Annotated in this window: 58 protein-coding genes and 5 pseudogenes (1 of these 63 only partly in view); 33 read left to right on the top strand and 30 right to left on the bottom strand. The window is 60.1% G+C overall.

Features of this window, described 5'->3' with window-relative positions:
- Window positions 1-157 precede the first annotated feature (157 nt).
- Window positions 158-409 (bottom strand): outer membrane lipoprotei OprI, encoded by a 252-nt coding sequence (gene oprI / locus F0169_RS18375; RefSeq protein WP_058414679.1) that lies wholly within the window; start codon window positions 407-409, stop codon window positions 158-160.
- A gap of 617 nt (window positions 410-1026) precedes the next feature.
- On the opposite strand from oprI, the gene F0169_RS18380 reads away from it, so the two are divergent.
- Window positions 1027-1308 carry a GNAT family N-acetyltransferase gene (locus tag F0169_RS18380; RefSeq protein WP_058414678.1) on the top strand — a complete coding sequence of 94 codons (282 nt, stop codon included), beginning with the start codon at window positions 1027-1029 and terminating at the stop codon, window positions 1306-1308.
- Window positions 1309-1387: 79 nt separating this feature from the next.
- On the opposite strand, the gene F0169_RS18385 is transcribed toward F0169_RS18380, so the two are convergent.
- Entirely contained in the window at window positions 1388-2464 is a 1077-nt protein-coding gene (locus F0169_RS18385) for a 3-deoxy-7-phosphoheptulonate synthase (RefSeq protein ID WP_058414677.1), read from the bottom strand.
- 131 nt (window positions 2465-2595) lie between these two features.
- Window positions 2596-3030 carry a PilZ domain-containing protein gene (locus tag F0169_RS18390; RefSeq protein WP_152747275.1) on the bottom strand — a complete coding sequence of 145 codons (435 nt, stop codon included), beginning with the start codon at window positions 3028-3030 and terminating at the stop codon, window positions 2596-2598.
- Here F0169_RS18390 and F0169_RS18395 point away from each other — a divergent pair.
- From F0169_RS18395 to cysB, 5 genes and pseudogenes are all read left to right on the top strand, one after another.
- Window positions 3029-3415, top strand: a complete 387-nt coding sequence (locus F0169_RS18395) for a YbbN family protein (RefSeq protein WP_058414675.1) — start codon at window positions 3029-3031, stop codon at window positions 3413-3415. The genes F0169_RS18390 and F0169_RS18395 overlap by 2 nt on opposite strands.
- A pseudogene (locus tag F0169_RS18400) lies at window positions 3412-4360 on the top strand (putative 2-dehydropantoate 2-reductase). Before F0169_RS18395 ends, F0169_RS18400 begins: the two are co-directional and overlap by 4 nt.
- Before the next feature lie 30 nt (window positions 4361-4390).
- Complete coding sequence (locus F0169_RS18405; protein ID WP_058414673.1) at window positions 4391-5308, top strand: 5'-nucleotidase; 918 nt, start codon at window positions 4391-4393, stop codon at window positions 5306-5308.
- Between the two features lie 70 nt (window positions 5309-5378).
- Complete coding sequence (locus F0169_RS18410; RefSeq protein ID WP_058414672.1) at window positions 5379-5879, top strand: universal stress protein; 501 nt, start codon at window positions 5379-5381, stop codon at window positions 5877-5879.
- Between the two features lie 104 nt (window positions 5880-5983).
- Window positions 5984-6958: an HTH-type transcriptional regulator CysB gene (gene cysB / locus F0169_RS18415; RefSeq protein ID WP_058414671.1), complete on the top strand. Its 975-nt coding sequence runs from the start codon at window positions 5984-5986 to the stop codon at window positions 6956-6958.
- 18 nt (window positions 6959-6976) lie between these two features.
- On the opposite strand, the gene F0169_RS18420 is transcribed toward cysB, so the two are convergent.
- Window positions 6977-7459 carry a GreA/GreB family elongation factor gene (locus F0169_RS18420; protein WP_152747276.1) on the bottom strand — a complete coding sequence of 161 codons (483 nt, stop codon included), beginning with the start codon at window positions 7457-7459 and terminating at the stop codon, window positions 6977-6979.
- A gap of 12 nt (window positions 7460-7471) precedes the next feature.
- A pseudogene (locus tag F0169_RS18425) lies at window positions 7472-7845 on the bottom strand (hypothetical protein).
- Between the two features lie 132 nt (window positions 7846-7977).
- On the opposite strand from F0169_RS18425, the gene earP reads away from it, so the two are divergent.
- Complete coding sequence (gene earP / locus F0169_RS18430; protein WP_152747277.1) at window positions 7978-9111, top strand: elongation factor P maturation arginine rhamnosyltransferase EarP; 1134 nt, start codon at window positions 7978-7980, stop codon at window positions 9109-9111.
- A 49-nt stretch (window positions 9112-9160) separates the two neighbouring features.
- Window positions 9161-9733, top strand: coding sequence for an elongation factor P (locus F0169_RS18435; RefSeq protein ID WP_058414667.1), 573 nt, complete (start codon window positions 9161-9163; stop codon window positions 9731-9733).
- A gap of 65 nt (window positions 9734-9798) precedes the next feature.
- On the opposite strand, the gene F0169_RS18440 is transcribed toward F0169_RS18435, so the two are convergent.
- From F0169_RS18440 to F0169_RS18450, 3 genes are all read right to left on the bottom strand, one after another.
- Complete coding sequence (locus F0169_RS18440; protein WP_058414666.1) at window positions 9799-10218, bottom strand: organic hydroperoxide resistance protein; 420 nt, start codon at window positions 10216-10218, stop codon at window positions 9799-9801.
- Between the two features lie 224 nt (window positions 10219-10442).
- Window positions 10443-10892 (bottom strand): MarR family winged helix-turn-helix transcriptional regulator, encoded by a 450-nt coding sequence (locus F0169_RS18445; protein ID WP_152747278.1) that lies wholly within the window; start codon window positions 10890-10892, stop codon window positions 10443-10445.
- A gap of 80 nt (window positions 10893-10972) precedes the next feature.
- The gene (locus F0169_RS18450) at window positions 10973-11923 is read right to left on the bottom strand and encodes a LysR family transcriptional regulator (protein ID WP_152747279.1); all 951 of its coding nucleotides are present in this window, start codon (window positions 11921-11923) and stop codon (window positions 10973-10975) included.
- 107 nt (window positions 11924-12030) lie between these two features.
- Here F0169_RS18450 and F0169_RS18455 point away from each other — a divergent pair, with 107 nt between their 5' ends.
- Complete coding sequence (locus F0169_RS18455; RefSeq protein WP_058414663.1) at window positions 12031-12780, top strand: sulfite exporter TauE/SafE family protein; 750 nt, start codon at window positions 12031-12033, stop codon at window positions 12778-12780.
- On the opposite strand, the gene F0169_RS18460 is transcribed toward F0169_RS18455, so the two are convergent.
- On the bottom strand, window positions 12770-13651 hold the full coding sequence (locus F0169_RS18460) for a LysR substrate-binding domain-containing protein (RefSeq protein WP_152747281.1): 882 nt from the start codon (window positions 13649-13651) through the stop codon (window positions 12770-12772). The two genes, F0169_RS18455 and F0169_RS18460, sit on opposite strands and share 11 nt — an antisense overlap.
- Before the next feature lie 70 nt (window positions 13652-13721).
- On the opposite strand from F0169_RS18460, the gene F0169_RS18465 reads away from it, so the two are divergent.
- Window positions 13722-13928, top strand: a complete 207-nt coding sequence (locus F0169_RS18465) for a DUF1127 domain-containing protein (RefSeq protein ID WP_241679144.1) — start codon at window positions 13722-13724, stop codon at window positions 13926-13928.
- A 197-nt stretch (window positions 13929-14125) separates the two neighbouring features.
- Here F0169_RS18465 and F0169_RS18475 read toward each other — a convergent pair whose 3' ends face one another.
- Window positions 14126-15472, bottom strand: a complete 1347-nt coding sequence (locus tag F0169_RS18475) for a class II 3-deoxy-7-phosphoheptulonate synthase (RefSeq protein WP_058414660.1) — start codon at window positions 15470-15472, stop codon at window positions 14126-14128.
- A 124-nt stretch (window positions 15473-15596) separates the two neighbouring features.
- Here F0169_RS18475 and F0169_RS18480 point away from each other — a divergent pair, with 124 nt between their 5' ends.
- A complete protein-coding gene (locus tag F0169_RS18480; RefSeq protein ID WP_152747284.1) occupies window positions 15597-16352 on the top strand; it encodes a spermidine synthase in 756 nt (251 codons plus the stop codon).
- Window positions 16353-16889: 537 nt separating this feature from the next.
- Here the strand turns inward: F0169_RS18480 and F0169_RS28460 are convergent.
- Together F0169_RS28460 and F0169_RS18485 are read right to left on the bottom strand one after the other, a co-directional pair.
- Window positions 16890-17027 carry a hypothetical protein gene (locus tag F0169_RS28460; protein WP_425274303.1) on the bottom strand — a complete coding sequence of 46 codons (138 nt, stop codon included), beginning with the start codon at window positions 17025-17027 and terminating at the stop codon, window positions 16890-16892.
- Window positions 17024-17356, bottom strand: a pseudogene (locus F0169_RS18485) (crotonase/enoyl-CoA hydratase family protein); the annotation flags it as partial. The pseudogene F0169_RS18485 and the gene F0169_RS28460, both read right to left, overlap by 4 nt.
- Before the next feature lie 423 nt (window positions 17357-17779).
- Here F0169_RS18485 and F0169_RS18490 point away from each other — a divergent pair.
- On the top strand, window positions 17780-19453 hold the full coding sequence (locus F0169_RS18490; RefSeq protein ID WP_058415870.1) for a DEAD/DEAH box helicase: 1674 nt from the start codon (window positions 17780-17782) through the stop codon (window positions 19451-19453).
- 97 nt (window positions 19454-19550) lie between these two features.
- Here the strand turns inward: F0169_RS18490 and F0169_RS18495 are convergent, their stop codons facing one another.
- Window positions 19551-20318 (bottom strand): DODA-type extradiol aromatic ring-opening family dioxygenase, encoded by a 768-nt coding sequence (locus tag F0169_RS18495; RefSeq protein ID WP_152747285.1) that lies wholly within the window; start codon window positions 20316-20318, stop codon window positions 19551-19553.
- A gap of 103 nt (window positions 20319-20421) precedes the next feature.
- Between F0169_RS18495 and F0169_RS18500 the strand changes: the two genes are divergently transcribed.
- Window positions 20422-21111 carry a thiopurine S-methyltransferase gene (locus tag F0169_RS18500; RefSeq protein ID WP_152747286.1) on the top strand — a complete coding sequence of 230 codons (690 nt, stop codon included), beginning with the start codon at window positions 20422-20424 and terminating at the stop codon, window positions 21109-21111.
- Window positions 21112-21396: 285 nt separating this feature from the next.
- Here the strand turns inward: F0169_RS18500 and htpX are convergent, their stop codons facing one another.
- A complete protein-coding gene (gene htpX, locus F0169_RS18505) occupies window positions 21397-22284 on the bottom strand; it encodes a protease HtpX (RefSeq protein WP_058411777.1) in 888 nt (295 codons plus the stop codon).
- Between the two features lie 303 nt (window positions 22285-22587).
- On the bottom strand, window positions 22588-23799 hold the full coding sequence (locus F0169_RS18510; RefSeq protein ID WP_058411776.1) for a pyridoxal phosphate-dependent aminotransferase: 1212 nt from the start codon (window positions 23797-23799) through the stop codon (window positions 22588-22590).
- Between the two features lie 202 nt (window positions 23800-24001).
- On the opposite strand from F0169_RS18510, the gene msrB reads away from it, so the two are divergent.
- Window positions 24002-24394 carry a peptide-methionine (R)-S-oxide reductase MsrB gene (gene msrB, locus F0169_RS18515; protein WP_058411775.1) on the top strand — a complete coding sequence of 131 codons (393 nt, stop codon included), beginning with the start codon at window positions 24002-24004 and terminating at the stop codon, window positions 24392-24394.
- A gap of 126 nt (window positions 24395-24520) precedes the next feature.
- Complete coding sequence (locus F0169_RS18520; RefSeq protein WP_058411774.1) at window positions 24521-25006, top strand: glutathione peroxidase; 486 nt, start codon at window positions 24521-24523, stop codon at window positions 25004-25006.
- Window positions 25007-25050: 44 nt separating this feature from the next.
- On the opposite strand, the gene F0169_RS18525 is transcribed toward F0169_RS18520, so the two are convergent.
- Entirely contained in the window at window positions 25051-27360 is a 2310-nt protein-coding gene (locus tag F0169_RS18525; protein ID WP_058411773.1) for a hybrid sensor histidine kinase/response regulator, read from the bottom strand.
- A gap of 162 nt (window positions 27361-27522) precedes the next feature.
- Here F0169_RS18525 and F0169_RS18530 point away from each other — a divergent pair, with 162 nt between their 5' ends.
- Together F0169_RS18530 and F0169_RS18535 are read left to right on the top strand one after the other, a co-directional pair.
- Window positions 27523-28413 (top strand): ATP-binding protein, encoded by an 891-nt coding sequence (locus tag F0169_RS18530; protein WP_058411772.1) that lies wholly within the window; start codon window positions 27523-27525, stop codon window positions 28411-28413.
- On the top strand, window positions 28410-28892 hold the full coding sequence (locus tag F0169_RS18535) for a GAF domain-containing protein (RefSeq protein WP_099238983.1): 483 nt from the start codon (window positions 28410-28412) through the stop codon (window positions 28890-28892). The genes F0169_RS18530 and F0169_RS18535 overlap by 4 nt, the downstream gene beginning before the upstream one ends.
- 25 nt (window positions 28893-28917) lie before the next feature.
- Here F0169_RS18535 and F0169_RS18540 read toward each other — a convergent pair whose 3' ends face one another.
- The 8 genes from F0169_RS18540 to F0169_RS18575 form a co-directional block, all read right to left on the bottom strand.
- Window positions 28918-32553 (bottom strand): transporter substrate-binding domain-containing protein, encoded by a 3636-nt coding sequence (locus F0169_RS18540; RefSeq protein ID WP_152747288.1) that lies wholly within the window; start codon window positions 32551-32553, stop codon window positions 28918-28920.
- A gap of 8 nt (window positions 32554-32561) precedes the next feature.
- Window positions 32562-33188 (bottom strand): response regulator transcription factor, encoded by a 627-nt coding sequence (locus F0169_RS18545; protein WP_058411769.1) that lies wholly within the window; start codon window positions 33186-33188, stop codon window positions 32562-32564.
- A 256-nt stretch (window positions 33189-33444) separates the two neighbouring features.
- Window positions 33445-33840 carry a response regulator gene (locus F0169_RS18550; protein ID WP_152747289.1) on the bottom strand — a complete coding sequence of 132 codons (396 nt, stop codon included), beginning with the start codon at window positions 33838-33840 and terminating at the stop codon, window positions 33445-33447.
- Between the two features lie 173 nt (window positions 33841-34013).
- Window positions 34014-35345, bottom strand: coding sequence for a deoxyguanosinetriphosphate triphosphohydrolase (locus F0169_RS18555; protein ID WP_099238989.1), 1332 nt, complete (start codon window positions 35343-35345; stop codon window positions 34014-34016).
- Between the two features lie 72 nt (window positions 35346-35417).
- A complete protein-coding gene (locus tag F0169_RS18560) occupies window positions 35418-36581 on the bottom strand; it encodes an EAL domain-containing protein (protein WP_172979478.1) in 1164 nt (387 codons plus the stop codon).
- 93 nt (window positions 36582-36674) lie between these two features.
- On the bottom strand, window positions 36675-37016 hold the full coding sequence (locus F0169_RS18565) for a hypothetical protein (protein ID WP_122252047.1): 342 nt from the start codon (window positions 37014-37016) through the stop codon (window positions 36675-36677).
- Window positions 37013-37417, bottom strand: a complete 405-nt coding sequence (locus F0169_RS18570) for a phage holin family protein (protein ID WP_058411764.1) — start codon at window positions 37415-37417, stop codon at window positions 37013-37015. The genes F0169_RS18565 and F0169_RS18570 overlap by 4 nt, the downstream gene beginning before the upstream one ends.
- Before the next feature lie 3 nt (window positions 37418-37420).
- On the bottom strand, window positions 37421-37735 hold the full coding sequence (locus F0169_RS18575; protein ID WP_058411763.1) for an ElaB/YgaM/YqjD family protein: 315 nt from the start codon (window positions 37733-37735) through the stop codon (window positions 37421-37423).
- 344 nt (window positions 37736-38079) lie between these two features.
- Between F0169_RS18575 and F0169_RS18585 the strand changes: the two genes are divergently transcribed.
- The 4 genes from F0169_RS18585 to F0169_RS18600 all read left to right on the top strand — a co-directional run bounded on the left by F0169_RS18585 (window position 38080) and on the right by F0169_RS18600 (window position 41012).
- Complete coding sequence (locus F0169_RS18585) at window positions 38080-39288, top strand: ammonium transporter (protein ID WP_152747291.1); 1209 nt, start codon at window positions 38080-38082, stop codon at window positions 39286-39288.
- A gap of 115 nt (window positions 39289-39403) precedes the next feature.
- Window positions 39404-39640, top strand: a complete 237-nt coding sequence (locus F0169_RS18590; RefSeq protein ID WP_152747292.1) for a glutaredoxin family protein — start codon at window positions 39404-39406, stop codon at window positions 39638-39640.
- Between the two features lie 74 nt (window positions 39641-39714).
- On the top strand, window positions 39715-40050 hold the full coding sequence (locus tag F0169_RS18595; protein WP_122252049.1) for a transcriptional regulator: 336 nt from the start codon (window positions 39715-39717) through the stop codon (window positions 40048-40050).
- Between the two features lie 71 nt (window positions 40051-40121).
- On the top strand, window positions 40122-41012 hold the full coding sequence (locus F0169_RS18600; protein ID WP_152747320.1) for a pseudouridine synthase: 891 nt from the start codon (window positions 40122-40124) through the stop codon (window positions 41010-41012).
- Between the two features lie 55 nt (window positions 41013-41067).
- Here the strand turns inward: F0169_RS18600 and F0169_RS18605 are convergent, their stop codons facing one another.
- Together F0169_RS18605 and mobA are read right to left on the bottom strand one after the other, a co-directional pair.
- Window positions 41068-41289 carry a YgdI/YgdR family lipoprotein gene (locus tag F0169_RS18605; protein ID WP_058411760.1) on the bottom strand — a complete coding sequence of 74 codons (222 nt, stop codon included), beginning with the start codon at window positions 41287-41289 and terminating at the stop codon, window positions 41068-41070.
- 79 nt (window positions 41290-41368) lie between these two features.
- A complete protein-coding gene (gene mobA / locus F0169_RS18610) occupies window positions 41369-41971 on the bottom strand; it encodes a molybdenum cofactor guanylyltransferase MobA (RefSeq protein ID WP_152747293.1) in 603 nt (200 codons plus the stop codon).
- A gap of 76 nt (window positions 41972-42047) precedes the next feature.
- On the opposite strand from mobA, the gene moaB reads away from it, so the two are divergent.
- Together moaB and F0169_RS18620 are read left to right on the top strand one after the other, a co-directional pair.
- Window positions 42048-42587 carry a molybdenum cofactor biosynthesis protein B gene (gene moaB / locus F0169_RS18615; protein WP_152747294.1) on the top strand — a complete coding sequence of 180 codons (540 nt, stop codon included), beginning with the start codon at window positions 42048-42050 and terminating at the stop codon, window positions 42585-42587.
- Window positions 42580-43797 carry a molybdopterin-binding protein gene (locus tag F0169_RS18620; protein ID WP_172979479.1) on the top strand — a complete coding sequence of 406 codons (1218 nt, stop codon included), beginning with the start codon at window positions 42580-42582 and terminating at the stop codon, window positions 43795-43797. Before moaB ends, F0169_RS18620 begins: the two co-directional genes overlap by 8 nt.
- Before the next feature lie 70 nt (window positions 43798-43867).
- On the opposite strand, the gene F0169_RS18625 is transcribed toward F0169_RS18620, so the two are convergent.
- Together F0169_RS18625 and fliK are read right to left on the bottom strand one after the other, a co-directional pair.
- Window positions 43868-44197, bottom strand: a complete 330-nt coding sequence (locus tag F0169_RS18625) for an EscU/YscU/HrcU family type III secretion system export apparatus switch protein (RefSeq protein WP_058411757.1) — start codon at window positions 44195-44197, stop codon at window positions 43868-43870.
- Window positions 44194-45771 carry a flagellar hook-length control protein FliK gene (gene fliK / locus F0169_RS18630; RefSeq protein ID WP_152747295.1) on the bottom strand — a complete coding sequence of 526 codons (1578 nt, stop codon included), beginning with the start codon at window positions 45769-45771 and terminating at the stop codon, window positions 44194-44196. The genes F0169_RS18625 and fliK overlap by 4 nt, the downstream gene beginning before the upstream one ends.
- Window positions 45772-45969: 198 nt before the next feature.
- Here fliK and ccmA point away from each other — a divergent pair, with 198 nt between their 5' ends.
- From ccmA to F0169_RS18680, 10 genes and pseudogenes are all read left to right on the top strand, one after another.
- Window positions 45970-46605, top strand: a complete 636-nt coding sequence (ccmA, locus tag F0169_RS18635) for a cytochrome c biogenesis heme-transporting ATPase CcmA (protein WP_058411755.1) — start codon at window positions 45970-45972, stop codon at window positions 46603-46605.
- Window positions 46602-47270: a heme exporter protein CcmB gene (gene ccmB, locus F0169_RS18640; RefSeq protein ID WP_172979480.1), complete on the top strand. Its 669-nt coding sequence runs from the start codon at window positions 46602-46604 to the stop codon at window positions 47268-47270. Before ccmA ends, ccmB begins: the two co-directional genes overlap by 4 nt.
- A gap of 100 nt (window positions 47271-47370) precedes the next feature.
- On the top strand, window positions 47371-48126 hold the full coding sequence (locus F0169_RS18645; RefSeq protein WP_058411753.1) for a heme ABC transporter permease: 756 nt from the start codon (window positions 47371-47373) through the stop codon (window positions 48124-48126).
- On the top strand, window positions 48123-48299 hold the full coding sequence (ccmD, locus tag F0169_RS18650) for a heme exporter protein CcmD (RefSeq protein ID WP_058411752.1): 177 nt from the start codon (window positions 48123-48125) through the stop codon (window positions 48297-48299). The genes F0169_RS18645 and ccmD overlap by 4 nt, the downstream gene beginning before the upstream one ends.
- Entirely contained in the window at window positions 48296-48763 is a 468-nt protein-coding gene (gene ccmE / locus F0169_RS18655) for a cytochrome c maturation protein CcmE (RefSeq protein WP_058411751.1), read from the top strand. Before ccmD ends, ccmE begins: the two co-directional genes overlap by 4 nt.
- A gap of 3 nt (window positions 48764-48766) precedes the next feature.
- A pseudogene (locus F0169_RS18660) lies at window positions 48767-50754 on the top strand (heme lyase CcmF/NrfE family subunit).
- Window positions 50751-51287 (top strand): DsbE family thiol:disulfide interchange protein, encoded by a 537-nt coding sequence (locus F0169_RS18665; RefSeq protein ID WP_152747296.1) that lies wholly within the window; start codon window positions 50751-50753, stop codon window positions 51285-51287. Before F0169_RS18660 ends, F0169_RS18665 begins: the two are co-directional and overlap by 4 nt.
- Window positions 51284-51756, top strand: a pseudogene (locus F0169_RS18670) (cytochrome c-type biogenesis protein). The gene F0169_RS18665 and the pseudogene F0169_RS18670 overlap by 4 nt, the downstream one beginning before the upstream one ends.
- Window positions 51749-52933, top strand: coding sequence for a c-type cytochrome biogenesis protein CcmI (gene ccmI, locus F0169_RS18675; RefSeq protein WP_152747297.1), 1185 nt, complete (start codon window positions 51749-51751; stop codon window positions 52931-52933). Before F0169_RS18670 ends, ccmI begins: the two are co-directional and overlap by 8 nt.
- 16 nt (window positions 52934-52949) lie before the next feature.
- Window positions 52950-53342 (top strand): hypothetical protein, encoded by a 393-nt coding sequence (locus F0169_RS18680; RefSeq protein ID WP_152747298.1) that lies wholly within the window; start codon window positions 52950-52952, stop codon window positions 53340-53342.
- A 254-nt stretch (window positions 53343-53596) separates the two neighbouring features.
- Here F0169_RS18680 and F0169_RS18685 read toward each other — a convergent pair whose 3' ends face one another.
- On the bottom strand, window positions 53597-54127 hold the full coding sequence (locus F0169_RS18685) for a hypothetical protein (RefSeq protein ID WP_152747299.1): 531 nt from the start codon (window positions 54125-54127) through the stop codon (window positions 53597-53599).
- Window positions 54124-54132, bottom strand: the final stretch of a protein-coding gene (locus tag F0169_RS18690) for an alpha/beta hydrolase (RefSeq protein ID WP_152747300.1). It continues 720 nt past the right edge of the window; 9 of the gene's 729 nt are visible here — the last part of the coding sequence; its start codon lies off the right edge, out of view; its stop codon occupies window positions 54124-54126. The genes F0169_RS18685 and F0169_RS18690 overlap by 4 nt, the downstream gene beginning before the upstream one ends.

Consider the following 54132-nt stretch of genomic DNA (forward strand, 5'->3'; position numbering starts at 1 on the left):
AGTAAACCTTGTGGGAGGGGGCTTGTCCCGATGGCGGTGTATCAGTAACCCCTTCAGTGACTGACCACCGCCATCGGGAGCAAGCCCTCTCCCACATTCAGGCAATAAAAAAGCCGATCCAAAAATGGATCGGCTTGATAACAACCCCGAGGGATTATTACTTGCGGCTTGCTTTTTCAAGCATGCGCAGAGCGCGCTCGTTAGCTTCGTCAGCAGTCTGTTGTGCTTTTTGAGCAGCAGCCAGAGCGTCATCAGCTTTGCGGTAGGCTTCGTCTGCACGAGCCTGGGAGCGAGCTGCTGCGTCTTCAGTTGCAGTCAGACGTGCTTCGGTTTCTTTGGAGACGCTGCTGCAACCGGTAGCCAGAACTGCGGCCAGAGCCAGAGCAGAGAATTTCAGAACGTTGTTCATCGTGTTCCCCTTCAAGGACTTTCTATTAAATTAAATGGCTACTTTCTCAGAGTGAGCGGATAGCCGGCGTACATACTACTCATTACTTGTAGTAAGTAAACTGACGTAACGCAAGAAGCAAAAAAAATTCGTGCAGCGAATCTATTTTGGCTAATCTTTGGCAGGTGTGTATAAATTCCGTGCAGAATTTTTCCTTTTCAAGGGAACTGGATCGACGCTGAAAGGTCCGGCCCGCATGACTTGCACCGGGTAACCCGGTAAAGATTTATATATCCACCGCCACACTTGTTTGTGCCTCGTCTTTACCCCGCCCAGCATCTTTTGCGCATGTAGAGGTGACTTTAACAACGGCAGTTCGTCTCAAGCTTCAACTGCCGGCAATGTTCAGGCTATCGATCAGTGATTGATCGGAGCCCTTTCTGTAACCACCCGCCGCAGCGAATGGCGCGTGCACCTTGAGCTATTGCAGGTTTGGTGCCTACTATTCCCTGCGTGCTGGTTGTGAGCGCTACAGGTTTTCTCGTTGTCGACACCGGCACGGGGTGGCGTAGATGTTCCTTCGCCGGAAAAACATCGGTAAGGTAGGGGTCGAAATCCAAGACCCGCGAGGAGTAGTGATGAGCGAGGCGTTGTCCATCCACCATGACCAGGCAGGTCATCAATTCGAGACCAATGTAGACGGTCATCGTGCCTACCTGACCTACATGGACCTCGGGAAACAAACCCTGGATATTTATCGGACCTTCGTGCCCAACGCGCTGCGCGGACGCGGTATTGCTGCCGCATTGACCGAAGAAGCCTTGAAGTTTGCAGAGGCGGCCGGTTACACGGTGATCCCGTCGTGCTCTTACGTAGAACGCTACATGGAGCGCCACCAGCGCCATGCGGCGAAGTTGTAACGCCGGCAACGGTGACACCGCAGCATAAAAAACGCCGGGCTAAGCCCGGCGTTTTTGTGTGCGCGATTCAGCCACAGGTTCAGCTGCGTTTGCGTTTCGGCAACACGTCCTTGAGCTTGGCGTGCATGTTGCGCAGGGTGGTCTCGGTGGCGGACCAGTCGATGCACGCATCGGTGATCGACACGCCGTACTGCAAGTCGGCCAGGTCCGCTGGAATGGCCTGGCAGCCCCAGTTCAAGTGGCTCTCGACCATCAAGCCGATAATCGATTGGTTGCCTTCGAGAATCTGGTTGGCGACGTTTTCCATTACCAGCGGCTGCAAGGCCGGGTCTTTGTTGGAGTTGGCGTGGCTGCAGTCGACCATGATGTTCGGTTTGATGTTGGCCTTGTTCAGCGCCTGCTCGCACAGCGCAACGCTGACCGAATCATAGTTGGGCTTCCCGTTGCCGCCGCGCAATACCACGTGACCGTAGGCGTTGCCTTTGGTCGTGACGATGGACACGCCGCCTTCCTGGTTGATGCCGAGAAAACGGTGCGGGCTGGAAACCGATTGCAGTGCGTTGATCGCAACGGTCAGGCCGCCGTCGGTGCCGTTCTTGAAGCCCACAGCCGAAGACAAGCCGGAAGCCATTTCACGGTGAGTCTGCGATTCAGTGGTGCGCGCGCCGATCGCCGACCAACTGATCAGGTCCTGCAAGTACTGCGGGGAGATCGGGTCGAGGGCTTCGGTGGCGGTGGGCAGGCCCATCTCAGCCAGGTCCAGCAGCAACTGACGACCGATGTGCAAGCCGTCCTGGATTTTGAACGAGTCGTCCAGGTACGGGTCGTTGATCAAGCCTTTCCAGCCGACGGTGGTGCGCGGTTTTTCGAAGTAAACACGCATCACCAGGTACAAGGTGTCGGACACTTCAGCCGCCAGCACTTTGAGGCGCTCGGCGTATTCGTGGGCCGCCTTGAGGTCATGGATCGAGCACGGCCCGATCACGACGAAGAGGCGGTGGTCGCGGCCGTCGAGAATGTCACGGATGACTTCGCGGCCCTTGGTGACGGTCTGCAGGGCAGCGTCGCTCAAAGGGATTTCGCGCTTGAGCTGATCGGGTGTGATCAGGGTCTCGTTGGATGCGACGTTTAGGTCATTGATCGGTAAATCAGCCATCGTGTTACTCGTCAGGGTCACGGGTGCCGGCCGCCAGCCATCCCCGTGCGGCGGAGCACAGCATGATTTGAATGCAGGGGAGCGGAACCTTAGCGCGTAACACTGGCCCGCGACAATGGGCAAAGCCGGCTTTAATCCAGCGCCGGCGCCACAAAAGCCTCGCGGGAGAACTCGCCGGCATGGCGCGCGACCCACTCGCGGGCAAGGGTTTCGAGTTGCAAGGCGGTTGGCGCGGCGTCTTCGTGCAGGCGGCAGTAGCGTTCGATCTGGCACACTTGCTCACCCATTCGCGCACCGAACAAGGCGTGCTCGTCGGTAAACGAAATGCCGATGCGGTAGCCATTTTCGACTGTGCGGCACCACGCTACATAGCCCGGGTAGCGGGCGCTGGCACCCAGCGACGGGATACTCAAATCGACCGCTGTACACTGGCGCCAGGCGCGCGGGCAATTGCAGGCGACGCCGCCCAGGCCGATAGTGTGCAGGCGCTGACGGGAAATGGCAGGTGAAGGGCGTTGTATCAACAGAACGGCAACATCATCAGGGTGAGGTAAAAAGCGACCCATGTACACGGACTCCGAGCACCGTCCAATAGACGGCGGCAGCAGCAGCAGGGTGAAGGAGCAGGCATTGACCGACCTGGATATTGACCAGCAATTGCTGGGATTGCCAGGTATTTCGCTGGTAGTGTTTACCAGCGCTGGTTGTTCCAGTTGCCGCTGGGCACGCCAGCAACTGCCCGGCTGGCAGTTGCCGGTGGACCGCGTGTGTTGGGTCGATGCCGGGGACAATGGCGGCGCGGTCGAGCGCTACCAGATCTTTCATTTGCCGGCGTTGTTTGTGGTGTGCGAGGGTCAATTCTTCGGGCAACTGCACACACGCCTTGGCGCCGCTGACCTTTCAGACGCGATTAATCACGCGCTTACCCGCACTCCAGAGGATTTGCCATGACCGCACAATCGCCACGTATTGGTATCGTCGGCACCGGTGCATCGGTGGTTTCTACGGCCTGATGCTGGCGCGCGCGGGTTCGATGTGCACTTCCTGCTGCGCAGCGAATATGCAGCGGTCAGTGAACACGGGCTGCACCTCAACAGCTACGTGCATGGCAGCGTGCATCTGCACCCCGTGCAGGCCTATGCGCGCGCCGCCGACATGCCGGCGTGCGACTGGTTGCTGGTGGGCACCAAGTCCACCGGTAACGTGGAGTTGGCGCCGACGCTGGCTCAGGTCGCGGCGCCGGATGCCAAAGTGATCTTGCTGCAAAACGGCCTCGACGTAGAAGACAGCCTGCGCGAACACCTGCCGCCCTCGCTGCATCTGCTGGGCGGCTTGTGCTACATCGGCGTGCACCGCTCGGCGCCAGGCGTGGTTGAGCATCAAGCGTTGGGTCGGGTTAATTTGGGCTATCACAGCGGCACTGCGGCCTACGACGAAACCCGCCGGCAAGCGATTGTCGAAGAGGGCGCCGCGTTGTTTCACAAGGCCGGCATCGAGTCCCAGGCCATGGCCAATGTGCATCAGGCGCGCTGGCACAAGCTGGTGTGGAACGTGCCCTACAACGGCCTCTCCGTGCTGCTGGGTACGGGCACTACGGCAATGATGGCGGACGAATCCAGCCGCGCGCTGATCCAGGCGCTGATGGCTGAAGTGGTCGAGGGCGCCAATGCCTGCGGCCATGCCATTGCAGCCAGTTACGCCGAGCAGATGTTTGCCATGACCGAAACCATGGCCGACTACCTGCCCAGCATGTACCACGACCACGTGCACAAACGCCCGCTGGAGCTGGCAGCGATTTACGCCCGGCCCTTGGCGGTGGCTAAAGCGGCGGGCTGCGAAATGCCACGCGTACAGGCGCTTTACCAGGCCTTGAGTTTTATTGATCGGCACAATTGATCGGCGCAACCGCTGATCAGGGGGAACACCATGGCGAAGGGATTGGACGACAAACTGGTGCTGGCGATTTCGTCGCGGGCACTCTTCGACCTCGGTGACAGCCACAAGGTCTACCTCACCGAAGGTGTCGAGGCGTACCGCAAATACCAGATCGAACACGAAGAAGAGACCCTCGAACCCGGCGATGCTTTCCCGTTGGTGAAGAAGCTTCTAAGCCTGAATGCCAGCCTGGGCCGTGCTCGCGTCGAGGTGGTGCTGGTGTCGCGCAACAGTGCCGACACCGGCTTGCGGGTATTTAATTCGATCCAGCATTACGGCCTGGATATTTCGCGTGCCGCGTTCGTCGGCGGGCGCAGCCCTTATCCTTACCTGGCCGCCTTTGGCTGCCATTTGTTTCTGTCGACACACGCCGAAGATGTGCGCAGTGCCCTGGATGCAGGCTTTGCCGCCGCGACGATTTTGTCGGGTGGTGCGCGTCGCGCGTCGAGTGAAGAGCTACGCATTGCGTTCGACGGTGACGCCGTGCTGTTTTCCGATGAGTCGGAGCGTGTGTACCAGGCCGGTGGTTTGGCGGCGTTCCAGGCCAGCGAGCGCGAGTCGGCACGCCAACCGTTGCACGGCGGCCCGTTCAAGGGTTTCCTGGCGGCGCTCAACCTGTTGCAGCGTGAGTTCGCTGACGACGCCTGCCCGATCCGTACCGCGCTGGTCACGGCACGCTCGGCGCCGTCGCATGAGCGGGTGATTCGAACGTTGCGTGAGTGGGACATCCGCCTGGATGAGTCGCTGTTCCTTGGCGGCTTGGAAAAGTCGGCGTTCCTCGAAGCGTTTGCCGCCGATGTGTTTTTTGATGACCAGGCCGGCCATTGTGAGAAAGCCCGCGAGGTGGTGGCCACGGGGCATGTGCCCCACGGCATCAGCAATGAATTGAAAACCCACAGCGAAAGCTAAGTCAGCCGAACTCTTCGAGGCGCTGCTAAGCTGAGTCAATCTCCGCCATCCTGGCAGCCCAGGAGGTTCTATGATTCGTTCGATGCTGTACGCCACCGACCTCGGTGTGTATGCGCCGTATGTCATGCAACATGCGCTGGCACTGGCCCGAACGTTCAAGGCGCAGCTGTATGTGATACACGTGGTTGAGCCCATCGGGCTGTTCGCCGAATCGGTATTGCAAAGCTACCTGGATGAGGAGGCCCTGAGCGAGTGGCAAAGCCAGGGGCTGACCACGCTGATGGCATCGATCGAACAACGCGTGCTGGACAGTTTTCGCGAGGAGTTGGGGGAGGGCGAGCAAGACTTGCAGTTGATTCATTCGGTGCGCGTGATCCAGGGCAAACCGTGCGAGGTGATTCTCGAACAACTGCGTAAACTTTCCGTCGACCTGTTGATTGTAGGAAGTCACAGCCATGCAGCCGCAGCGGCCATACCGCTCGGACGCACCGCTGCGCGGGTGTTGCAGTTGTCCAGTGTGCCGGTTTATCTGGTGCCGTCGTTACGCGGCCTGCGCGGTGATAACGTGTGATGCTCAAGAAAGGATAAAAAGTTCTAGATTTATCCGTCTAACCTTTAATATAGTTATATACCGTCGCTGATACCCGTGGCGTCTACCCGCTGTGAGGGACACCTATGAAGCTTCAACAACTGCGCTACATCTGGGAAGTGGCGCACCACGACCTCAACGTTTCCGCTACCGCTCAAAGCCTCTACACCTCGCAACCCGGTATCAGCAAGCAGATCCGCCTGCTCGAAGACGAGCTGGGCGTTGAAGTATTCGCCCGCAGCGGCAAGCACCTGACCCGCGTCACCCCGGCCGGCGAGCGCATCATCACCACCGCTGGCGAGATTTTACGCAAAGTCGAAAGCATCAAGCAGATCGCCCAGGAATTCTCCAACGAGAAGAAGGGCACGCTGTCGATCGCTACCACTCACACCCAGGCCCGTTACGCACTGCCGCCGGTGATCCGCGACTTCATCAAGCAATACCCTGACGTTGCCTTGCACATGCACCAGGGATCGCCGATGCAAATCGCCGAGATGGCCGCGGATGGCACCGTGGATTTTGCCATCGCCACTGAAGCCCTTGAGCTGTTCGGCGACCTGGTGATGATGCCGTGCTATCGCTGGAACCGCTGCGTGGTCGTACCGCAAGGGCACCCGCTGGCCAAGCTGTCGAAGTTGACCCTGGAAGCGCTGGCTGAATACCCGATCGTGACCTACGTGTTTGGTTTTACCGGCCGCTCCAAGCTCGACGAAGCATTCAGCCATCGCGGCCTCACGCCCAAAGTGGTGTTCACCGCCGCCGACGCCGACGTGATCAAAACGTATGTTCGCCTGGGCCTGGGTGTGGGCATTGTCGCCAAGATGGCGGTCGATACCGTGCTCGACAAGGACCTCGTGGTGCTCGACGCCAGCGAGTTGTTCGAGTCCAGCGTGACCAAGATCGGCTTCCGTCGTGGCACGTTCCTGCGCGGCTTCATGTGCGATTTCATCGAGAAATTCGCGCCGCACCTGACCCGCGAAGTCATGGCCAAGGCGATTCAATGCCACAACAAGCAGGAACTCGAAGAGCTGTTTGCCGGCGTGGAACTGCCGGTTCACTAAGCTGACGCCTGCAGCGGTCTATTTAGCCTCGGTAACCGTAAAGTGTTGCCGAGCGCCCGCCACCACAATCTGCACCTCATCACCTTCGAACTTGCCCAGCAAACTTTTGCCCAACGGCGAGCGCGGGGTGATGACGGTTACCGGTTGGCCAACCACATCGACTTTCAAACCCGCCGCATCGGGTGCCAGAAACAGCCACTGCTGGCGACCGTTCTCATCCTCCAGGCCAAGTAGCGCGCCGACCTGTATGCCGCGCTGATCATCGTAGGCCTGCAGTTGCATCGTGTGGCACAGCGTCAATGCCTGTTTGATTTCCTCGACGCGCCTGGCTTGCCCGGCGGCCAGGTAGGACGCCTCCAGCCCCAGCGTGTCGTATTTGTTTTCGGCGATGTTTTCTTCGTGGGTTGCGGTTTCGTAGGCGGTTTGCGCGGCACGTTGAGCGACGTCGAGATCGACGCCGAGCTTTTCCAGAACCAACTGGTGGACGGCGTGTTTATTCATGGCTGTGCTGGGTCATTCGCAAAATTGCAGGACATTCGCCTTGCTCTTTTCAGTGGGCGCGTTCTGGTCCTGCTGCAGCCAGAACTGGCATTTTGGGTTGGCCAGGTTTCGCGCATTATTGTTGCGCGCCTGCTCCAGGCGTTGTTGCTGTTCCTGTTGGCGCAGGTTTTGTTCGTACTGCTCAAACATACGGTTGGGCGCCTCTGGTGGCACGACGCAGCCGGCTTGCCTAACTGTTGAACCGCTTGGGCGACCGGCGCCAGGCTTTGCGGGAACAGGTAGCGCGAGGCCAGCCATGTGGTCAATGCAATCGCAATAAATCCCAACCACACGCCCATGGCGATGGCGACACTGAGCTTGAGCAGCGACAACGGACGATCAGACATGGCGGCCTCCTGGCAGGCATTTGCGGCGTGCTGGCGATTGTCGCACAGCCACGCTACAGAATAATCGTGATCAAGCCTTCTGCATCAGCGCATTTATGCGGACAATCGAACCTTTGAGCGTTGGAGCCCGGAATGAAAGCCCGCTGGGATATTTTTTGCAGCGTCGTCGACAATTACGGCGACATCGGCGTGACCTGGCGCCTGGCCCGGCAATTGGTGGTGGAGCACGCCTGCGAAGTGCGCCTGTGGGTCGATGACCTGCGCGCGTTCGAGCGCATGTGCCCGCAGATTGACGTGCAGCGCGACCAGCAATGGCAAGAGGGCGTCGACGTGCACCACTGGCCGGCGCAGTGGCGCGATACGCCGTCTGCCGATGTAGTGATCGCCGCCTTCGCGTGCCAATTGCCGCCCGATTATATGGAAGCCATGGCGGCACGCGCGCACGCGCCGTTGTGGATGAACCTGGATTACCTCAGCGCTGAAGAATGGGTGGTGGGCTGTCATCGCCTGCCCTCGGTGAAGTTCAAGGGCGTGCAGAAGTACTTCTTCTTTCCTGGTTTTCGTGCAGGCACCGGCGGCTTGTTGCGTGAGGCCGGGTTGTTGGAACAGCGTCTGGCGTTTCAGCAGGACGCCGTTGCGCAGCAACACTTCCTGCAAGCCTTGGGCGTGTTTCCTGCAGGCGGTGCGCGCTTGATGTCGTTGTTCGCGTATGAAAACGCCGGGCTCGCGCGTTGGCTGGACGTACTTGCGACAGATGGGCGTGCCACTCATCTGTTGGTGCCGGAGGGTCGCATCCTTGGCGACGTGCAGCGCTGGCTCGGTGTGCAAGGGCTGGCGGCGGGGGATGTGCATCAACGCCAAGCCCTGACGGTGCAAGTGCTGCCGTTCGTACGCCAGGAGCAATACGACCGCCTGCTATGGTGCTGCGACTTCAATGCGGTGCGTGGCGAAGACTCGTTCGTGCGCGCGCAGTGGGCGGGACGGCCGTTGCTGTGGCACATCTACCGTCAGGACGAAGACATCCATCTGGACAAGCTCGACGCCTTCCTGGCGCTGTACACCGCGGCCTTGTCACCCGCCGCCAAAGCCTGCGTTGTCGCACTGTGGCAAGCCTGGAACGCTGATGGCGATATGGCACAACCGTGGAAAATGCTGCTGGAGCACTGGCCAGAGGTCAGCCGGCACGCGCAAACGTGGTGTCTGGAACAGGGCTTGCAGGCCGATCTTGCGACGGCGCTGGTACAGTTTTATGAAAGTTGGATATGATACGCCACCTTGATTTTTGTAAACCCCATCCAAATTTCGGATATACGCAATGAAAACTGGTAAAGAACTGAAACCCGGTACAGTGATCCGTCTCGAAAACGACCCTTGGCTGGTTCAGAAAGCTGAGTTCACCAAGTCTGGTCGTAACAGCGCAATCATGAAGACCAAGCTGAAGAACCTGCTGACCGGTTACAAGACCGAGATCGTCTACAGCGCCGATGACAAATTGGACGACGTAATCCTCGACCGCAAAGAAGCGACCCTGTCCTTCATCAGCGGCGACACTTACACGTTCATGGACACTTCCGACTACACCATGTACGAGCTGAACGCTGAAGATATCGAAGCCGTTCTGCCGTTCATCGAAGAAGGCATGGAAGACGTCTGCGAAGCTATTTTCTTCGAAGAGCGCCTGGTGTCCGTAGAGCTGCCGACCACTATCGTGCGTCAGGTTGACTACACCGAAGGTTCCGCTCGCGGCGACACTTCGGGCAAGGTGATGAAGCCTGCCAAACTGAAAAACGGTACCGAGCTGCAAGTAGCGGACTTCATCGAAATCGGCGACATGATCGAGATCGACACCCGCGAAGGTGGTTCGTACAAAGGTCGCGCCAAGAAGTAATTCTGGCCCCGCCGATACGAAAAAAACCCGACCTGGCGTCGGGTTTTTTTATGCGCGTCGTTTAATCAGACGGTGACGTGCAGGCGCACATCAACGTTGCCACGGGTGGCGTTGGAGTACGGGCAGACTTGGTGCGCGGCGTCGACCAGGCTTTGCGCATCGTCTTGGGCCAGGCCCGGCAGGCTTACGTGCAGGTCGATGTCGAGGCCGAAACCACCGGGGATTTGACCGATGCCGACGTGGGCGGTGATCGAGGCGTCATCCGGAATTTTGCGTTGGGTCTGGCCGGCAACGAACTTCAAGGCGCCGATAAAGCAGGCCGAGTAGCCAGCGGCGAACAGTTGCTCAGGGTTGGTGGCTTGGCCGCCCGCGCCGCCCAATTCTTTAGGGGTGGCGAGTTTGACGTCGAGGATGTTGTCGTTGGAAACAGCACGACCATCACGGCCGCCGGTGGCGGTGGCTACTGCGGTATAGAGCGTTTGCATGGTGTCGTCCTTTGAGTGTGTAGTGCTAAATGTTTGTGCGCTAAGTAGTTGGTGAGGCGAATGTATCGCGCTAATTTTTAGTGCGCAAGATAAATTTTAGAAAATGTGGGAGCGGCTTGTGTCGCGATGCAGGCACCTCGGTACGTCAGGAATACCCGGTTGATGCCATCGCGAGCAAGCCCGCTCCCACACAAGCACTTTTGATGTGTGGGGGCTGCGGCTTTTTAGTTGGCCTGCAAGTTGGCGCGCAATGCAATCAAATCAGCCTGCAATTTGCGCAACTGCTCAAGCGCCATGCCACTGGCGCCGAGGATGCACTGTGGAACGTCCTTCGCTTTTTCCTGCAAGGCACGCCCAGCCTTGGTCAGCTCCACCACCACCACGCGCTCGTCTTCGCGGCTGCGGGTGCGGCTAAGCAGGCCTTCGGCCTCCAGGCGCTTGAGCAGCGGCGTGAGGGAGCCTGGATCGGTCAGCAAGCGGCTGCTGATTTCGCCGACGGTCAAACCATCCTCTTCCCACAGCACCATCATGGCCAGGTACTGCGGGTAGGTCAGGCCGAGGGCTTGCAACAGCGGCTTGTAGACCTTGGTCATCAGCAACGAGGTGGAGTGCAGGGCGAAACAGAGCTGGTTGTCGAGCATCAGTGATTCGCAAGCGTTGGGATTTTTGCTCATGGCGGTGCCTCGAAAAAGCGTGTCTGGGCTGGAATCTAGCGGTCAAACCTTTAACGCGCCAGATAATTCTGGCCGTACGGTCAGACCAAGCCGCTTTGCAGTGCCAGATCCCAGGGCGGAACCGGGCTGAAACGTGATTTCAGGTATTCCAGCAGCAAGCGGCTGCGCGCGTTAGCCTGTTGTTCCAGGCGCAACGCATAGATGCCGGTGGTTTCCGGCGTGGGCAGGCCACTTTGGCAAAACAGTGGCAACAGTTCGCCGCGCACCAGGTATTCGCTGGCCAGCCACGTGGGCAGGTGCGCGATGCCCAGCCCGGCCAAGGCGCCGGACAGCAAGGCCTCGGCGTTATTGGCGCTCATGCGGATGCGCTGCGGGCGATAGGTGGCGCGGCGCCCATCGAGCTCGAAGCGCCAGGCGAACATGGGCGCCAAGCCGTCCCAGTCGAGGCCGTCATGCTCACTCAGCTCGCGTGGATGGCTTGGCGTGCCCCGGCTTTTCAAGTAGGCCGGGCTGGCGCAGGCGATACGCACGATACTCGCCAAGGGCGTAGCGATCAGCCGAGTGTCGACCCTATGCCCGGCACGCAACACCAGGTCGACCTTGCCCAAGTGGGCGCCCTGCATATCGACAAAGCTGTCGATCAAATGCAGGTGCACATCAAGGCCTGGGTACACGTTCAGAAAATCGGCGATCACCGGTGCCAGGTGCCGTCGACCAAACGCCGCCGGTGCGTCTACACGAATCAAACCTTCCGGCGCATGGCTCAACGAAACGGCCTCCGCGCGCGCCAATTGCAGCTCGCTGACGATCCGTCGCGCGCGCTCGGCAAACGCCAGGCCTGCCGGTGTGGGCACCACCGCGTGGGTGCTGCGCTGAAACAAGCGGCTGCCCACCGAGCTTTCCAGGCTGTCGATACGCCGGGCTACCGCTGAGGGCGTCAGCGGATGGCGGCGGGCGGCGGCGGAAAAACTGCCGGTCTCCAATACATCCAGGAACAGGCTCAGTTGATCGGTCAGGGTATTCGGGTTCATGGGCGGCGCTTATGCAAGATCGGCACAGCCATTGTGCGTTGCTGTGCGTTTCCGCGCCAGAGCCGACTGCGTAGCATGCATGGCCTGGGCTTTTGGAGTAATCAGCGGTGTTGGATTTAGCGATGTACCTGGTATTAGGCGCCGCCTTGGGCACGGTCGGCGGCCTGTTTGGCATTGGTGGCGGGCTGATTGCGATCCCGGTGCTCGGGGTGTTGTTTGGCCTCGATCAGCAGCTTGCGCAGGGCACGGCGCTGGTGATGGTGGTGCCCAACGTGATGCTGGCTTTGTGGCGTTACCATCAACGCAACCGCATCGAATTACGCCACGCGCTGCCGCTGGGCATCATGGGCTTCAGCTTTGCCTGGCTCGGTTCGATCTGGGCGGTGGGCCTGGACGCAGGCGCCATGCGTTTAGGCTTTATTGCCTTTTTGCTGGTGCTTTCGGCCTACAACCTGTTGCGCATGTTCACCCGCAACGCGCCGCCGACTGCGCAGATGCGGTACTCCTGGCCGTGGCTCGGGGTGCTCGGCGCGGTTTCCGGCTCGATGGGCGGGTTGTTTGGGGTCGGCGGCGCAGTGGTGGCCACGCCGGTGTTGACCAGCCTGTTCGGCACCACCCAGGTGGTCGCGCAAGGCTTGTCGCTGGCCTTGGCGTTGCCCAGCACCAGCGTAACGCTGGTGACTTACGCCTGGCACCACGAGGTGGACTGGATGATCGGCGCGCCGTTGGCCGTCGGCGGCATGCTCAGCATCAGTTGGGGCGTGAAAGTCGCCCATGCGCTGCCTGAACGCCTGTTACGCGGCCTGTTCTGCGGCTTTCTGGCCGTGTGCGCGGTGATGCTGACCTTTAAAGTCTGAAGCCTTCAACGATGTAGTCCGCCAGGCATTCAGTGATCGGCGAGGTCATGCCCGGGTTGCGCAGCAAGTGCAGGTTCATTGAGGGCAGCGGCGGAAAACCTTCGTCGCTGCCGAGCACCCGCAAGTCGTCGGTCAGCAGGCTTTCCATGCACACCATCACCGCGAGGCCCGCGTTAACCACCGCCTGAATCGCCGCCACGTTGGAGCTGTGATACGCCATGCGATAGTCGCGCCCGGCGGCATCCAGCGCGGCGCGCGTCCACTGGGTATACAGGCAGTCGGTGCCGGAAATCGCCAGTGGCAGCGCTTCGTGTTCGTCCGCGCAGAAACCCGTCGACGCCGCCCACACCATGCGCTCGGTGCGCAACAACTCGCCGATTTCATTGCCGGGCTCGCGGCTGACGACGGTCAGCGCCAAGTCGCGGCGCTGGATCAGCACGGTTGACGACTCGCAGTGCATCTCGATCTGAATCAGCGGGTACGCCTTGGAGAACGGCTTGAGAATGCCCGGCAGGAAGCGCATCACGTAGTCGTCCGGCGTGCCGATGCGCACCAGCCCCACCATGTGCGGCTCGCGCAGGGTGTTAAAGACCTCGCTGTGCAGCTTCAGGATGCGCCGCGCATAACCCAGCAGCACCTGGCCTTCGGGCGTCAGGCGCACTTGGCGGCCGTCGCGCTCGAACAGCTTGCGCTGCAACACGTCTTCTTCCAGGCGCTTCATTTGCATGCTCACCGCCGATTGCGTGCGGTTGACCGCCTCGCCGGCACGCGTAAAGCCGCCTTGATCGGCGATCGCGACGAAGGTGCGCAGCACGTCGGTGTCGATGCTTGGGTAGTCGGGCAATTGATCAATTCCTGAGATGTGTTGCATAAGAAACATTCGTTGGATTGATCTTAGTGCCAGGCACACACTTTCGTCATCCCCACTGGAGGGCGAAAAGATGAAAGGTCAAAAAGGGTTTGTATTGATGACGAAGCGCCCGGTTTTTGGGCTGCTTCGGGTGATTGCCCGCTGGCGGGCGCTGCTGCACGAGCGCCAGCAGTTGGCGAGCTTGAGCGATGGCGCGCTCAAGGACATTGGGCTTAAACGCGCCGACGTGGAACAGGCGCGGCAGGTGCATTTTTGGCAAGACCCGCTGCGCAAGTGACGCTGGATGCTTGTCGGGTGGTCGGCGCGCCCTGAAGGATAAAACCATGCCCGCCGACCTGTCCTTTTCAATCAAGCAAGCGCGCCGCATGGCGCTGGCGGCCCAAGGCTTTTCCGGGCGCCAGGGGCCTGCCTTGATCAAGCTGCCGCGCTGCCTGTTGAGGCAAGCTGGCTCGCCACAGCGCTCAATCCAGCGTTTTAGCGCTTCACCTGCTTTAGCGTCTCGGCAATCAAAAACGCCAGTTCCAGCGACTGGTCGGCATTCATCCGTGGGTCGCAATGCGTGTGATAACGGTCCGACAAGCCATCTTCGGTGATCGGCCGCGCGCCGCCGATGCACTCGGTGACGTTCTGCCCGGTCATCTCGATATGAATCCCGCCGGCATAGCTGCCTTCAGCCTGATGGACCTGGAAGAACTCCTTTACTTCGCCGAGGATCTGCGCAAAGTCGCGGGTCTTGTAGCCGCTGCTGGCCTTGATGGTGTTGCCATGCATCGGGTCACTGCTCCACAGCACTTGCTTGCCTTCGCGCTGCACGGCGCGAATCAGCTTGGGCAGGTGTTCGCCGACCTTGCCGGCGCCCATGCGCGCGATCAGGTTGAGGCGGCCGGGGTCATTGTGCGGGTTAAGAATATCGATCAGGCGGATCAAATCGTCGGGGTTCATGCTCGGGCCGACTTTTACGCCAATCGGGTTGTTCACCCCGCGCAGGAACTCGACGTGGGCGCCATCCAACTGACGAGTGCGGTCGCCGATCCAGAGCATATGCGCCGAGCAATCGTAGTAATCGTTGGTCAGGCTGTCGCGGCGTACGAAGGCTTGTTCGTAGTTGAGCAGCAGCGCTTCGTGGGCGGTGAAGAAGCTGGTTTCGCGCAGTTGCGGTGAGCTGTCCATGCCGCAGGCGCGCATGAAGGCAAGGGTTTCGTCGATGCGGTCGGCCAGTTGGCTGTACTTCTCGGCCAGTGCGGAGTTGGCGATAAAGTCCAGGTTCCACTGATGCACTTGGTGCAGGTCGGCGAAACCGCCCTGAGCAAATGCGCGCAGCAAATTGAGGGTGGCAGTGGACTGGTGATACGACTGCAACAGGCGGTCCGGGTCCGGCACGCGGTTTTTTTCGTCGAAGCCGATGCCGTTGACGATGTCGCCACGGTAGGCGGGCAGGGTGATGCCGTCGATGGTTTCATCGTTGGAGGAACGCGGCTTGGCGAACTGACCGGCCATGCGCCCGACTTTCACCACCGGGCAGCCGGCGGCAAAGGTCATCACGATCGCCATCTGCAGCAGCACCTTGAAGGTGTCGCGAATTTTTGCAGCCGAGAACTCGGCGAAGCTTTCGGCGCAGTCGCCGCCCTGCAGCAGGAACGCGCGGCCGTGGGTCACTTCGGCAAACTGACGACGCAACTCGCGGGCTTCCCCGGCAAACACCAGGGGCGGGTAGCTGGCCAGGGTTTGCTCCACGTGCAGCAAGTGCGCCGCGTCCGGGTACTGGGGTTGTTGCTGAATAGGCAGGGCGCGCCAGCTGTCGGGGCTCCAGGGTTGGCTCATCATGAACTCGATTGGTTGATTGTCGATCGGGCGCCAATGTTATCAGCAATTAGTGCGTGACCTGTTGCCGCCGGTTGGCTGACAATCGCGCCTTTGCCGTGCGGTAAACCCTTTAGGAGTAGTGATGAGCGAGGAGCGTGTCGAGCGCCTGCTGGCCGAAGTGCATGATGATTTCGGCATGATCCGTGTGCTCGAAGTGGCCGATTACCGGTTTCTCGAATTTGGCGACGCCATCGAGCAAAGCTGCGTATTTACCGCCGACCCGAGCTGGCTGGAGTACGACTACACCCGCGCGATGTTGATTGGTGCGTTGTGCCACGAGCTGCCGGAGAGCGCGCTGTTCCTCGGCTTGGGCGCCGGTACGCTGACGCAGGCGTGCCTCAAGTTTTTGCCGCTGGAAGACGTCGAAGCCATTGAGCTGCGCCCGGATGTGCCGCGCCTGGCCATCGAGTACCTCGGGCTGGACGACGACCCGCGCCTGTACATTCGAATTGGTGACGCGCTGCAGTTGCTCGACAGCGCAGAATCGGCCGACTTGATTTTCGTCGACCTGTACACCGATGTCGGTCCCGGCGTTGGGCACCTCGCCTGGACCTTCCTGGAAAACTGCCAGAAGAAACTCAACCCCGGCGGCTGGCTGGTGATCAACCAGTGGGCGACCGACGATGGTAAACCGCTGGGTGCGGCGTTGCTGCGAGGGTTGTATCACCGGCATTACTGGGAACTGCCGGTGAAGGAGGGCAATGTGATTCTGCTGGTGCCTTCGGATCTGGATCAGGCGTTGGACCTTGCGGCACTCACCGCGCGCGCTGAAGCCTTGGCCCCGCGCCTGGGGTACTCGATGCAAGCGCTGATCAAGGCGATTCGGCCGGCCACTTAGGCTAGGCGCCTGTGCCGACGCCATCGCGAGCAAGCCCGCTCCCACAGGGGAATGTATTTCAACTCAGGGGCGCCAGCCAGTACTCACAGGGAGATGCATTTCAACCTGTGGTATCAAACCGGCACTCACAGGGGAATGTATTTCAACTCAGGGAGCCAGCCAGTGTTCACAGGGAGTTGCATTTCAACCTGTGGTACCAAACCGGCACTCACAGGGGAATGCATTTCAACTGTGGGGGCCAGCCAGTGCTCACAGGGAGATGCATTTCAACCTGTGGTACCAAACCGGCACTCACAGGGGAATGCATTTCAACCCAGGGAGCCAGCCAGTGCTTACAGGGAGATGCATTTCAACCTGTGGTACCAAACCGGCACTCACAGGGGAATGTATTTCAACTCAGGGAGCCAGCCAGTGTTCACAGGGAGATGCATTTCAACCTGTGGTATCAAACCGGCACTCACAGGGGAATGTATTTCAACTGTGGGAGCGGGCTTGCTCGCGATGAGGTCATCACAGGCGGCGGCCAATTCAGGCTGTTCAGATACCCTTGAACACACTTGTCATTGCCAGCATGCATTGCTTGGCATCTTCGCTGTTGAGCAACTTCTCGACCAGCGCTTGCAAACCCGCTGCCGCAACGGCATCGCCTTGCAGGCGCGCCTGACCGGTCGACATCTACCTCGCCTGCATGCCGAGCAGCCCCGGCAGGCACTACGGCCAGCGAATACACCCCACGGATCGCAGCCGTCCAAGGGCGGTGGCCAGCCTGCGGCCATCACGGCGCCTACGTTGGCCAAGTCCAGCCCTGCGGTAAAATGCTCGCCGTGGGCAAACACCACGACGACACGTGCTTCGTCGTTTCGATCAAATTCGCCATAAGCCAGGCTTGGCGCGCTGAGCAAATCCAGGTCAAAGGCAGTGCGCTTGGCTACCCGTTCCAGACCCAAAAGCAGAACATGGCCCTGTAATTCAAGGCTGACGCGACTGCTGCGGGGTTGATTCATCGGGCGTGCCGTCGGGCGCGGAGCAAGCTTTCGGACCAAAGGGTCTCAGGGTCGAGGTGAAACGTTTAAGCTTTCTGACCAACGGGGCCGGGCCTTTGAAAAACAGACCCTGCAGGTGTTATCTGCAAAGGCCATGACGCGGCGCAGTATCTCAGCGGTTCAGGATAAAAAAAGCTCCCTTTTTCAGCTATTTCCGGTATAGTGCGCGCCGGCCTTTAACCGGGCCGCGTTTAGGTAGCGCAATTCCCCGAAGTCAGCTTCGGCTGCACGTCCGCACAGCGGACTCTCCCTTGACGAATCTTTTTCATTCATTCGTTTTCGCAAATCCCCGCCGACAAAGCAGCCAGGGCGACTCTTGAGTCTCAACACGGCATGCGCAGCTTTGGAGCATGGGTCTTTGCGGATGCACTTAGAGGCAGACCCATGACCCAGGAAACCGGCGGCTTCGCCGCTTTTAATCTTAACCCGAACATTCTTGCTGCCGTCATCGCGACCGGCTACGAAGAACCTTCGGCTATTCAGCAGCAATCGATCCCGATAATCATGGCCGGCCAGGACATGATCGGTCAGGCGCAAACCGGTACCGGTAAAACCGCCGCGTTCGCGTTGCCTATCCTGCATTGCATCGATCCTGCCAAGCGCGAGCCGCAAGCCCTGATCCTGGCGCCAACCCGTGAGTTGGCGCTGCAAGTAGCAACCGCCTTTGAAACCTACGCCAAGCAAATGCCGGGCGTCACTGTTGTGGCCGTTTACGGCGGCGCGCCCATGGGCCCACAACTCAAGGCAATCCGTAACGGCGCACAGATCGTTGTCGCCACTCCGGGCCGTCTGTGCGACCACCTGCGTCGCGACGAAAAAGTGCTGTCGACCGTGAACCACCTGGTGCTCGACGAAGCTGACGAAATGCTCAAGCTGGGCTTCATGGATGACCTGGAAGTCATCTTCAAGGCGCTGCCTGCGACCCGTCAGACCGTACTGTTCTCGGCCACCCTGCCACAGTCGATCCGTGCCATTGCTGAACGCCACTTGCGCGATCCGCAACACGTTAAAATCCAGACCAAGACTCAGACCGTTACCGCGATCGAACAGGCTCACCTGTTGGTTCACGCTGACCAGAAGACCTCGGCTGTATTGAGCCTGCTGGAAGTCGAAGACTTCGACGCCCTGATCATGTTCGTGCGCACCAAGCAAGCGACCCTGGACCTGGCCAGTGCCCTGGAAGCCAAAGGCTACAAAGCCGCTGCGCTGAACGGTGACATCGCCCAGAACCAGCGTGAGCGCGTGATCGACTCCCTCAAGGATGGCCGTCTGGACATCGTTGTGGCGACCGACGTCGCTGCCCGTGGCCTCGACGTTCCACGTATCACTCACGTGTTCAACGTTGACATGCCGTACGACCCGGAGTCCTACGTTCACCGTATCGGCCGTACCGGCCGTGCGGGCCGCGAAGGTCGTGCACTGCTGCTGGTGACTCCACGTGAGCGCCGCATGCTGCAAGTGATCGAGCGTGTAACCGGTCAAAAAGTTGCCGAAGTCCGCCTGCCGGATGCTCAGGCTGTTCTCGATGCTCGCATCAAGAAACTGACCAACAGCTTGTCGCCGCTGGTGGCTGACGCTGAATCGACCCACGGCGAATTGCTTGACCGCCTGACTGCCGATATCGGTTGCACCCCGCGTGCCCTGGCTGCAGCCCTGCTGCGCAAAGCTACCAACGGTCAGGCCCTGACCCTGGCAGCCATCGAGAAAGATCGCCCGCTGGTGCCGAACAACGCACCACGCGGTGATCGTCCAGAGCGTACTGGCGACCGTCCAGACCGTGGTGATCGTGAGCGTCGCGCTCCGGTTCCATTGGCTGAAGGTCGTGCGCGTTGCCGTACCGCGCTGGGCGCGCGTGATGGTATCGCCGCCAAGAACCTGCTGGGCGCTATCCTCAACGAGGGTGGCCTGGCACGTGAAGCGATCGGTCGCATCCAGGTGCGTGACAGCTTCTCCCTGGTGGAGCTGCCGGAAGACGGTCTGGAAAAACTGCTGACCAAGCTGAAAGACACTCGCGTTGCCGGCAAGCAGTTGAAGCTGCGTCGCTACCGCGAAGATTGATCCGCCCTTGGCTGATTGATCGCCAATAAAAAATCCCCGACTGGTTCGGGGATTTTTTTTGCCTGATCAGAACCCATTCCACTGTGTGTGGCCTGCGTCAGCCAAAGCGATAGATGTCCATGCCCAGCGCGCCCAGGGTGAACCCTTGGTGCGCCACGCTGAAGTCACCACCAGCACCGCGTGCAAAATACAGCGGCAACAAGTGCTCATCGCTCGGATGGTTGCGTACGGCATGCGGCGCCTGGCGGCGGTAGTCGTGCAAGGCCGTCTCATCGTTGGCGGCGAGTTTGGCCACCACCCAATCGCGAAAATCGCGTGCCCACGGCTCGATGCTCTCAGGGCCGGCCTGCCAGTCCAGCTCACCGAGGTTATGCGTGATGCTGCCGGAGCCGATCAACAGCACGCCATGCTCGCGCAGACTGGTCAGCGCCTGGCCCACGCGTGTCTGCAGGGCAGGGCCCATGTGGCTGGGCAACGACACTTGAACCACAGGGATATTCGCAGCCGGATACATCAGCGACAGCGGCACCCAAGTGCCGTGGTCGAACGGGCGACGATTATCAATGCGCGCAGTCAAGCCATCGGCGTTGAGCAACTGCACAATCTCGTTCGCCAACGGCGGGTCGCCTGGCGCCGGGTATTGCACGGCGAACAGTTCACGGGAAAAACCGCCGAAATCGTGCCAGGTTTCCGGGGCGGCGCTGCCGCTGACCAATAACTCGTGGCTCTCCCAGTGCGCCGACACCACCACAATCGCCTTGGGCTGCGGCAGTTCGGCGGCCAGACGCCGCAGCGCGGGGCCGCTGGCACCGGGTTGCAAGGCAAGCATGGGCGAGCCGTGGGAGATAAACAGGCTGGGGAGCATAAGTGGGGTCCTGAGCGTTAACATGAGCCCATCTTCAATCAGATCATTGATCTAAATCTAATATAAGTTTTAGCCTGTAGTGATCGATTTTTCAGGAGGGTTTATGGATTCTGAGTTTTGGCGGGAGCGCTGGGCGCGTAATCAGATCGGCTTCCATTTGCCACAGGTCAATCCCTATCTGCAGCGGCATTGGCCGACGCTGGGCCTGGCCGCTGGAGCGAAGGTGCTGGTGCCGTTGTGTGGCAAGAGCCTGGATTTAATCTGGCTGGCCAGTGCCGGGCATCGCGTGCTGGGTGTTGAGCTGTCGGAGCAGGCGGTTGATGCGTTTTTCAGTGAGCAGGGGCTTGTGCCGAGGGTCAGCCAGCGGGGTGTGTTCAAGGTGTACCAGGCGGGTTTGGTCGAGGTGTGGTGCGGTGACTTTTTTGCTTTGGGCGCCGATGCGGTGGCCGATTGCACCGCGCTCTACGACCGCGCAGCGTTGATTGCGTTGCCGCCGTTGATGCGCGTGCACTATGCCGAGCATCTTAATACGCTGCTGGGGCCGGGTTGTGAGGGGCTGTTGATCACGCTCGATTACGACCAGACGCAAAAGGCCGGGCCTCCCTTTGCGGTGAGTGATGAAGAGGTGACGGTCTTGCTGGGGGCGAACTGGGCTGTGCGGGTGGCGCAGGAGCAGGACATTTTGGGCGAAAGCTGGAAGTTTGTGCAGGACGGCGTGACCCGTCTGGAAGAGCGGGTCTACCGGCTCACCAGGCGCTCCCAAGATCCAGAGCACTGCGGCCTGAGTGGTTAAAGCAGATCAAAAGCGGGTTTGGATTACACAGCAGATCTGCTTTTTTTTGCTTTCTGTGGGAGCGGGCTTGCTCGCAATTGCAGTGTGTCAGTTGAAAAATATTTATCTGATACACCGCAATCGCGAGCAAGCCCGCTCCCACAGTTGACCGAGTTCGGTTTGAGGGATTGGGTCGCTTTTTGGGCCGCCTGCTTTTGATCTTGATCTGGAAGCGTCCCGTTAAATTAAAAAATGCCACAAAAAAGGGGCGATCAGATCGCCCCTTCGAGTATGACTACCCAGCTATCAGCCCCGACGGCGCAGCGCGTCGATTCGCTCTTCCAGCGGTGGGTGGCTCATGAACATACGCGCAAAGCCCTGCTTGATACCCCCGTTAATGCCAAACGCCGTCAGGCTGTCGGGCATGTGCACCGGCAGGCCCTGTTCGGAGCGCAAGTGTTGCAGCGCTGCAATCATCGCGCCGGTACCGGCCAGGCGGGCACCGGCTTCGTCTGCGCGGAACTCGCGTTTGCGCGAGAACCACATGGTGATTGCGCTGGCCAGGAAGCCGAGTACCACTTCGGCGAAGATGGTCGCTGCGAAGTAGGCAATGCCGCGGCCGCCTTCGTTTTTGAAGATGACCTTGTCGACGAAGTTGCCGATGATGCGCGCGAAGAACATCACGAAGGTGTTCACCACGCCTTGCACCAGCGCCAACGTGACCATGTCGCCGTTGGCCACGTGGCCGATTTCGTGAGCCAATACCGCCTTCACTTCGTCATACGAGAAGCGTTCCAGCATGCCCTGGCTGACCGCGACGAGCGCGTCGTTTTTGTTCCAGCCGGTGGCAAAGGCGTTGGCTTCATAGGCCGGGAAGATCCCGACCTCGGGCATCTTGATTCCGGCTTCGCGGGACAACTGCTCCACGGTCTGCAGCAGCCATTGCTCATGGCGGGTGCGAGGCTGGGTGATCACCTGGGTGCTGGTGCTCATCTTCGCCATCCACTTGGAGATGAACAGCGAGAACAGTGAACCGGCAAAACCAAAGACTGCACAGAAGACCAGCAACTGGTTAAGGTTCAGATCGACCCCGTTGGCCGCCATGAACCCGTTGAAGCCGAAAAGGCTCAGGGTGATGCTGGCAATCAGCACGACCGCCAGGTTAGTGGCCAAGAACAGCAGGATGCGCATCATGGTTGTAGAGTTCTCCTCATGCTTAATATGTCGCGTACTGCGGGGTATATAAGGTGCGGCATGGGGTGATTCAACCGAGCGACTATTTCAAACTGTGTCCTACAGCAAAAATGTAGAGGCTTGAGGGAATTTTCCGATCCGCAACGCTGGCCGTGATCAGCCGATTGTTGCCGTGGCGTCCCGTAACTAAAGGGGCGGGCCGCTCCGTAGTGTGCCGCGATAGGTGAACGGAGGGGCAGGGCAGAGAAGTGTTGCCAGATAATCGCTGTACGACCGAAACTCGGTCGTACAGCGCCATTTTCGTTACTGACGATAGGACTTGAGGAAGTTGCCGATGCGACCGATAGCCATGTCCAGGTCATCCACGCGCGGCAACGTGACCACACGGAAGTGATCCGGCCACGGCCAGTTGAACGCCGTTCCCTGTACCACCAACAGTTTTTCCGACAGCAGCAGGTCGAGCACGAACTTCTCGTCGTTGAAGATCGGGCAGACTTTCGGGTCGATCCTCGGGAACGCATACAGCGCGCCCATGGGCTTCACGCAACTGACGCCGGGGATTGCGTTGAGCAATTCCCACGTGCGGTTACGCTGTTCCAGCAGGCGGCCCTGCGGCAGTACCAGGTCGTTGATGCTCTGGTAGCCGCCGAGCGCGGTCTGGATCGCGTGTTGGCTTGGCACGTTGGCGCACAGGCGCATGTTGGCCAGCATATCGATGCCTTCGATGTAGCTTTGGGCATTGTGCTTGGGGCCGGAGATGGCTATCCAGCCGGAGCGGAAACCCGCCACGCGGTAGGATTTGGACAAGCCATTGAAGGTCAGGCACAGCAGGTCCGGGGCCAGGGAACCGGTGCAGATATGCACGGCATCATCGTAGAGGATCTTGTCGTAGATCTCGTCGGAGAACACCACCAGGTTGTGCTGGCGCGCCAGTTCAAGCATGCCCAGCAGCACCTCTTTGGAGTACACGGCGCCGGTGGGGTTGTTCGGGTTGATGATCACCAGGGCCTTGGTGTTCGGGGTGATCTTGGCCTTGATGTCGGCCAGGTCCGGGAACCAGTCGGCGCCTTCGTCGCACAGGTAGTGCACCGGGTGGCCGCCGGCCAGGGTCACGGCGGCGGTCCACAATGGGTAGTCCGGTGCCGGCACCAGCACTTCGTCGCCGTTGTTGAGCAAGGCCTGCATGGACATCACGATCAGCTCGGACACCCCATTGCCGAGGTAGATGTCTTCGATGCCGACACCTTCAACCTGTTTTTGCTGGTAGTACTGCATCACCGCCTTACGCGCGCTGAACAGGCCTTTGGAGTCGCTGTAGCCTTGGGCGGTCGGCAGGTTGCGGATCACGTCCTGGAGGATTTCGTCCGGTGCTTCGAAACCAAAGGGCGCGGGGTTGCCAATGTTCAGCTTGAGGATGCGATGGCCTTCCTCTTCCAGGCGCTTGGCGTGCTTGAGCACTGGGCCGCGAATGTCGTAGCAGACGTTGGCGAGCTTGTTCGATTTGCTGACCTGCATGGCGATGTGATCCTGAAAATGAACGATCCAGACGGCGTGGACACTACCGTACTGCGAATCCTGCGAGGCCTGCACCCAAAAATGCGTTTGAATGCCGATAGCGCGGGTGCCAGACTGGCGTTTTGAAGAGGCGCAATCATACGTGCCGCCTGATCCATGGAAAAGACACAGATCAGGCTTTTTCAGTTGCCGAGGTGTACCGATGGAAAAGCTGCAGAAAACCATTGATGAATGGAAAGCGATGCTCGACCCCGAACAATACAATGTGTGCCGCCTCAAAGGCACCGAGCGGCCGTTTTCCGGCAAGTACAACGCCACCAAGACCGACGGCGTGTACCACTGCATTTGCTGTAACGAGGCGTTGTTCGATTCGGCCACCAAGTTTGACTCGGGCTGCGGCTGGCCCAGCTTCTATGCGCCGATTGCCGACAGCGCGATGATCGAGATCCGTGACGTCAGCCACGGCATGATCCGCACCGAAGTGACCTGCGCTAAATGCGATGCGCACCTGGGGCATGTGTTCCCGGATGGCCCGCCGCCGACCGGCTTGCGGTATTGCATCAACTCGGTGTGCCTGGACCTGGTGCCGCGTTAAGCCCTGAGTGCCCCGCGCAGGGTGCGCGGGGCGCTGTATGACGAGGTATAAGCCCCATCAATTAAATTGTGCGCAATTAAATTGCGCACTATTTTTTCGTCCTTTCCCAACCGTCGAGGCACTGCCATGAGTGACACATTGCTGCGCATTCCCTGCACCACCCTCAAGGGTGAGCAAAAGACCTTGGCTGATTTCGCCGGCAAGGCCATTTTGGTCGTCAATACCGCCAGCAAATGTGGCTTCACCCCGCAATACAAAGGGCTGGAACAACTCTGGCAGCAGTACAAAGACCAGGGTTTGGTGGTGCTGGGTTTTCCCTGCAACCAGTTCGGCAAGCAGGAACCGGGTAACGAAGCCGCAATTTCCGAGTTCTGCGAGCTTAATTTTGGTGTCAGCTTCCCGCTGTTCAAGAAGGTCGACGTGAATGGCAGCGCTGCCCATCCACTGTTTGTGCAGTTGAAAAAGCAGGCGCCGGGGTTACTTGGGTCCAAAGGCATCAAGTGGAACTTCACCAAGTTCTTGATCGGTCGCGACGGCAACGTGGTCAAGCGCTTTGCGCCGACCACCAAACCCCAGGACCTGACGACGGAGATTGAAGCCCTGCTCAAATGAGCGATGCACGCGGCTCCAGCGCCTGGCCCCGTGGCTGGCGCAGATCAGTGGCTGGTCGTCTTCGGCACCCACAGGTCCAGCAGCCCCTTGAGTTCCTCGCGACGAAACGGCTTGGCCAGGTAGTCATCCATGCCCGCCGCCCGGCAACGCTCGCGTTCCTCCGACAGCGCGTTGGCGGTTAGCGCGACGATGGGCAGGTCCGGCCACCGCCCGCTGCGGCGGATCTGCCGGCTGGCCTCGTAGCCGTCCATCACCGGCATATTGCAGTCCATCAACACCATGTCAAAACGCTGTTCCTCAAGGAACTTGAGTGCTTCGCCGCCATGTGCGGCGACGATCACTTCGCAGCCGAGCTTGCTCAGCATGCCCTTGGCCACCAGTTGATTGACCGGGTTGTCCTCCACCAGCAGGATGCGCGCCTGATGCGCGAGCGGCGCGGCTTCGCTTTGGGCTGCATCAAGGATCAGTTGTGCGTCGCTGCGCAGGTTGCGCTGCAGAATCTGGTACAACGCGTTGCGGCTCAACGGGCGGGCCTGTTGCTGTAACGGCGCCAGGGCCGCGACTTCTTCGCCGGGCATGAAGTTGCCATAAGCGGTGACCAGCAGGATCGGCGCGTTGATCGCCGGGCGCAGGCGGAACAAGCACTCCGGGCAATCGGTGATCAGCAGGTCGGGCGTTTGGCCGCTCAAGTCGTCGTCCTGTGAATAGCAGCGCGGTGTCAGCCCCCAGTGGGGCAGCAGCGTCGTGAGCAGCTCGGTCAGGCCATTGCGGCCGCTGGTGATGACGATAACGTCACCCGCCAGGGGCGTCATTCGGGCCGCCGGCAGGTGCATGGGCAGCGGCAGGTCGGCACTGAACTGGCTGCCAAAACCGACCTCCGAGCTGATACTCAAGCGGCCCTTCATCGCTTCACACAGGTTGTGAGTTAACGCGAGCCCTAACCCCGTGCCACCAAACTGGCGAGTGATGCCCGCGCCCGCCTGCGTAAAAGGTTGGAATATCTTTACCTGAGCCTCCAGGGCAATGCCGATACCCGTGTCACAGACCTCGATTATCACCCGGCCCTCGTGGGCGCGCAGGCGCACGTCGACGCGGCCGAAGCGGGTGAACTTCAAGGCGTTGGAGAGCAGGTTGCTGACGATCTGCCGCACTCGCGTCGGGTCGCCAACCACTTGGGCCGGAAACAGTGGGTCAATCAGGCAGGTCAACTCGACGCTGGGCGCCGCGTTCTGTGACAGCAGGTTGGCGGTGTCTTCGACCAAGGAGCCCAGATCGAACGGGATATGCTCCAGCTCCAATTGGCCGGCATCGAACTTCGACAGGTCGAGAATATCGTTGAGCAATTCCACCAGGACCTTGCCCGAGTCGTGGGCAATCGACAGTTGCTGGCGTTGTTCGGCGTTCAGCGTGCTGTCGAGTGACAACGCGATCATCCCCAGCAAGCCATTCAGCGGCGTGCGGATCTCGTGGCTCATATTGGCCAGGAACGCCGCCCTGGCCTGTGCCATCGACACGGCGGTCAACTTTGCCGCCTCCAGTTCGTCGTTCGATTGGCTCAAGCGCTGGTTGCTGGCCTTGAGCTCAAGTGTGCGCGCAGAGACGATATTTTCCAGTTGGCCCAAGTATTCGGTGAGGCGGTCCTCGGCGTGACGCCGTTGTTGAATTTCGGTCTGCATGGTGTCGAATTGCTGGTTGGCAACGTTCACCAGCACGCCGATTTCGTCATTTTCATGCCCCGGCGGGCAATCCAGGCGGGCCTGCTCGCGGGTGCTCAGCGCGCGAATAATGCGCACCAGTGGTTGCGTCAGCATCACGTAAAACAGGCCCAGCAAGATGCCCGTCAGCAGCAGGCTACGGGCAAAACCATTGAGCAGGGTGATCTCGGCGCGGTGCAGGAAACGGCTGCCGAAGGCGTAGGTGTCGACGTCCAGGCGCAGCATGCCGAGGGAGTCGTTGGGCATGTGGCTGAGAAACAGGCGGTCTTCAAACTGGCGGTTGGCGCCAAACAGAAAGTCGCTGATGGGCCGGTACGTGCTTTCCTTGCGCGGCCGATTGACGTCGGCCAGCACCACGCCATTGTTGTCGATCAATTGCGCGTGGGTGATCGCTGGCGAGTGCAGCAGGCCAAGGGTCAGCTCTTGGGCAAGTTCGGCATCAATGTTGTACGCAATACGTGAGGCAGGGTTGTGGCTGATTTCGATCAGTGAACGTATTTCACGGTTGATCGAGGCGTCTTCGCTGGCATAATCAATGCCGATTTGGATCAGACTGAGCAAGGTTCCCAAGGCGAAACCGGCGAGCACGGCTAATTTCGCTTGTTTATAAGACAAGCGGTGGGCGAATTTTATATCCATCGGTTGTTGAACCACTTCACGTTTCCCTTCGCCCGGCAAGCATAGCTGAACATCTACACGCTCTGGCTTGGCCGGTATAAATCGTTTTTACGCAGCGTCTGACGGTCTGCCACAGGGTTGCCAATACGCCATCTTTTGCAAGAACTTGCCAGAGGAATAATCGTGGATTCTCGATTGAACGCCTTTCTGGAGCGGGCCGATGCGGTACTTGCTCGCCTGGAACCGCTGTTACCGGCACCGCGCCAGGCCATCGACTGGCACCAGTGCCTGGCCGCCCGTTGGCAGCGCGAAGGCCGCAGTGGCTTTTTATTGCCGCTGGAAGTCAGCCTCGACATGCGCTTGTCCGACCTGATCGGCATAGACAAACAACGTGAACAACTGGCACGTAATACCCGGCAATTTCTCGACGGGCTGCCCGCCAACCATGCGTTGCTGTGGGGCTCACGCGGCACCGGCAAATCGTCGATGGTGCGCGCTTTGCTGGCCCAGCATGCCAACGCCGGTTTGCGCCTGATTGAAATCGAGCGCGACCACCTGGCTGACTTGCCGCGCGTGGTCGAGCAACTGCTCAAGCTGCCGCAGCGTTTCATCCTGTTCTGCGACGACCTGTCGTTTGAGGCAGGCGAGGGCGATTACCGCGTACTCAAGAGCGTGCTCGACGGCTCGCTGGAGCAAGCGCCGGAAAACGTGTTGCTGTATGCCACATCCAACCGTCGTCACCTGGTGCCAGAAAATCAGAGCGACAACGATAACTGGAAACGCGTGGACGGCGAACTGCATCCCAGTGAGGCCGTGGAAGACAAGATAGCGTTGTCCGACCGCTTTGGCCTGTGGCTGTCGTTCTACCCGTTCAGCCAGGAACACTTTTTGGAGGTGGTCGAGCACTGGATCGGCGAGCTGGCAAGCAAGGCCGGTTTGCAGTGGCAGCGTGATGAAGCCCTCGACATTCTGGCGGTACGCTGGGCCACCGGGCGTGGCAACCGCAACGGCCGTTGCGCGTATCAGTTCGCCCGTTACTGGGTGGGTTTAAAATTGTTGGAGCGTCAACCATGATTGATTTGCAACAAGCCGGCACTGGCCTGGATGGCTATGCCATGCTCTGCGCGCAGTTGGAATCACTGCTCGCCGACGAGCGTGACTTTATTGCTAACAGTGCGCAGTTCTCGGCGTTTTTGTTTAACCAGCTGGATGACCTGAACTGGGCCGGCTTCTACCTCAATCGCAACGAAGAACTGGTGCTTGGGCCGTTCCAGGGCCAGATCGCCTGCGTGCGTATTCCGTTCGGTCGCGGCGTGTGCGGGGCTGCTGCGGCGTCCCGGCAAACCCAACGGGTGGAAGATGTTCACGCGTTCCCCGGCCATATCGCCTGTGACAGCGCCTCTAACAGCGAACTGGTGGTGCCGCTGGTCAAGGCGGGCGTGTTGATCGGCGTGCTCGATTTGGACAGCCCGTCCCTGGCCCGTTTCAGCCTTCAGGACCAGGCGGGTATCGAACAGTTGGTAGCGATTTTTCTGCGCTTGACCGACTGCTGATCAGTGCGCAGAGGGCTGGCCGGTGTTACTGGTTATCCAGCGTGTGGAGTTGCAGTTGCAGCGTCCTCTCCAGTTCCAGCATGAGTTTTTCCAAAGAATGCATGCAGGCCTCGATCATCGCGCGATCATCGCTGTGAGCGCAGGCTTGCTCGAGCGCTTCGCATTGCGCGGCCAGTGAAGTTGCCTGAACGATGCGGGCGGCGCCCTTGATCTTGTGGGCTTGCTCAATGATCTCGCGGGGCTGGGCCTGTCGGGCCAGCAAGGCCATCAGGTCCTCGCGGTCATGACGGCTGCTGCTCAGTAGTTCTTCCAGCAAGCGCCGGCTCAATAATGGGTCGCCGCCGGTCAATGCGTCCAGGCAGTCCAGGTCTAACCGCAGGCTCGCCGCTTGCGGCCTGATTTGCGCCAGTTGCTGCTCCAGCGCCGTGAGGCTGATGGGTTTGAACAGGCAGTCATTCATGCCCGCCTGCGCGCAGCGATGGATCTCCTCGGGTTGGGCATTGGCGGTGAAACCGAGTACCACGCAGGGCGCCCGTTGCTCTCGCTGCTCGTATTCGCGGATCGAACGGCTTAACTCGTAGCCATTCATGACGGGCATGTTGCAGTCGGCTATGACCAGGTCGAAGTGCTCCTGGCGCCACGCCTGAAACCCTGCAGCGCCGTGTTGAGCGGCGGTGAACTGATGCCCCAGATACCCCAATTGCTGGCACATCAGCAGGCGATTCGCCGGGTGGTCGTCTACCACCAGCACGTTAAGCACTGCCGCCGCAGCGGGCACCTGCGACGTGAGTTCGTCCACCGCCTCGATCGGTTGCAGGCGAGTCATCTTCAGGCTGACATGCACTTGGGTGCCGACCAAGGGCACGCTGCTCAGGCTGAGCTGGCCCCCCATCATCTCGCACAGGCTGCGACAGATCACCAGCCCCAGGCCCGCGCCGCTCCTGGCCAAATGCCCGGAGTTGTCGGCCTGGGCAAAAGGTTCGAACAGCCGCAATTGGTCGTCCCGGCTGATGCCGATGCCCGTGTCTTCAACCACCAGCTTCATCTGCAGCTCTTGCGGCAGTTCGGTGGGTTGCACATGCACCTTGATCTTCACTTCGCCACGCTCGGTGAATTTAATCGCGTTGCTGATCAGGTTGGACAGCACCTGCTTGAAGCGCAATGGGTCGATCAGCACGGCGGTGTCTTCGAGGTCGGGGTTGAACTGGAGCACCAGACTGAGGGTTTTCTGGCGGGCCAGGCCGTCAAAGACGCGCACCACCGACTCGATCACTTCGCGCAGATTCACGCGTTCCGGTGACAGGCTCAGGCGGCCGGACTCGATGCGCGCAATATCAAGAATGTCGCCGATCAACTCCAGCAGGTCCTTGGCCGAATTGTAGGCCACCTCAATGGCGGGGCGATCTAGATGGCCCTGGTCGGCGCGCTTGAGGGTCAGTTCCAGCATGCCGATCACCGCGTTCATCGGCGTACGGATCTCATGGCTCATCGTTGCGAGGAACGTGCTTTTGGCCCGGTTCGCCTCATCGGCAAGCTCCTTGGCAGTGCGCAGCTCTTCGAGCAATTGGCGCCGTTCACTGACGTCGATCCAGCCACCGATGATGCCCTGAACTTCACCATCCGAGTCGCGATAGGGAAGAATCCAATGGTAGATCGTCAGTTTTTTGCCTTGAATATGCAGGGTGCGATCAAGGATCAACGGGGTACCTTCCGCCACTACCCGCTGGTAGTCGGCATGGTAGCGCGCCGCCTCCGCATCCAGGTCCATGTTCATCTGGAGCGCGCTTTTGCCCACCACCTCTTCGCGTTTGACCTCGAATACTTGCAGGTAGCTGTCATTACAGGTTTGCAGCAAGCCCTGGCGGTCGCGCACATAAATCGGGTGCGGCGTTTCATTGACCAGTGCGCGCATGAACTCGAATTGATCGTTAAGGGCGCGCTCGGCCATTTTTCGGTGCTTGATCTGGCGGCGCATGTAGGCGTTCCAGGTCAGCGAGATCATCAGCAACAGCCCGGTGCCGATGACGATTTGCACGATCAACTGATGGTAATTGCGCCAATAGCTGTCGGAGGCGGCGGTGTAACCGCGCCAGCGGCTGTTGATCACGCCCATTTCGTCCGGTGCAATGCTCAGCAGCGCCTTGTCCAGAATTGAGCTCAGTTCTACCGAGCGGCGCGGCGTCGCCAGCGCGAACGTGGCCGGCAGTGTGCCGATGCTGGTGCTTATCTGCAGTTTGTCCTGGAACATTTGCGAGGACAGCGAGTAGTTGGCGACCACCAGTGAATTCACCGCCCCCTCAACACTCCCTTGAGCCAGCAGTTCTGATGCCTTGAAGGTATCACTGACGTACACCAGGCTAATCAGCGGGAAATCCCGACGCAGGTTTTTTTCCAGAGGGCTGCCCTCGGTGATTGCCAGGCGCTTGCCCGCCATTTGCTCCAGGTTGGACGGTGCGTTGGGCTCCTTGCGCGTGAGTAGAACGTAGGAGTTTTCCAGATAGGGACGACTGAAGTTCAGCTGAGCCTCCCTTTGAGCGCTTGGGACGATGGCGCCAATAATATCGGCTTTACCGCTGGTGACCTGGTCGATCATCGTACTCACTTCGCGACTGCGCTGGATCTCGAAGCGCAAGCCGGTACGCAGGCGAATCAGTTCCAGCAAGTCTGCGGTGATACCGCGAAAATTGCCGTCGGCATCGAAAAACGTCACCGGCGCGAAGGTCTCGTTTACAACGACTTTTACCACCGGGTGGTCTTTCAGCCAGCGCTCTTCGCGCGGGCTCAGTTGCAGCTTTTTATCGGTCAGCAAGATGTCGCTGCCGGCGCTCCAGCGCTTGGCGATGTTGTCGCGTGCATTGAGCGGGACGGCAGCCAGTACCGAGTCAACAATGCTCAAAAGAACGTGTTGGTCGTGGCGCAGCGCAAAGCTGAAGCCATAGGCTTCGTGTTTGCTGAAGTTGGCCATGCGGATGTTCTTCAGGTAGCCCTTGTTGATCATGTAATGGGTGGAAATGGTATCGCCGAGAAACACATCCGCCTGGTCGAACGCCACGGCGTTCAAGGCGTTTTGATACGAGGGGTAAGTGCGGATGCTCGCCTGCGGGTACAGCTTTTTCACTTCGCTCAGCGGCAGGTAATGGTAGACCAGGCTCAAGCGCAGGCCTGCCAAGCCATTGTTCAAGCTGCGCGTTTCACCCTCGCGCGTTACCAAAACCGGTTGGTCAACTGCGTACGGCACCGACATTATCAGGTTCGGGTTGGCAGCCTCAAAGCCGTTGGAGGAGCCCAATAAGTCGATATCGCCCGCCTCCAGGGCCTGTATCGCCGCCGTCCGCGACGGGTAGCGCAGCACTTTGACCGGCAAGCCCAGGGCGCTGGCCAACAGCCCTGCGTAATCTGCGGTAAGGCCTTCATAGTCGCGGCCGCTTGAGGTCAGGTCGAAGGGCGGGTAGTCAGGTGTCGCGGTGCCCAGCACCAGTTCACGCTTGTTGCGCAACCAGTGGCGCTGGGCCTTGTCCAGTTGAGTCTCCAATTGAACGGCCCCCGCGCGGCTCAACAAGCTGAAATGTTCCGGGTCGGCGTGCGTGGCTGCGGGCGCGGCGGCGCTGAAGCACACACCGGCGATTAATATAATTAGATAGTCCTTTATACGCCTTGGCATCCGCTTTCTCACACTAGCGCGTTTCGTTTTGCCATCTCGATAAGTTCTACCAACGATTTGGCTTTAAGTTTTTGCATCAGCCTTTTTTTGTAAGTACTGACTGTCTTGTTACTTAAGAACATACCTTTGGCGATTTCCTTATTGGTACGGCCTTGTGCAAAAAGTTGCAAAACCATCAATTCTCGGTCGTTCACCGTTTTGAACAGTTCAAGTTCTACTGAGCTCTTGCCATCCGCCCCCGTCGCATTCAAGGCCTGGCTGGGGAAGTAGTTATAGCCGGAGAGTACCGCACGGATGGCACTCAGCAGCTCGCTCAGGTCACCTTCCTTGCATACATAGCCATCGGCGCCGGAGCGCATGCAACGCGTGGCGAACAGCGTTGGGCATTGGGCGGTGAGGATCAGCGTTTTCATCGATGTGTTCATGGCGTTGAATCGGCAGAGCACTTCGAGGCCGTCAAGTTTCGGGATACTGATGTCCAGGATAATCAAGTCCGGCAGGCATTCACGCACCATCTGAATGGCATCGCAGCCATTGTCCGTTTCACCGACGACTTTATAACCTTCATGCTCCAATAACATGCGAATCGCCAGCCTGATAACGGGGTGGTCATCAATGATAAAAACTGTGTTCATAATCACATTCCATGCAAGTGCAAGTAAAGCGGGCACATTAGCTCAGAAGCTGAGGCAAGAGCATGAGGCATGAGGTGAGTAGCTATAAAACAGGAGAATTCCTACATAAAAAAAGGTAGTTGCCTACCAGAGCTAAAGTCTTTGTTACGTCAAAAGTAGGCAAATCATGAATCAATACAATCATTGACGGAGCCACGGCTTTAGCTGTGGTGCTTAGGTAATTTTTCGTAGGCGGGCGATGTTTAAAGTCCTACATTTATAGATGAAGTAATGGCGCCATTAACGCTGCCAGTTCTTCTCTATTCAGGGGTTTCAATAAATAACCCAAAAGCGGCAGGTCGCGTTGCAGGGCTTGGGCTGTCAGGTGGGACAGTTCCGCCGCAGGGAGCCCGCTCAGTAGAATGGCGCTGATGATGAAGTGCCGTCGGCTGGCAATTTCGACCAGTTCCAGGCCTTCTAAATCAGGCAAACATTGGTCGCACAGCATGAGGTCGAACGGGCGCGTGGCTTCGGACATCAAACGGATGGCTTGCTCGGCATCTTCTGCGAGCGTCAGTTGCTCGAAGCCGAAGGTTTTAAGCAGGCACTGAGTGGCCAGGAGCTGAAAGGGGTGATCCTCCACCAATAGGATTCGAAGGGCGGTTCTGGGCATAGAAGGCACACGGGTGAGTCAAGCATCGATGGGGTGGGACGTAGGAATTGCTCGCCAAGTCCGCCAGAAGCGTGTGTGATTATTCCTTGAATGGGGGGGCGAATTCGATCAGGCCGCTCTGTTCCCGTTGTAGGCAAATTCTGTACGGGGAACAGGCGGCGCGGTCAGCGTCTTTACTGCGGGCTGGAGCGCCCGGTCATCTCCCGTGCCATCTCGGTGGCGTAGCTGTCGGTCATGCCGGCAATAAAGTCGATCATGCGCAGGAACGAGGCGTGCAACGGCCAGGCCGGGTCGGGGGCGCTGTTACCCAGCAGGTCCAGGATACGCCGGTTCTTGAACGATGGCGTGCGCCCGCCATGCTGCTCCAGGGCCGCACCGCAAAACGCGTTCAAAAGGATTTCCAGTGTGGTGTAGGCGCCGATTTCGTGCAGGGTTTTGCGCTTGTCCTGGAAGATTTTTTTACGCGCCATGTCCTTGGCATCCAATACACAACGCTTGGCGGGGCCGTGCATGTGTTCAACCAAGTCGCCCGGTAGTGTGCCGGCGAGCAAGGCGTCCTGCTGGTCGACAAATGCTCTGGCTGCCGCGTTGGTCAGGTGCTCGATGGCTTTACCGCGCAGGATTGCCAACTTGCGCCGGCGCGAATCCTGCGCGCCCAGTTGCCGATAAGTCTGGGGCAGGTCGTCACCCACCAGGTCGAGCAACAGTGACTCGACCTCGGCATAGTCGAGCAGGTCCATTTCCAGGCCGTCTTCAAGGTCGATCAAGGCGTAGCAAATATCGTCTGCCGCCTCCATCAGATAGACCAGCGGGTGACGCGCCCAACGTTGTTCTTCAAGCTGCGGCAGGCCGAGTTTGTGGGCGATCTGCTCGAGGATAGGCAGCTCGCTCTGGTAGCAGCCGAACTTGTGTTTCTTGTAACCCAGTGCGTCGGCGTGGCGAGCGGTCCAGGGGTATTTCAGATAGGTGCCCAAAGTGGCGTAGGTCAGGCGCGTGCCGCCATCGAACTGGTGGTACTCAAGCTGGGTGAGCACGCGAAAGCCTTGGGCATTGCCTTCGAAATTGAGGAAATCATTGCGCTCGGCACTGCTCATATCATCCAGCCAACCGCGGCCTGCGGCCTGTTGGAACCAGTGGCGAATGGCGTCTTCACCGGAATGCCCGAACGGCGGGTTACCGATGTCGTGGGCCAGGCAGGCCGATTGCACCACCATGCCCAAGTCGCTCGGGTCGCACCAGTCGGGCAGGGCGCTGCGCAGGGTTTCGCCGACGCGCATGCCGAGGGAGCGGCCGACGCAACTGACTTCCAGTGAGTGGGTCAGGCGGGTATGGATATGATCGTTGCTGGACACCGGGTGCACTTGGGTCTTGCGGCCCAGGCGGCGGAAAGCGCCGGAGAAAATAATCCGGTCGTGGTCTTTGTGAAAGGGGCTACGGCCAAGTTCTTCCGGGCTGTGCAGGGGCTTGCCGAGGCGTTCGCGGGTAAGCAGGGTGGGCCAATCCAAGGCGGGTACTCTCCGTGCGGTGAATGACACCGCCCAGCTTCCCGGTTCCGCCTTGGCTGAGCAAGCGAAAATCTACAGGCCGGCCGCGTCGATGTCGATTAACAGCAAACGCTGACCGTTATCGAAGAATTGCCCTGCGGTCAGGCAGTACTGATTGGTGGTGGCATCGCGATAGGTCGAAGAGAGGATAAGGCGCCGTTCCTCCCAACCCTCGGCGAGCAGATGATAGAAGTACGGCCGCCACGACCAGTTGTGGCCCAAGTAGCGGTTGTCGCTTTGCCAGGCGTCCTGACGCCATTCGAAATTGGGCGTCAGTTGGGTGCCATGCCGGTCGCATTGGTAGAAGCGCAGTAACCAGGGGAAATCCGGCAACCGCGGCAATTGATCGGGCGGCGCGTGGCCCTGCGCCCAGGTTTGCAGGATATTCATCAATTCGATCAGTTGCCGGCGTAACAGCATGACGCGCCCGCGCTCGGCCAGTTTTTGCTGAACGTACGCGGTGCGCAATTGGGCAAAGCGCGCCACGAAGGCATCGGCGGCAAACCAATCAAGCTGTGCCTGGGCGAACAGGTAGCCCTGCACATACCGCGCGCCGCATTCCAGGGCGAAGCTCAACTGCGTCTCGGTTTCCACGCCCTCGGCGATGATCCAGCAGCCGGTTTTTTCCGCCATTTGCGCCAAGGCCCGCACCACGTCACTGCTCGGGCCGCCCTTTGCAGCCTCTTGAAACAGGCGCATGTCCAGCTTGAGAATGTCCGGCTGCAATGCCAGCACCCGATCGAGCTGGGAATAACCAGCGCCAAAATCATCGATGGCGATACGTGCGCCGGCCTCGCGATAGCGCGCCACCACCGTGGCCAGGCGCTGAATGTCACCGCCCAACTCGGTGATCTCGAACACAATGCGCCTCGGGTCGACGCCATGCGCGTGTAGCTGCTTAAGGCTCGGCAAGGCTTGGCCGGGGCGCAGGCGGTTGATCCAGCGAGGCGAGATGTTCAGGCTGAGAAACCAGTCGTCGGGCGCTTCATGCAGGCGACTCAAGGCATCGTCACGGATCTGCCGGTCGAGGCGGCGCAGGGGCGCGCCCGGCGTGCGCGGGTCGGCAAACAGCGGGCCTACAGACTGCAAGCGGCCATCTGCCTGGCGCAAGCGGCCGAGGGCTTCTACGCCGGCTATGCGCCCGGTGGCGGTGTCAATGAACGGCTGGAAACAGGCGAGCGGTTGCCCGTCAATCACAGGGCCTCCTTATTGAGCTGGCGAAAAAAAGGCCCGGCCCTCAATAACGAGGGCCGGGCCGATTCTGTTTGCAAGAATGCAGCCAGCGCGGGTTCAACCTTTACGCGAAGCGCCCTGCATGGCCAACTTGATCAGCGGGATCAAACCGGCACCCAGCCGCACCAAGCCCGTGACTTTGCCGAGACTGCCGCCCTTGGCGCCCTTGCCGGTGAAAAAGCCCATCAGCGTCACCGCTGCCACGCCCCAAAGCGGCGCGTGTTTGATGCCCAGGCTGTCCTGCCAATTGCTGCCCATGTTGCGCACCTTGTGCAGGGGCAGCATCAATTGGTGCGACTCGTGGCGGATTTCCTGGCGGTGCATTTCCATGCGCAGGCGAATCAACGCCTTGCGCATTTCCCGTCGGGAGTTGGTATGTGGGACTTCAGTGATGCTCATGGCAGCAGGCGCTCCCGATCATTGGCCAGCTCTTCAAGGGTGGCGTGGAAGGGCGTGGACTCATCGAACACGGCCGCTTTCAAGCGCACACCACAAAAAGCGGCGGCGAGGGTATAGAACACGCAGAGGCAGATGATCCCGGTCAGACGATAGCCGGTGTCCCACACCAGAATCATCACCAGTGTCGACAGCCCCACCAGCAACAGCAGCGCAAACACCAGCGCCAGGCCTGCAAACAATAGCAGGCTGACGGTGCGAGCTTTCTGTTCCTGCAGTTCGATGCCAAACAATTCGACGTGGCTGTGCAGCAGGCCCAATACGGCCGCGCCCAAGCGTCGGGAGGTAGAGCCACTGCCTGAAGACTGTGTGCCCGTGGACGAGCCGGATTCGCCGATAGCCATAATTTAGCGCCTTGTAGCCAGCAGGCCGATCAGGAAGCCCACGCCAGCGGCAATGCCGACCGACTGCCAAGGGTTGGCTTGCACGTAATCTTCGGTAGCGGTGACTGCCGCCTGACCGCGCTCACGCAGAGAGTCTTCGGTCAGTTGCAGGGTTTCGCGGGCTTTGAGCAGGCTGTCGTGGATCTTGGTGCGCAGCTCATCGGCCTGATCACCGGCCAGTACGGCGGTGTCATCCAACAACTTTTCGGTGTCGCTGACCAAGGTTTGAAAATCCGCCATCAATATTTCTTGAGCGGTCTTTGCAGTTCTTCTGGCCATGGTTATCTCCGTGATTGGCTGATCTGTGAATGTGGTTTCGAGTCACCGGTATCGGTGAAGGTTCACTGCAATTGTTTGGTACAGCTTTTGCTTTGCCATGGTGCGCGCGCCGAGGGCCTGCGCCGAATCCGGGCGGCCCGAGGCAATGCCTTGAAAAACCTTACCCTAAATACGTAAAACTCGCGGAAAAACCCTGTCGGCAAGAGCCTGTTAAGTCGATCGCTGCGCTAAAGCGGTTCACGCCCTCCAAGACGGGTGGGACCGGTGGTGCCAATTTAGTGCGCGAAATACTGGCTTGAACCGCTTTGGTGCTTTTTGCCTTAAATCCAGGCCTGCCAACCTCCATGGAAAATTTGCAAAGCGCGGTGGACACACTCGTCCACAGCTCCAATACCCTGTTTATCCTGATCGGTGCGGTCATGGTACTGGCCATGCACGCAGGCTTCGCGTTTCTTGAAGTCGGCACCGTGCGGCAAAAAAACCAGGTCAACGCACTGTCGAAAATCCTCAGCGACTTCGCCATTTCCACACTGGCCTATTTCTTTATAGGCTATTGGATCTCCTACGGCGTCAGCTTCATGCAACCGGCGGCGGTCATCAGCGCCGATCATGGCTACGGGTTGGTCAAGTTCTTCTTCTTGCTGACGTTTGCAGCGGCGATCCCGGCGATTATTTCCGGCGGGATTGCCGAGCGTGCGAAGTTCGCCCCACAGCTGTGTGCCACGGCGTTGATCGTAGCGTTTATCTATCCGTTTTTTGAAGGCATGGTGTGGAACGGCAATTTCGGCGTGCAGGCTTGGCTGCTCGCGACCTTCGGCGCCAGCTTTCATGACTTCGCAGGTTCCGTGGTGGTCCACGCCATGGGCGGCTGGCTCGCGTTGGCGGCGGTGTTGTTGCTGGGGCCACGCAACGGCCGATACCGCGAGGGACGGCTGGTGGCCTTTGCGCCGTCGAGCATTCCGTTTTTGGCGCTGGGCTCGTGGATTCTGATCGTCGGCTGGTTCGGCTTTAACGTGATGAGTGCGCAAACCCTGAATGGCGTCAGCGGGCTGGTGGCGGTGAACTCGCTGATGGCCATGGTCGGTGGCACCGTCGCTGCCTTGGTGATCGGCCGTAATGACCCAGGCTTCCTGCACAACGGCCCGCTGGCCGGGCTGGTGGCGATCTGCGCCGGTTCCGACTTGATGCACCCGGTGGGCGCTCTCGTTACCGGCGCCGTCGCGGGTGCCTTGTTTGTGGGGTTCTTCATTGCCGCGCAGGACCGCTGGAAGATCGATGATGTGCTGGGTGTGTGGCCGCTGCACGGTTTGTGCGGCGTGTGGGGCGGTATCGCCTGCGGTCTCTTCGGCCAGACGGCCCTTGGCGGTTTGGGCGGCGTGAGCCTGATCAGCCAGTTGCTCGGCACCGCGCTCGGCGTAGCCGTGGCACTGGTTGGCGGGCTATTGGTGTACGGCGTGATCAAACGCGTCTGCGGGCTGCGCTTGAGCCAGGAACAAGAGTATTACGGCGCAGACCTGTCGATTCACAAGATCGGCGCGGTCAGCCAGGATTGATCGGCGAGCAGGCCCACTGTGGCAGGTGGGCTTTTTGTGGCAAGCGGGCTTGCTCGCCACAGTTGATAGTGCGGGCATAGAATAATGGCCTACTTTCTGATCAGGCCGATTCGTCATGCTTCCTGAATGCCAGTTGTTCGGCACCCTGGGTTGCCACCTTTGTGAAATTGCCGAAGCCGAAATCATGCCGCTCGTCGAACACGGGCTGTTGGTGGAGTTGGTGGATATTGCCGATCCCGACGATCTCACCGAGGCCTACGGCCTGCGGATTCCGGTGCTGCGCCGGGTCGACACAGGGGAGGAACTGGATTGGCCGTTCGACACTGAACAGGTGGTTGCCTTCCTTCGTTAGGCTTTATCCGATAGCGGGTTTTCAAATATTAAGTTACTGTATGTTTGTACAGTGACTGGATAGAGGGAAGCCCCGTGGTGAATGTTGAACAACTGAAAAGCAGCGTCAATCGCATGTCCGCCGAGGTCGTGCGCGGCGCGGTGAACGAGCTGCGCCTCGACGGCCTGGTCACGGAAGGCAAGACGCCTTTTAACAAGGTGCATTTTAATACCTGCTTCGCCGAGATCGAAGCGTTGTTCCAGCGCGCCGGTTACCACAAGCAGTTAGACGTGGTGGGTTATCAGGGCTTGTTATACGCGCTGTATGACCCGGGCCGCTGGGAAGCGGTGGACGTGCTGCGCTGGCTCAAGGAATTCACCGAGGCGGCCAGCGCTTCGCCGATCCTGCGCGCCGAATTGGTCAAGGCCTGAGATCCGCCCTAGGCTCAATCGCGCGCCATGCGCGATAATGCTCGCCTGTTTCCCAGGCGTTGAGCATGTTCATGTCCACTTCCGGTTTTTGTGCGTCCGAGCACCAAGCCAGCACGTTGTATTTGCCCCCTGGCCCTTGGGCGACGGTACTGGATTGCCTGTGCGAGCATTTCCAGGCCATCAGCCGCGAACACTGGCTGGACCGCATCGCCCGTGGCCGTGTACTCGACAGCAATGGCCAGCCGATCAGCCAGCACTTGGCCTACAAAGAAGGCCTGTGCATTTACTACTTTCGTGAAGTGCCGAACGAGAAAGTGATACCGGTTGAGGAAACCATTCTGTACGCCGACGAGCACTTGGTGGTAGCCGACAAACCGCACTTTTTGCCGGTGACACCGGCGGGTGAATACGTCGAACAGACCCTGCTGCGCCGCCTGATTCGGCGCCTCGGCAACCCCTCGCTGGTGCCGCTGCATCGCATCGATCGGCATACCGCCGGGTTGGTGCTGTTTTCCGCCAACCCGCAAAGCCGTTCGGCGTATCAACAGCTGTTTCCCACGCGGCGCATCGACAAATTCTACGAAGCCATCGCCCCTGCCTTGCCTGAGCTGACCTTCCCCAGAGTGCACAAAAGCCGTCTGGTGGAAGGCCAACCGTTCTTTCGCATGCAGGAAGGGCCAGGCGCCAGCAATACTGAAACCGCCGTGGACGTGCGCGAAAAAAATGGCGACAGGTGGCGCTACGGCCTGTTTCCCGTGACCGGCAAGAAGCATCAATTGCGGGTGCACATGAGCGCGCTTGGGGCGAGCATTTGCAATGATCCGTTCTACCCCGACGTGGTCAAGGATGCCGAGGACGACTACGCCAACCCGCTCAAGCTGTTGGCCCAAGGCGTGCGTTTTATCGACCCGGTCAGCGGTGAGCAGCGCGACTTTCGCAGCCGCATTACCCTCGACTGGTAACCGCCAGACATGACAAGGCCCGCGCGAGGCGGGCCTTGTGGGCAAACGCTAAGACTTACAGGTCTTTAACGGTGCGAACCTGATCTTTGTTGATACGGGTTTGCTTGCCGTCAAGCTGTTGGAACTCGTAGAAGCCCGAAGCCTTGTCGTATTTAGGCGTGTCGACGGCCTGGATTTCGCGACCGTCATTCAGGGTAATCACTGTAGGCGAGGCGCAACCGGCAAGGGTAGCGAGGCCCAGTGCAAGCATGAGAGCGGCGATGGTCCGTTGAGTCATGAGTTTGTCTCCGAGAGAATTCTTTTAAATTACTGACCCTGTGACGCGCGCGGCGCCGACAAAGTTCCTTAAGCGAGGTTCATTCTGACACGCCGAAGCCTGTGTGCAATAGCTCGGGCGTATTCAGGTTGGCCAACCTCGGGTCATTTGCCGCATATTCCTGGGCCACGCCGCCGAGTTGCACGAGGATGTTGCGTGGGCTCCGCTCACCGGCTTCCCACGCCTGTTCTACCTGGTTTTGCAGGTGGGTTGGAATGATGCAAATCAACGGTTCCCAGAAGTTGCCGTGGCGCACCATCACGGGCAACAGCGGGTTTTGGCGTGCAGTCTCACGCAGGTCGTTGAGCAGTCCTACGTCGATGTTCGGTACATCGCACGGCAATATAAGCAGATGCGCGTGATGCGCGGCGGCAAGTCCCGCGCGGATGCCAGCCAGCGGGCCGGGGAAGTCCGGGCTGTCGTCACTCACCAATTGGTCGGCATACGGCGCGTACAGGTCATGGTTGCGGTTGCACGAGATAATCAGGTCATCTGTCAGCGGCCGGGTCAGGCGCTGCAAATGGGCGATCAGCGGTTGGCCGTGCCATGGCAGCAAGCCTTTGTCCTGGCCGCCCATGCGTTGGCCACGGCCACCGGCCAGCAGTAAAATCGAACAGGGCAGATGGGTCGAATCGAAAGACATGGCGGTTTCGCTGCGGCAGGTAAACAGGGGCCTGTGATATAACATCGGGCTGTTCCTTCGACAACCGGACCGAGCCATGAACGCCAAGGCTGATGCGCCCTTTGTACCCCTGAATATTGCTGTACTGACCGTCAGCGACACCCGCACGCTGGACACCGACACCTCCGGCCAGGTGTTCGTCGACCGCCTGACTGCCGCCGGCCATCACCTGGTCGAGCGCGTGTTGCTCAAAGACGACCTCTACAAAATTCGCGCGCAAGTGGCCCACTGGATCGCCGAAGACGTGGTGCAAGTGGTGCTGATCACCGGTGGCACCGGCTTCACCGGCCGCGACAGCACGCCCGAAGCGGTGAGCTGCCTGCTGGACAAACAGGTCGACGGGTTTGGCGAACTGTTCCGCCAGATCTCCGTGGCCGATATTGGCACCTCTACCGTGCAATCGCGTGCCCTCGCTGGCCTGGCCAATGGCACGCTGGTGTGCTGCCTGCCGGGCTCGACCAACGCAGTGCGTACCGGCTGGGACGGCATCCTCGCCGAGCAACTGGATAACCGGCACCGCCCGTGCAACTTCGTGCCGCACTTGAAGCAGGCCGAACCCTGCCAGTCCCGTGGGTAAGCCTGGCAAAACCGGCAACTTGCTGCCGGTAGAAGACGCGCTGGCGCAACTGCTGGCGATGGCCGACGCCACGCCGATCAGCGAACAGGACAGCGTGCCGCTGGCGCAAGGTGATGGCCGCGTACTGGCGCAAGACCTGATCTCCACCCTCGACCTGCCGCCCTGGCCCAACAGCGCCATGGACGGTTACGCCGTGCGCCTGGCGGACTGGGCCGGCGAGCCGCTGGTGGTGAGCCAGCGCATCTTCGCCGGTCAGGCGCCGCAGCCATTGGCCGCTGGCACCTGCGCGCGCATTTTTACCGGCGCGCCGGTGCCCGAAGGCGCAGATTGTGTAGAGATGCAGGAAAACGCCGTGGTTCACGCCGATGAGCGCGTGAGTTTTACCGAGCCGTTGCAGGTAGGCCAAAACATCCGCCCCCAAGGCCAGGAAACCACCGCTGGCGAGTTGGTGTTGCAAGCCGGCACGCGCTTGGGGCCAATCGAGCTGGGCTTGGCCGCCTCCCTCGGGCGTGATCGTCTGAGCGTGGTGCGCCGCGTGCGCGTGGCGGTGCTGTCCACCGGCGACGAGTTGGTCGAGCCCGGTTTGCCGCTGGGCCCGGGTCAGATCTACAACAGCAACCGCCGCGTGCTGTGCAGTGGGCTGGCGCGCATGGGCTGTGAAGTGATCGATGCCGGGATTCTGCCGGATGACCTCGAAAAAACCCGCACACGGCTGGCGGAGCTGGGCAGTGTTGACTTGATTCTATCGACCGGCGGTGTGTCGGTGGGTGAGGCGGACTTCCTCGGCATCGCGCTGCGCGAAGAGGGCGAGCTGGCCCTGTGGAAGCTCGCGATCAAGCCCGGCAAGCCGCTGACCTTCGGCCATTTCCGGGGTGTGCCTGTGATTGGCCTGCCCGGTAACCCGGCGTCGACGCTGGTGACCTTCGCCTTGTTGGCGCGGCCTTACCTGCTACGCCGCCAAGGCGTGCAAGACGTGGCGCCGCTGCGCTTCGAAGTGCCGGTAGGGTTCACCTGGCCCAAGCCTGGCAACCGCCGCGAATACCTGCGTGCGCGCATCGAGCAGGGCAAGGCGATCATCTATCGCAACCAAAGCTCCGGCGTGCTGCGCAGCGCGGCATGGGCGCAAGGGTTTGTGGAAGTGCTGGAAGGTACGACGCTGGCGCCAGGCGATCGGGTCAACTTTATCCCGCTGAGCGACATCCTCAACTGACCTGCCGGCTTTGATGGCAGGCGGGCTTGTGTGGCAAGCCCGCTCGCCACAGTTAGCGGCCGGCTGCGGGTTAGTAATCATCCCCGCGTTCGGTCACGTCCCGCTCCACTGGCGCCGCATTCGGGTCGTACCCTGCCGGGAACTTGCCTTTCAGCGTCCAGGCAAACGCAATGATCTCAGCGACTGTGCGGTACAACTCCTCGGGGATGCTGTCGCCCAACTCCATTCGCGCGAGCAGTTTCACCAGCTCGGCGTTCTCATAGATCGGCACTTCATTTTCCCGCGCCAACTTCAAAATCGCTTCAGCCAAGGCATCGTCGCCTTTGGCCGTCAGAGTCGGCGCTTGCTGGCCGTCGTATTTGAGGGCAATTGCCTGGCGCGGCGGGTCAGTGTTGTTCATGCCGTTTCATCCACCCAACGTTGCTCCAGCCCGGTTTTTGGCCCGCGTGGCGGGGTGCCGAGGTGGCAATCGAGGTCACCGACGTTGATGCCCGAGGTCACCAGGCGCTCGCGCAAACTGCCTAGGTGGCTTTCGATCAAACTGGCCGTGAACGGCCGAGCGGCCCAGAGCTGGCTGGACAGTTTGCCCTGCGTCAATTGCGCCTGAACCTGTAACGGCCCCAACGGCTCCATGTCGAACGCCAGCTCGACGCGCCAGAGCATCTGTTTGGGGTCTTTCTTGTCTTTGCGTTCGGGCGTGTTCTTGTCTGGCGCCGGTTCTTCGCGCTGGAACTTGAGCTGCAACGGCACGATGTCCTGCAAGGTGCGCATCGGGATTTCCAACTGCCAGGTGCTTTGCAGCCGACCATCGGCGGTCAAGCCGGTTTGTTCCAGGCTCGACAACTGATGGCTCTGCAACCGCGAGATCGCCCCTGCGGCGAGGCGCAGCAGGTTTTCCAGGTCGCCTTCGCCTTCAAGGCGCGCCACCAGCCGTGCCGGCAGCGGGAAACCTGCGGGGGCTTGCCGGGCGCCGATCTGCCCGAGGGTATTCAGCGGGTTGCGCACAAAATTCGGCATCACTTGGGCCAGGGTATTGGCGGCGAGGATGGCATTGAGGTTGGTACCGGCGGGCAGCGCAGGCAGCAAGTCGGCGACCAGCCGCAGCAGGGCGCCTTTCATGTCCAACGGGGGTATTTGCGGGTTTTGCCCGACCAGCAATTTGGCTTCAAGAAACGCACCGCTGTTCTGTACCAACTGTGCCAGCACCTTGGGGTTGCTGACTTGTGCCAGGTCGGGCAAGGCCGCGAGCAAACGGTCGGCCGCAGCACGCAGGTCGGTGGACGTACTGTCATCGCCAGGCAGGTTTTGCAAGGCGTTAAACACCACGTCCAGTGAGCCTTGGCGACTTTGCTGGGTGGAGAGTTGCTGGGTGACGGCCAATTGATCCTGGCGCCCGCTCAGCGGCACAAAATTCAAGGTCTGTGCGCTCTGCACCACCGCGCTGAGCAAACTGCCGACCCGCAGTGGCTGCGGGCTTTCCACGGTCAGGCTCGCACCGGCTAGGGCGTTATTGAGCACTGTCACCAGCGAGCGGTAGACCGCCGGTTGCGCCGTGCCCTGAGGCAGCATTTGCGTGGTCAGCACCTTGCCTTGCAACAGCGTGCCCACCGGCATTTGCGTGGTGTCGATGCGGGTGAGTGCGGCCACGTTGGCGCTCAAGGCTTGCTGCAACGAGAGGGTCAGGTTGCCGGTGGGCGTTTGGCTAACGGCCACGTTACTGCCCAACGGCAGCGGCTGCGCGCTGCTCGCTTGGACCAATGTCTGGCGGCCACCTTCGAGGGTCAACTTGAGCAACAACTGAAACGCATCGCCGCCTTGTTTAAGCGCAATCACCTCGGCGTTTGCGGTTTTGCCAGGGTCGATCAGCCCGGTCTGCGGTTCCAGCAGTTTCAGCAACTCGCCGCTGGCGGGCAGCGGCGCAGGCCCGGTGGCCGGGGCAGGCGGCAGCGTAGGAAGGTTGATCTCACCGGTCATCGTGCGCGTCGTCTCTGGGCAAATTGCGCTCTTTAGAGCAGGGCATCGCATGTATAATGCCGCTCCTGTGCGACGAGAGCGGCAAAAACCTCACAACTATTTGATCCAGCTCTCTAAAATCGGTCGCCAAAGCCGGTATTGTGCATCTCTATAACGGCTGCTACACCGCCGACTTGAACCGTAAAGGCCCGCTATCTCTTGACCAGCCCTCTTCTTGAAGCCGTAGCGCTTGCCTGTGAACGCGACCTGCGGATGCTCTTCGAACACCTCGAACTGCGTTTGGCGGGCGGCGACATGGTGCAAATCAGCGGCCCGAACGGCAGTGGCAAGACCAGCCTGTTGCGGCTGCTGGCCGGTTTGATGCAGCCGACCGCCGGTGAAGTACGCCTCAACGGTAAACCCCTCACCGAACAACGCAGCACACTGGCGCGCAACCTTGTGTGGATCGGCCACGCCGCTGGCATCAAGGACGTGCTGACGCCCGAAGAAAACCTCGTTTGGCTCAGCGCCCTGCATCACCCGGCTGGCCGTGACGCTATCTGGCAGGCGCTGGCCGCGGTCGGCCTCAAGGGTTTTGAAGACCAGCCCTGTCACACCTTGTCTGCCGGCCAACAGCGCCGCGTGGCCCTGGCCCGTTTGTACTTGCCCGGCCCGCCGCTGTGGATTCTCGACGAGCCGTTCACCGCCCTCGACAAACACGGCGTCGCCCAACTTGAAGAACACCTGGCCCGGCACTGCGAGCAGGGCGGCCTGGTGGTGCTCACCACCCATCACACCTTGGCGCGCATGCCCGCCGGTTACCGTGACCTCGATTTGGGCCGGTGGTCGCTGTGAGTGTGTTTGCCCTGCTGGTGGCCCGCGAAGCACGGTTGTTGTGCCGTCGCCCGGCCGAACTGGCCAACCCTTTGGTGTTCTTTGCCATCGTTATTGCGCTGTTCCCGTTGGCGGTCGGCCCCGAGACCAAACTGTTGCAAACCTTGTCTCCAGGGCTGGTGTGGGTCGCCGCGCTGTTATCGGTGCTGCTCTCGCTGGACGGGCTGTTTCGCAGTGATTTCGAAGACGGTTCCCTCGAACAGTGGGTCCTTTCGCCGCACCCGCTGCCACTTCTGGTACTGGCCAAGGTGCTGGCACACTGGGCGTTCTCCGGCTTGGCGCTGGTGTTGCTCTCACCGTTGCTGGCGATGATGCTAGGGTTGCCGACCGAATGCTTGCCAGTGTTGCTGCTGTCATTGTTGCTCGGCACGCCGACGCTCAGCCTGTTGGGCGCAGTGGGCGCGGCGCTGACTGTGGGTTTGAAGCGCGGCGGCCTGTTGCTGGCGCTGCTGATTCTGCCTTTGTACATCCCGGTGTTGATTTTGGGCAGCGGTGCTTTGCAAGCCGCGCTCATGGGCATGCCGGCGAGCGGTTACCTCTTGTGGCTTGGCAGCCTGGCCGCCCTGGCGGTAACCCTGACTCCCTTTGCTATAGCCGCCGGCCTGAAGATCAGCGTCGGCGAATGAATCAGGTCTGGTTAAGCGTTGTAACCTTAACCCGCTCTTCAACATAAGAAACACCCTAAGCTTGCCGCCAAGACGGCAAGCACCCGTGATGGAAACAGCAATGAACTGGACCTGGTTTCACAAGCTCGGCTCGCCCAAGTGGTTTTACGGCATCAGCGGCAAGCTGCTGCCGTGGTTGAGCCTCGCCGCCTTACTGCTGATCGGCATCGGCCTGGTCTGGGGCCTGGCCTTCGCGCCGCCGGACTACCAGCAAGGCAACAGCTTTCGCATCATCTATATCCACGTTCCCGCCGCGATGCTGGCGCAGTCCTGCTACGTGATGCTGGCGGTGTGCGGCGTTGTCGGCCTGGTGTGGAAGATGAAGCTGGCGGACGTCGCCCTGCAATGCGCCGCACCGGTCGGTGCGTGGATGACCGCCGTGGCGCTGGTCACCGGCGCGATCTGGGGCAAACCGACCTGGGGTTCGTGGTGGGTGTGGGATGCGCGCCTGACCTCGATGCTGATTCTGCTGTTCCTGTACTTCGGCCTGATCGCGTTGGGCAATGCGATCAGTAACCGCGACAGCGCCGCCAAGGCCTGCGCGGTGCTGGCGATCGTCGGCGTGATCAACATCCCGATCATCAAATACTCGGTGGAGTGGTGGAACACGCTGCACCAGGGCGCCACCTTCAGCCTTACCGAAAAACCGGCTATGCCCGTCGAAATGTGGGCGCCGCTGCTGGTGATGGTGCTGGGGTTCTACTGCTTCTTCGGCGCCGTGCTGTTGATGCGCATGCGCCTTGAAATACTCAAGCGTGAAGCCCGCGCCAGTTGGGTCAAGGCACACGTGCAGGAAAGCCTGGGAGCGCGTGGATGAGTTTTGCGTCTTTCAGTGACTTTATCGCCATGGGCCATCACGGCCTGTATGTCTGGACGGCTTATGGCATCTGCCTGGCAGTGCTGGCCCTCAACGTCGCCGCGCCGATCCTGGCCCGCAAGCGTTACCTGCAACAAGAGGCGCGTCGTCTGCGCCGGGAGACCGAAAAGTGAATCCGCTGCGTAGAAAGCGTCTGTTGATCATCCTCGCCATTCTCGCGGGGGTGAGCCTTGCCGTGGGCTTGGCGATGAGCGCCCTGCGAGAGAACATCAACCTGTTCTACACCCCGACCCAAATCGCCAACGGCGAAGCCCCGCTGGGCAAGCGCATTCGCGCCGGTGGCATGGTCGAGAAGGGTTCACTGCAACGCTCCGGCGACTCCCTCGACGTCACCTTTGTGGTCACCGACTTCAGCAAGTCCGTGACCATCACCTATCGCGGCATTCTCCCGGACCTGTTCCGCGAAGGTCAGGGCATCGTCGCGCTGGGCAAGCTGAATGCCGATGGCGTGGTGGTGGCCGATGAAGTGCTGGCCAAACACGACGAAAAATACATGCCGCCGGAAGTCACCAAAGCCCTGAAAGACAGCGGCCAGTCGGCACCTTCTACTCCTGCATCCCCAGCCAGGGAGGGCTGAACCATGACCTCTGCACTGTTTATTCCGGAGCTGGGCCAGTTGGCGATGATCCTCGCCCTGTGTTTCGCCGTCGTCCAGGCCGTGGTCCCGTTGCTCGGCGCCTGGCGCGCGACCGACTGTGGATGAGCCTCGCGCAGCCGGCCGCCTGGGGCCAATTTACGTTCCTGGTGTTCGCGTTTGGTTGCCTGACCTACGCCTTCATGACCGACGACTTTTCCGTCGCCTATGTGGCTAATAACTCCAACAGCGCGCTGCCTTGGTACTACAAGTTCAGCGCCGTGTGGGGCGCGCACGAAGGGTCGTTGCTGCTGTGGGCGTTGATCCTCGGTGGCTGGACTTTCGCCGTGTCGGTGTTCTCGCGCCAACTGCCGCAAGTCATGCTGGCGCGGGTGCTGGCGGTGATGGGCATGATCAGCATCGGCTTCCTGCTGTTCCTGATCATGACCTCCAACCCGTTCACGCGCATCCTGCCGCAGATACCGGTCAACGGGCATGACCTTAACCCGCTGCTGCAAGACATTGGCCTGATCGTGCACCCGCCGATGCTCTACATGGGTTATGTGGGTTTCTCGGTAGCCTTTGCCTTCGCCATCGCTGCCTTGCTCGGCGGGCGCCTTGATGCCGCATGGGCGCGCTGGTCGCGGCCGTGGACCATCGTCGCCTGGGCCTTCCTCGGCATCGGCATCACGCTGGGCTCGTGGTGGGCCTATTACGAACTCGGCTGGGGCGGCTGGTGGTTCTGGGACCCGGTGGAAAACGCCTCCTTTATGCCGTGGCTGGTCGGCACCGCGCTGATTCACTCGCTGGCCGTCACCGAAAAGCGCGGCGTGTTCAAAAGCTGGACAGTGCTGCTGGCCATCGCGGCGTTTTCCCTCAGCCTGCTCGGTACTTTCCTCGTGCGTTCGGGGGTTTTGACCTCGGTGCATGCGTTTGCCTCCGACCCGGCGCGCGGCGTATTCATCCTGATTTTCCTGCTGTTCGTGGTCGGCGGCTCACTGACGCTGTTCGCCCTGCGCGCGCCAGTGGTCAAGAGCCATGTGGGCTTCAACCTGTGGTCGCGGGAAACCCTGTTGCTGGGCAATAACCTGGTGCTGGTGGTGGCGGCGTCGATGATCCTGCTCGGCACGCTGTATCCGCTGGTACTGGATGCCCTCAGCGGCGCCAAGCTGTCGGTTGGCCCGCCGTACTTCAACGCGTTGTTTATTCCGTTGATGGGCCTTTTGATGGTGGTGATGGCCGTGGGCATGCTGGTGCGCTGGAAAGACACCCCGGTGAAATGGCTGGCGGGCATGCTGATGCCGGTGCTGCTGGGCAGTGTGGCCTTGGCGGTGATCGCAGGCTTTGCCTACGGCGACTTCAACTGGGCGGTACTCGCGACCTTCCTGCTCGCCGCTTGGGTCATGCTCGCCGGCCTGCGCGACATCGTCGACAAAACCCGCCACAAAGGCCTGATCAAAGGTTTACCAAGCCTGACCCGCAGCTACTGGGGCATGCAAGTCGCGCATATTGGCATCGCCGTGTGCGCGCTTGGCGTGGTGCTTTCCAGCCAGAACAGCGCCGAGCGCGACCTGCGCCTGGCACCGGGCGAGTCGATGGACCTGGCCGGTTACCACTTCATCTTCGAAGGCGCCAAGCACTTCGAAGGCCCAAACTTCACGTCGGACAAAGGCACCGTACGCGTAGTCCGCAACGGCAAGGAAGTGGCGGTGCTGCACCCGGAAAAACGCCTGTACACCGTGCAGAGTTCAATGATGACTGAAGCCGGCATCGACGCCGGTTTCACCCGTGACCTCTACGTAGCGCTGGGTGAACCGCTGGGCGACGGCGCGTGGGCGGTGCGTGTGCATGTAAAACCGTTCGTGCGCTGGATCTGGTTCGGCGGTTTGCTCACCGGTTTCGGTGGTTTGCTGGCTGCGATGGACCGGCGTTATCGGGTCAAGGTCAAGAGCCGGGTGCGTGAAGCCCTCGGCCTTTCAGGAGCGCCGGCATGAAGCGTTGGTTGATGGTTATGCCGCTGGCAGTGTTTCTGGTGGTGGCGGTGTTCCTGTATCGCGGCCTTTATCTGGACCCGGCAGAGCTGCCGTCGGCGATGATCGGCAAGCCATTCCCGGCGTTCACGCTGCCGACCGTGCAGGGCGACAAAACCCTGACTCAAGCGGACCTGTTGGGCAAACCGGCAGTGGTCAACGTGTGGGCGACCTGGTGCATCTCGTGCCGCGTCGAACACCCGGTGCTCAATGCGCTGGCCGAGAAAGGCGTGCTGATCTACGGCATCAACTACAAGGACGACAATGCAGCGGCGCGCAAGTGGCTGGCTGAATTTCACAACCCGTACCAGTTGGACATTCGCGATGAAGACGGCAACCTTGGCCTCAACCTCGGTGTGTACGGCGCTCCGGAAACCTTCTTCATCGACGCCAAAGGCGTGATCCGCGACAAGTATGTCGGCGTGATCGACGAAGTGGTCTGGCGTGAACAACTCGCCGCCAAGTACCAGGCGCTGGTCGATGAGGCCAAACCATGAAGCGCCTGTTAGCCGCTGCGGTTCTGGCGCTGGGCTTGGCCAGTGTTGCCCACGCCGCCATCGACACCTATGAATTCGCCAACGACGCCGAGCGCGAGCGCTTTCGCGAGCTGACCAAAGAGCTGCGCTGCCCCAAGTGCCAGAACCAGGACATCGCCGACTCCAACGCACCCATCGCCGCCGACCTGCGCAAAGAGATTTTCCGCATGCTGGGAGAGGGCAAGGACAACCAGCAGATCATCGACTTCATGGTCGACCGCTACGGTGATTTTGTGCGCTACAAACCGGCGCTCACCGGCAAGACCGCGCTGCTCTGGTTCGGCCCCGCCGGGCTATTGTTGGCCGGTGTTGTCGTCATGGCCGTGATCGTCCGCCGTCGCCGCGCCGCGCCTACCGATGGCTCCGACGCGTATCCCCTGAAGAGCGTAAACGCCTCGACCAATTGCTGGACACCCAGACTGATGATTGATTTTTGGCTGGCAGCCGGCTTGCTGCTCCTGATTGCCCTGAGTTTTCTGTTGATCCCTGTGCTGCGCGGCCGCCGTGCCCAGCGTGATGAGGACCGCACCGCGCTGAACGTGGCGCTTTACCAGGAACGCGTGGCCGAGCTGCAAGTGCAGCAGGACGAAGGTGTGCTCAACGCCGCGCAACTCGACACTGGCCGCGCCGAAGCTGCGCGTGAATTGTTGGCCGACACTGAAGGAGTGGAAAAACCTCGCGAATCGCGCCTGGGCAAACCGCTGCCGTTTTTGGCGGCGTTTCTGGTGCCGATTTTGGGCGTTGCGCTGTACCTGCATTACGGGGCCAGCGACAAGGTCGAACTGACCCGCGAATTCTCCCAGCCGCCGGTGTCCATGCAAGACATGACCCACCGCCTGGAACGCGCCGCCGCCGCGCAACCGGACTCGCCGGAAGGCCTCTACTTCCTCGGCCGCGCCTACATGGCGCAGGACCGCTCCGCCGATGCCGCGAAAATCTTCGAACGCACCGTCGCGTTAGCCGGGCGCCAGCCGGAACTGCTCGGCCAGTGGGCGCAGGCGCAGTACTTTGCCGACAATAAACAGTGGTCGCCCAAGGTGCAGGCGTTGACCGATGAAGCCTTGAAGCTCGACCCCAAAGAAGTCACCAGCCTGGGCCTGCTCGGCATCGCCGCCTTTGAAGGCCAGCGCTACCAGGAAGCCATCGACTACTGGAACCGCTTGTTGGCCCAACTGGCGCCGGAAGATAACTCGCGCGTCGCGCTGCAAGGCGGCATCGACCGCGCGGCCGAAAAGCTCAAGGAAAACGGCGGCAGCGTCGCGCAAAAAGCCGTGATCAAAGTGCGCGTAGACCTGTCCAGCGAGGTAAAAGCCAACGCCCTGCCGAGTGACAGCGTGTTCATCTTTGCCCGCGCGGTAAACGGCCCACCTGCGCCGTTAGCGGCCAAACGCGTCAGCGTCGCCGAGCTGCCCATCACCGTCGAACTCGGCGATAGCGACGCGATGATGCCGCAGTTGAAACTGTCGAACTTCGCCGAAGTCCAACTGGTTGCGCGCATATCCCGGGCAGGTCAACCGACCGCTGGCGAGTGGATCGGCCGCAGCCAACCCTTGGCCAGCACCACCACTGCCACGCAGCAGCTGACCATCGACCGTCCGGATAAATAAATTCGAGGAAACGCCCATGACCGCACTCGCACGAATCACCCTGCTCAGCCTGGTATTGGGCCTGAGCGCCTGTGCGGTCCACCGACCTCCCGCGCCCACCGGCCCGACCATTCCGCCGTCCGGCCCGTCGACCCAGCCGAGCACCCAACCCTCGGCCCCGGTAACCCCGCCACCGAAAGCATTGCCAAGTTCGTCGCCAACCTTCGCCCCGCCACCGGGCGCCGCCAGCCACTGGGACGGCAAGATGCAGGTGTACGTGCTGGAAGAACAACCCGACACCTTCTACCGCCAGCGCACGTATTACCGCTGGACCAACGGCTGGAGCCGCTCGATCAGCCCGAACGGCCCATGGGAAGAGACCAACGTGCAAGGCGTGCCGCCTGGGTTGAGCAAGCAGTACGCGCAATGACAAAAGGCGACCTAGGGTCGCCTTTTTTTGGCCTTGAAATACAACCCTTCAAACACCCCAGGGCAACTGTGGAGCGCAGCTATTATTGTTCCCATGCTCTGCGTGGGAATACACCCCGTGACGCTCCGCGTCACCTTGCGTAGTCCTACGCAAGTAACGCCGGCAAAAAGTAATAGAGCATATTCAGGCGAAATTATTGCTTCCGGAAAAGTAGCGGTCATTAAGCAATTAATGGGGGTGTTCAGCCGCACTGCTTATTTTTTTAGATGTGTAATCAGTTCTGCGGTAGGAATATACACAGTATTGGTGTAATAAGCTTTGAATCCATAAGCAGTGATGTACACCTGGCAGGGGATGCTCTGTTGTCCCGCTAACAGATTCTCCAATACGGCGCCCGAGGTGATTGAGGTTGGGATAGGTACCTCTCGCTCTTCGGTCGCATTGAATGATAGCGAAGACCGGAAGTAAAATTTCCCAGTGTTATTGGGTGTGGCATCAGCTTCCAGGAGGCCTACGCCTCGCGCTTTAATTGTATGGTTTACATCGAAATTCTTATCGTGATTCAACGTGCATACAAGTTTAGGCGTATTCTGGTTCTTTTTTTCATAGAGGGTGAAGACTTTGCTCAGGTTTTGATCTGATTCCAGCGTCACGTAAAGTAGCGAGTCTTCACGGCGTTCAAACCCTTTAAATGTTAATGATGCCGGCGGTATGTTTGGTGTCCGAGCGCATGCGCTGAAAATCAGTGCAGTGGCGAATATTAGTAACTTTTTAAGTTTAATCATTTTAT

The organism is Pseudomonas kitaguniensis (assembly GCF_009296165.1).
Classification (GTDB): Bacteria; Pseudomonadota; Gammaproteobacteria; order Pseudomonadales; family Pseudomonadaceae; genus Aquipseudomonas; species Aquipseudomonas kitaguniensis.

Excerpts from the sequence above, each read along its gene's own strand:
- oprI (WP_058414679.1), bottom strand. The coding sequence starts at position 409 with ATGAACAACGTTCTGAAATTCTCTGCTCTGGCTCTGGCCGCAGTTCTG.
- F0169_RS18380 (WP_058414678.1), top strand. The coding sequence starts at position 1,027 with ATGAGCGAGGCGTTGTCCATCCACCATGACCAGGCAGGTCATCAATTC.
- F0169_RS18385 (WP_058414677.1), bottom strand. The coding sequence starts at position 2,464 with ATGGCTGATTTACCGATCAATGACCTAAACGTCGCATCCAACGAGACC.
- F0169_RS18395 (WP_058414675.1), top strand. The coding sequence starts at position 3,029 with ATGTACACGGACTCCGAGCACCGTCCAATAGACGGCGGCAGCAGCAGC.
- F0169_RS18390 (WP_152747275.1), bottom strand. The coding sequence starts at position 3,030 with ATGGGTCGCTTTTTACCTCACCCTGATGATGTTGCCGTTCTGTTGATA.
- F0169_RS18405 (WP_058414673.1), top strand. The coding sequence starts at position 4,391 with ATGGCGAAGGGATTGGACGACAAACTGGTGCTGGCGATTTCGTCGCGG.
- F0169_RS18410 (WP_058414672.1), top strand. The coding sequence starts at position 5,379 with ATGATTCGTTCGATGCTGTACGCCACCGACCTCGGTGTGTATGCGCCG.
- cysB (WP_058414671.1), top strand. The coding sequence starts at position 5,984 with ATGAAGCTTCAACAACTGCGCTACATCTGGGAAGTGGCGCACCACGAC.
- F0169_RS18420 (WP_152747276.1), bottom strand. The coding sequence starts at position 7,459 with ATGAATAAACACGCCGTCCACCAGTTGGTTCTGGAAAAGCTCGGCGTC.
- earP (WP_152747277.1), top strand. The coding sequence starts at position 7,978 with ATGAAAGCCCGCTGGGATATTTTTTGCAGCGTCGTCGACAATTACGGC.
- F0169_RS18435 (WP_058414667.1), top strand. The coding sequence starts at position 9,161 with ATGAAAACTGGTAAAGAACTGAAACCCGGTACAGTGATCCGTCTCGAA.
- F0169_RS18440 (WP_058414666.1), bottom strand. The coding sequence starts at position 10,218 with ATGCAAACGCTCTATACCGCAGTAGCCACCGCCACCGGCGGCCGTGAT.
- F0169_RS18445 (WP_152747278.1), bottom strand. The coding sequence starts at position 10,892 with ATGAGCAAAAATCCCAACGCTTGCGAATCACTGATGCTCGACAACCAG.
- F0169_RS18450 (WP_152747279.1), bottom strand. The coding sequence starts at position 11,923 with ATGAACCCGAATACCCTGACCGATCAACTGAGCCTGTTCCTGGATGTA.
- F0169_RS18460 (WP_152747281.1), bottom strand. The coding sequence starts at position 13,651 with ATGCAACACATCTCAGGAATTGATCAATTGCCCGACTACCCAAGCATC.
- F0169_RS18465 (WP_241679144.1), top strand. The coding sequence starts at position 13,722 with ATGAAAGGTCAAAAAGGGTTTGTATTGATGACGAAGCGCCCGGTTTTT.
- F0169_RS18475 (WP_058414660.1), bottom strand. The coding sequence starts at position 15,472 with ATGAGCCAACCCTGGAGCCCCGACAGCTGGCGCGCCCTGCCTATTCAG.
- F0169_RS18480 (WP_152747284.1), top strand. The coding sequence starts at position 15,597 with ATGAGCGAGGAGCGTGTCGAGCGCCTGCTGGCCGAAGTGCATGATGAT.
- F0169_RS28460 (WP_425274303.1), bottom strand. The coding sequence starts at position 17,027 with ATGTCGACCGGTCAGGCGCGCCTGCAAGGCGATGCCGTTGCGGCAGCG.
- F0169_RS18490 (WP_058415870.1), top strand. The coding sequence starts at position 17,780 with ATGACCCAGGAAACCGGCGGCTTCGCCGCTTTTAATCTTAACCCGAAC.
- F0169_RS18495 (WP_152747285.1), bottom strand. The coding sequence starts at position 20,318 with ATGCTCCCCAGCCTGTTTATCTCCCACGGCTCGCCCATGCTTGCCTTG.
- F0169_RS18500 (WP_152747286.1), top strand. The coding sequence starts at position 20,422 with ATGGATTCTGAGTTTTGGCGGGAGCGCTGGGCGCGTAATCAGATCGGC.
- htpX (WP_058411777.1), bottom strand. The coding sequence starts at position 22,284 with ATGATGCGCATCCTGCTGTTCTTGGCCACTAACCTGGCGGTCGTGCTG.
- F0169_RS18510 (WP_058411776.1), bottom strand. The coding sequence starts at position 23,799 with ATGCAGGTCAGCAAATCGAACAAGCTCGCCAACGTCTGCTACGACATT.
- msrB (WP_058411775.1), top strand. The coding sequence starts at position 24,002 with ATGGAAAAGCTGCAGAAAACCATTGATGAATGGAAAGCGATGCTCGAC.
- F0169_RS18520 (WP_058411774.1), top strand. The coding sequence starts at position 24,521 with ATGAGTGACACATTGCTGCGCATTCCCTGCACCACCCTCAAGGGTGAG.
- F0169_RS18525 (WP_058411773.1), bottom strand. The coding sequence starts at position 27,360 with ATGGATATAAAATTCGCCCACCGCTTGTCTTATAAACAAGCGAAATTA.
- F0169_RS18535 (WP_099238983.1), top strand. The coding sequence starts at position 28,410 with ATGATTGATTTGCAACAAGCCGGCACTGGCCTGGATGGCTATGCCATG.
- F0169_RS18540 (WP_152747288.1), bottom strand. The coding sequence starts at position 32,553 with ATGCCAAGGCGTATAAAGGACTATCTAATTATATTAATCGCCGGTGTG.
- F0169_RS18545 (WP_058411769.1), bottom strand. The coding sequence starts at position 33,188 with ATGAACACAGTTTTTATCATTGATGACCACCCCGTTATCAGGCTGGCG.
- F0169_RS18550 (WP_152747289.1), bottom strand. The coding sequence starts at position 33,840 with ATGCCCAGAACCGCCCTTCGAATCCTATTGGTGGAGGATCACCCCTTT.
- F0169_RS18565 (WP_122252047.1), bottom strand. The coding sequence starts at position 37,016 with ATGAGCATCACTGAAGTCCCACATACCAACTCCCGACGGGAAATGCGC.
- F0169_RS18570 (WP_058411764.1), bottom strand. The coding sequence starts at position 37,417 with ATGGCTATCGGCGAATCCGGCTCGTCCACGGGCACACAGTCTTCAGGC.
- F0169_RS18575 (WP_058411763.1), bottom strand. The coding sequence starts at position 37,735 with ATGGCCAGAAGAACTGCAAAGACCGCTCAAGAAATATTGATGGCGGAT.
- F0169_RS18585 (WP_152747291.1), top strand. The coding sequence starts at position 38,080 with ATGGAAAATTTGCAAAGCGCGGTGGACACACTCGTCCACAGCTCCAAT.
- F0169_RS18590 (WP_152747292.1), top strand. The coding sequence starts at position 39,404 with ATGCTTCCTGAATGCCAGTTGTTCGGCACCCTGGGTTGCCACCTTTGT.
- F0169_RS18600 (WP_152747320.1), top strand. The coding sequence starts at position 40,122 with ATGTCCACTTCCGGTTTTTGTGCGTCCGAGCACCAAGCCAGCACGTTG.
- F0169_RS18605 (WP_058411760.1), bottom strand. The coding sequence starts at position 41,289 with ATGACTCAACGGACCATCGCCGCTCTCATGCTTGCACTGGGCCTCGCT.
- mobA (WP_152747293.1), bottom strand. The coding sequence starts at position 41,971 with ATGTCTTTCGATTCGACCCATCTGCCCTGTTCGATTTTACTGCTGGCC.
- moaB (WP_152747294.1), top strand. The coding sequence starts at position 42,048 with ATGAACGCCAAGGCTGATGCGCCCTTTGTACCCCTGAATATTGCTGTA.
- F0169_RS18625 (WP_058411757.1), bottom strand. The coding sequence starts at position 44,197 with ATGAACAACACTGACCCGCCGCGCCAGGCAATTGCCCTCAAATACGAC.
- fliK (WP_152747295.1), bottom strand. The coding sequence starts at position 45,771 with ATGACCGGTGAGATCAACCTTCCTACGCTGCCGCCTGCCCCGGCCACC.
- F0169_RS18645 (WP_058411753.1), top strand. The coding sequence starts at position 47,371 with ATGAACTGGACCTGGTTTCACAAGCTCGGCTCGCCCAAGTGGTTTTAC.
- ccmD (WP_058411752.1), top strand. The coding sequence starts at position 48,123 with ATGAGTTTTGCGTCTTTCAGTGACTTTATCGCCATGGGCCATCACGGC.
- F0169_RS18665 (WP_152747296.1), top strand. The coding sequence starts at position 50,751 with ATGAAGCGTTGGTTGATGGTTATGCCGCTGGCAGTGTTTCTGGTGGTG.
- ccmI (WP_152747297.1), top strand. The coding sequence starts at position 51,749 with ATGATTGATTTTTGGCTGGCAGCCGGCTTGCTGCTCCTGATTGCCCTG.
- F0169_RS18680 (WP_152747298.1), top strand. The coding sequence starts at position 52,950 with ATGACCGCACTCGCACGAATCACCCTGCTCAGCCTGGTATTGGGCCTG.
- F0169_RS18685 (WP_152747299.1), bottom strand. The coding sequence starts at position 54,127 with ATGATTAAACTTAAAAAGTTACTAATATTCGCCACTGCACTGATTTTC.